The organism is Bradyrhizobium sp. (assembly GCF_049519115.1).
In the GTDB taxonomy this organism is placed as follows: Bacteria; Pseudomonadota; Alphaproteobacteria; order Rhizobiales; family Xanthobacteraceae; genus Bradyrhizobium.
This window is the reverse complement of sequence record NZ_JBEKRB010000024.1, coordinates 1-57,671: the sequence shown is the minus strand read 5'-3', so window position 1 is coordinate 57,671 and position 57,671 is coordinate 1. Positions and strand designations below refer to the sequence as shown.

Annotated in this window: 44 protein-coding genes (1 of these 44 running past the window's edge); 32 read left to right on the top strand and 12 right to left on the bottom strand. The window is 58.0% G+C overall.

Annotated features, from left to right (window positions below):
• Nucleotides 1-200, bottom strand: partial view of an ABC transporter permease gene (locus ABSE61_RS19120; protein ID WP_423872692.1) — the start only. The gene continues 817 nt to the left of window position 1, outside the view; the window shows 200 of its 1,017 coding nt (coding positions 1-200); the start codon lies at nucleotides 198-200; its stop codon lies beyond the left edge, outside the window.
• 35 nt (nucleotides 201-235) lie between these two features.
• The gene (locus tag ABSE61_RS19115; RefSeq protein WP_423872691.1) at nucleotides 236-1,864 is read right to left on the bottom strand and encodes an ABC transporter substrate-binding protein; all 1,629 of its coding nucleotides are present in this window, start codon (nucleotides 1,862-1,864) and stop codon (nucleotides 236-238) included.
• 495 nt (nucleotides 1,865-2,359) lie between these two features.
• On the opposite strand from ABSE61_RS19115, the gene ABSE61_RS19110 reads away from it, so the two are divergent.
• The 5 genes from ABSE61_RS19110 (at nucleotide 2,360) to ABSE61_RS19090 (ending at nucleotide 10,511) form a co-directional block, all read left to right on the top strand.
• The gene (locus ABSE61_RS19110) at nucleotides 2,360-7,882 is read left to right on the top strand and encodes a trifunctional serine/threonine-protein kinase/ATP-binding protein/sensor histidine kinase (protein WP_423872690.1); all 5,523 of its coding nucleotides are present in this window, start codon (nucleotides 2,360-2,362) and stop codon (nucleotides 7,880-7,882) included.
• 90 nt (nucleotides 7,883-7,972) lie between these two features.
• A complete protein-coding gene (locus tag ABSE61_RS19105) occupies nucleotides 7,973-8,623 on the top strand; it encodes a DUF4142 domain-containing protein (protein WP_423872689.1) in 651 nt (216 codons plus the stop codon).
• Nucleotides 8,624-8,690: 67 nt separating this feature from the next.
• The gene (locus ABSE61_RS19100; protein WP_423872688.1) at nucleotides 8,691-9,170 is read left to right on the top strand and encodes a GlcG/HbpS family heme-binding protein; all 480 of its coding nucleotides are present in this window, start codon (nucleotides 8,691-8,693) and stop codon (nucleotides 9,168-9,170) included.
• Nucleotides 9,171-9,204: 34 nt separating this feature from the next.
• Nucleotides 9,205-9,381, top strand: coding sequence for a hypothetical protein (locus ABSE61_RS19095; protein WP_423872687.1), 177 nt, complete (start codon nucleotides 9,205-9,207; stop codon nucleotides 9,379-9,381).
• A gap of 197 nt (nucleotides 9,382-9,578) precedes the next feature.
• Nucleotides 9,579-10,511, top strand: coding sequence for a lactate/malate family dehydrogenase (locus ABSE61_RS19090; protein ID WP_423872686.1), 933 nt, complete (start codon nucleotides 9,579-9,581; stop codon nucleotides 10,509-10,511).
• 219 nt (nucleotides 10,512-10,730) lie between these two features.
• Here the strand turns inward: ABSE61_RS19090 and ABSE61_RS19085 are convergent, their stop codons facing one another.
• Nucleotides 10,731-10,991: a hypothetical protein gene (locus tag ABSE61_RS19085; protein WP_423872685.1), complete on the bottom strand. Its 261-nt coding sequence runs from the start codon at nucleotides 10,989-10,991 to the stop codon at nucleotides 10,731-10,733.
• Nucleotides 10,992-11,717: 726 nt separating this feature from the next.
• On the opposite strand from ABSE61_RS19085, the gene ABSE61_RS19080 reads away from it, so the two are divergent.
• The 4 genes from ABSE61_RS19080 (at nucleotide 11,718) to rpoH (ending at nucleotide 15,936) form a co-directional block, all read left to right on the top strand.
• The gene (locus tag ABSE61_RS19080; RefSeq protein ID WP_423872684.1) at nucleotides 11,718-12,185 is read left to right on the top strand and encodes a DUF2231 domain-containing protein; all 468 of its coding nucleotides are present in this window, start codon (nucleotides 11,718-11,720) and stop codon (nucleotides 12,183-12,185) included.
• A 2-nt stretch (nucleotides 12,186-12,187) separates the two neighbouring features.
• Nucleotides 12,188-13,552 carry a PQQ-dependent sugar dehydrogenase gene (locus ABSE61_RS19075; RefSeq protein ID WP_423872683.1) on the top strand — a complete coding sequence of 455 codons (1,365 nt, stop codon included), beginning with the start codon at nucleotides 12,188-12,190 and terminating at the stop codon, nucleotides 13,550-13,552.
• Nucleotides 13,553-14,268: 716 nt separating this feature from the next.
• A complete protein-coding gene (locus ABSE61_RS19070) occupies nucleotides 14,269-14,625 on the top strand; it encodes a hypothetical protein (protein ID WP_423872682.1) in 357 nt (118 codons plus the stop codon).
• A gap of 378 nt (nucleotides 14,626-15,003) precedes the next feature.
• Nucleotides 15,004-15,936, top strand: coding sequence for an RNA polymerase sigma factor RpoH (rpoH, locus tag ABSE61_RS19065; RefSeq protein ID WP_423872681.1), 933 nt, complete (start codon nucleotides 15,004-15,006; stop codon nucleotides 15,934-15,936).
• Between the two features lie 141 nt (nucleotides 15,937-16,077).
• Here the strand turns inward: rpoH and ABSE61_RS19060 are convergent, their stop codons facing one another.
• On the bottom strand, nucleotides 16,078-18,429 hold the full coding sequence (locus tag ABSE61_RS19060) for an FdhF/YdeP family oxidoreductase (RefSeq protein ID WP_423872680.1): 2,352 nt from the start codon (nucleotides 18,427-18,429) through the stop codon (nucleotides 16,078-16,080).
• Nucleotides 18,430-18,836: 407 nt separating this feature from the next.
• Here ABSE61_RS19060 and ABSE61_RS19055 point away from each other — a divergent pair, with 407 nt between their 5' ends.
• The 6 genes from ABSE61_RS19055 to ABSE61_RS19030 all read left to right on the top strand — a co-directional run bounded on the left by ABSE61_RS19055 (nucleotide 18,837) and on the right by ABSE61_RS19030 (nucleotide 25,086).
• Nucleotides 18,837-19,241, top strand: a complete 405-nt coding sequence (locus ABSE61_RS19055; RefSeq protein WP_423872679.1) for a cupin domain-containing protein — start codon at nucleotides 18,837-18,839, stop codon at nucleotides 19,239-19,241.
• Nucleotides 19,242-19,327: 86 nt separating this feature from the next.
• Nucleotides 19,328-19,990 carry a 2Fe-2S iron-sulfur cluster-binding protein gene (locus tag ABSE61_RS19050; RefSeq protein ID WP_423872678.1) on the top strand — a complete coding sequence of 221 codons (663 nt, stop codon included), beginning with the start codon at nucleotides 19,328-19,330 and terminating at the stop codon, nucleotides 19,988-19,990.
• Entirely contained in the window at nucleotides 19,987-20,967 is a 981-nt protein-coding gene (locus ABSE61_RS19045) for an FAD binding domain-containing protein (protein ID WP_423872677.1), read from the top strand. The genes ABSE61_RS19050 and ABSE61_RS19045 overlap by 4 nt, the downstream gene beginning before the upstream one ends.
• Nucleotides 20,968-20,980: 13 nt before the next feature.
• Nucleotides 20,981-23,182 carry a molybdopterin cofactor-binding domain-containing protein gene (locus ABSE61_RS19040; RefSeq protein WP_423872676.1) on the top strand — a complete coding sequence of 734 codons (2,202 nt, stop codon included), beginning with the start codon at nucleotides 20,981-20,983 and terminating at the stop codon, nucleotides 23,180-23,182.
• A gap of 71 nt (nucleotides 23,183-23,253) precedes the next feature.
• Nucleotides 23,254-23,712 carry a cytochrome family protein gene (locus tag ABSE61_RS19035; protein ID WP_423872675.1) on the top strand — a complete coding sequence of 153 codons (459 nt, stop codon included), beginning with the start codon at nucleotides 23,254-23,256 and terminating at the stop codon, nucleotides 23,710-23,712.
• Nucleotides 23,713-23,838: 126 nt separating this feature from the next.
• The gene (locus tag ABSE61_RS19030; RefSeq protein WP_423872674.1) at nucleotides 23,839-25,086 is read left to right on the top strand and encodes an oxalate decarboxylase family bicupin; all 1,248 of its coding nucleotides are present in this window, start codon (nucleotides 23,839-23,841) and stop codon (nucleotides 25,084-25,086) included.
• Nucleotides 25,087-25,481: 395 nt separating this feature from the next.
• Here the strand turns inward: ABSE61_RS19030 and ABSE61_RS19025 are convergent, their stop codons facing one another.
• Together ABSE61_RS19025 and ABSE61_RS19020 are read right to left on the bottom strand one after the other, a co-directional pair.
• Nucleotides 25,482-26,522: an aldo/keto reductase gene (locus tag ABSE61_RS19025; RefSeq protein WP_423872673.1), complete on the bottom strand. Its 1,041-nt coding sequence runs from the start codon at nucleotides 26,520-26,522 to the stop codon at nucleotides 25,482-25,484.
• A gap of 57 nt (nucleotides 26,523-26,579) precedes the next feature.
• Nucleotides 26,580-27,599: an NAD(P)-dependent oxidoreductase gene (locus ABSE61_RS19020; protein ID WP_423872672.1), complete on the bottom strand. Its 1,020-nt coding sequence runs from the start codon at nucleotides 27,597-27,599 to the stop codon at nucleotides 26,580-26,582.
• 306 nt (nucleotides 27,600-27,905) lie between these two features.
• Here ABSE61_RS19020 and ABSE61_RS19015 point away from each other — a divergent pair, with 306 nt between their 5' ends.
• The 3 genes from ABSE61_RS19015 to ABSE61_RS19005 all read left to right on the top strand — a co-directional run bounded on the left by ABSE61_RS19015 (nucleotide 27,906) and on the right by ABSE61_RS19005 (nucleotide 30,323).
• Complete coding sequence (locus tag ABSE61_RS19015; protein ID WP_423872671.1) at nucleotides 27,906-28,904, top strand: AraC family transcriptional regulator; 999 nt, start codon at nucleotides 27,906-27,908, stop codon at nucleotides 28,902-28,904.
• Between the two features lie 63 nt (nucleotides 28,905-28,967).
• Nucleotides 28,968-29,720, top strand: coding sequence for a transglutaminase-like cysteine peptidase (locus tag ABSE61_RS19010; RefSeq protein ID WP_423872670.1), 753 nt, complete (start codon nucleotides 28,968-28,970; stop codon nucleotides 29,718-29,720).
• 360 nt (nucleotides 29,721-30,080) lie between these two features.
• Entirely contained in the window at nucleotides 30,081-30,323 is a 243-nt protein-coding gene (locus tag ABSE61_RS19005; protein ID WP_423872669.1) for a hypothetical protein, read from the top strand.
• Between the two features lie 429 nt (nucleotides 30,324-30,752).
• Here the strand turns inward: ABSE61_RS19005 and ABSE61_RS19000 are convergent, their stop codons facing one another.
• From ABSE61_RS19000 to ABSE61_RS18990, 3 genes are all read right to left on the bottom strand, one after another.
• Complete coding sequence (locus ABSE61_RS19000; RefSeq protein WP_423872668.1) at nucleotides 30,753-31,142, bottom strand: response regulator transcription factor; 390 nt, start codon at nucleotides 31,140-31,142, stop codon at nucleotides 30,753-30,755.
• Between the two features lie 824 nt (nucleotides 31,143-31,966).
• Nucleotides 31,967-32,626: a response regulator transcription factor gene (locus ABSE61_RS18995; protein ID WP_423872667.1), complete on the bottom strand. Its 660-nt coding sequence runs from the start codon at nucleotides 32,624-32,626 to the stop codon at nucleotides 31,967-31,969.
• The gene (locus ABSE61_RS18990) at nucleotides 32,623-35,400 is read right to left on the bottom strand and encodes a PAS domain-containing protein (RefSeq protein ID WP_423872666.1); all 2,778 of its coding nucleotides are present in this window, start codon (nucleotides 35,398-35,400) and stop codon (nucleotides 32,623-32,625) included. The genes ABSE61_RS18995 and ABSE61_RS18990 overlap by 4 nt, the downstream gene beginning before the upstream one ends.
• Nucleotides 35,401-35,626: 226 nt before the next feature.
• On the opposite strand from ABSE61_RS18990, the gene ABSE61_RS18985 reads away from it, so the two are divergent.
• The 7 genes from ABSE61_RS18985 to ABSE61_RS18955 all read left to right on the top strand — a co-directional run bounded on the left by ABSE61_RS18985 (nucleotide 35,627) and on the right by ABSE61_RS18955 (nucleotide 44,164).
• Entirely contained in the window at nucleotides 35,627-36,535 is a 909-nt protein-coding gene (locus ABSE61_RS18985) for a hypothetical protein (protein WP_423872665.1), read from the top strand.
• Nucleotides 36,536-37,017: 482 nt separating this feature from the next.
• Nucleotides 37,018-37,665 (top strand): winged helix-turn-helix domain-containing protein, encoded by a 648-nt coding sequence (locus tag ABSE61_RS18980; RefSeq protein WP_423872664.1) that lies wholly within the window; start codon nucleotides 37,018-37,020, stop codon nucleotides 37,663-37,665.
• Nucleotides 37,662-38,648: an arginase family protein gene (locus tag ABSE61_RS18975; RefSeq protein WP_423872663.1), complete on the top strand. Its 987-nt coding sequence runs from the start codon at nucleotides 37,662-37,664 to the stop codon at nucleotides 38,646-38,648. Before ABSE61_RS18980 ends, ABSE61_RS18975 begins: the two co-directional genes overlap by 4 nt.
• A 64-nt stretch (nucleotides 38,649-38,712) precedes the next feature.
• Nucleotides 38,713-40,212, top strand: a complete 1,500-nt coding sequence (locus ABSE61_RS18970; protein WP_423872662.1) for a catalase — start codon at nucleotides 38,713-38,715, stop codon at nucleotides 40,210-40,212.
• 77 nt (nucleotides 40,213-40,289) lie between these two features.
• Nucleotides 40,290-41,648, top strand: a complete 1,359-nt coding sequence (gene hemA / locus ABSE61_RS18965) for a 5-aminolevulinate synthase (protein ID WP_423872661.1) — start codon at nucleotides 40,290-40,292, stop codon at nucleotides 41,646-41,648.
• Between the two features lie 394 nt (nucleotides 41,649-42,042).
• The gene (locus ABSE61_RS18960; RefSeq protein WP_423872660.1) at nucleotides 42,043-42,537 is read left to right on the top strand and encodes a Dps family protein; all 495 of its coding nucleotides are present in this window, start codon (nucleotides 42,043-42,045) and stop codon (nucleotides 42,535-42,537) included.
• Nucleotides 42,538-42,769: 232 nt separating this feature from the next.
• Nucleotides 42,770-44,164, top strand: coding sequence for an MFS transporter (locus tag ABSE61_RS18955; protein ID WP_423872712.1), 1,395 nt, complete (start codon nucleotides 42,770-42,772; stop codon nucleotides 44,162-44,164).
• 156 nt (nucleotides 44,165-44,320) lie between these two features.
• Here the strand turns inward: ABSE61_RS18955 and ABSE61_RS18950 are convergent, their stop codons facing one another.
• The 3 genes from ABSE61_RS18950 to ABSE61_RS18940 form a co-directional block, all read right to left on the bottom strand.
• Nucleotides 44,321-44,890 (bottom strand): NADPH-dependent FMN reductase, encoded by a 570-nt coding sequence (locus ABSE61_RS18950; RefSeq protein ID WP_423872659.1) that lies wholly within the window; start codon nucleotides 44,888-44,890, stop codon nucleotides 44,321-44,323.
• A 155-nt stretch (nucleotides 44,891-45,045) separates the two neighbouring features.
• A complete protein-coding gene (locus ABSE61_RS18945; RefSeq protein ID WP_423872711.1) occupies nucleotides 45,046-45,339 on the bottom strand; it encodes a DUF1427 family protein in 294 nt (97 codons plus the stop codon).
• 125 nt (nucleotides 45,340-45,464) lie between these two features.
• The gene (locus ABSE61_RS18940) at nucleotides 45,465-46,418 is read right to left on the bottom strand and encodes a quinone oxidoreductase family protein (RefSeq protein WP_423872710.1); all 954 of its coding nucleotides are present in this window, start codon (nucleotides 46,416-46,418) and stop codon (nucleotides 45,465-45,467) included.
• Nucleotides 46,419-47,733: 1,315 nt separating this feature from the next.
• Here ABSE61_RS18940 and ABSE61_RS18935 point away from each other — a divergent pair.
• From ABSE61_RS18935 to cyoA, 7 genes are all read left to right on the top strand, one after another.
• Complete coding sequence (locus ABSE61_RS18935; protein ID WP_423872658.1) at nucleotides 47,734-47,961, top strand: hypothetical protein; 228 nt, start codon at nucleotides 47,734-47,736, stop codon at nucleotides 47,959-47,961.
• Between the two features lie 826 nt (nucleotides 47,962-48,787).
• Entirely contained in the window at nucleotides 48,788-49,039 is a 252-nt protein-coding gene (locus ABSE61_RS18930; protein ID WP_423872657.1) for a hypothetical protein, read from the top strand.
• Nucleotides 49,040-49,246: 207 nt separating this feature from the next.
• Nucleotides 49,247-50,701, top strand: a complete 1,455-nt coding sequence (locus tag ABSE61_RS18925; RefSeq protein ID WP_423872656.1) for an MFS transporter — start codon at nucleotides 49,247-49,249, stop codon at nucleotides 50,699-50,701.
• Nucleotides 50,702-50,759: 58 nt separating this feature from the next.
• Nucleotides 50,760-53,612, top strand: a complete 2,853-nt coding sequence (locus tag ABSE61_RS18920; RefSeq protein ID WP_423872655.1) for an ATP-binding protein — start codon at nucleotides 50,760-50,762, stop codon at nucleotides 53,610-53,612.
• 396 nt (nucleotides 53,613-54,008) lie between these two features.
• On the top strand, nucleotides 54,009-55,097 hold the full coding sequence (locus ABSE61_RS18915; protein WP_423872654.1) for a sensor histidine kinase: 1,089 nt from the start codon (nucleotides 54,009-54,011) through the stop codon (nucleotides 55,095-55,097).
• A 484-nt stretch (nucleotides 55,098-55,581) separates the two neighbouring features.
• Nucleotides 55,582-56,625, top strand: a complete 1,044-nt coding sequence (locus ABSE61_RS18910; RefSeq protein WP_423872709.1) for a heme o synthase — start codon at nucleotides 55,582-55,584, stop codon at nucleotides 56,623-56,625.
• 28 nt (nucleotides 56,626-56,653) lie between these two features.
• Complete coding sequence (gene cyoA / locus ABSE61_RS18905; RefSeq protein ID WP_423872653.1) at nucleotides 56,654-57,502, top strand: ubiquinol oxidase subunit II; 849 nt, start codon at nucleotides 56,654-56,656, stop codon at nucleotides 57,500-57,502.
• The last annotated feature ends 169 nt before the right edge of the window (nucleotides 57,503-57,671 follow it).

The window sequence follows — 57,671 nt, the reverse complement described above, 5'->3', positions numbered from 1 at the left end:
TATTGGACATGGAGGGGCTGGTCGAGTCCCATTTTTTGCTTCATCTCCGCGATATACTGGGGAGTGGCCATGGGGCCCGCCTTTACCAAAGCAGGATTGCCCGGCAGCAGACATGCCAGCAGAAAGCCAATTACGCTTACGCCAAAGAGCGTCGGGACCAGCAAAGCCAGCTTACGGGCAACGAAGTACAAAAACGACATCTTATCAGCGATCCTCGCCGAACTGCGGTTTCGCTCTAAGCGAACTTCATTTTTTCGAATCGCTCAAGCGAATCCCAATATTTCTCAAGCCCGAGTAGCTCGGAGCGCATCACGCGCGTAAAATTGTCGTACCAGAGAAGTCCCCAGACAGCGTCGTCAAGCAGGATTCGTTGCAGCTCCTTGACGCTGGCCGCCCGCTTTATCAAATCGCCCTCGCGAATATTGTCGTCGATGAGCTTGTCGAGCACCGGATTGGCGTAAAACCCCTTGTTCGTTCCAACTGCCCTGCTGTGAAAGTTGAAGTAGAGGTGGTAGACAGGATCGTTGATCCAGGACTGCCAGGACTCAATCGACAGTTCGTGATCGCCGTTGGACGATAGCTGGCGGAAGGTGGCGTCGGTCTCCTTCTCGACCCTGATCTGGAAACCTATCTTCTCGAGTTCTCGCTGAATCCAAATCGCCGCCTGTTCGTGTGGCTCGTAGCCGACGCGAACAGCCAGCTTGATAGGCAGAAGACCCTTACCGAAGCCACTCTGCTGCATTAGCGACTTGGCCTTGTCGATGTCATACCGGTATGGCGACAGTAAATCGTCGTGGCCGGGTGTCTGGCTCGGTACCGGGCTCTTCATTTGCTCGCCGTAGCCGTAGAGAACATTCGGAATGATCGCCTGGATCGGTATCGCATAATTCACCGCCTGACGGACCTTCACATTGTCAAAGGGCGGTTTCCTGAGATTCATGCTGACGAAGTTGCAGTTGGTGTCAGGCAAAGACACGACTTTCAACCCAGGTTCAGTTTCGAGGCTCTTGAGGTTTTTCGGCGACATCGAGTTTGGCCCGATCACCATGTCGATCGCCTTGCGCTTAAGAAGCAAAATGCGATCTGCCTCGTTCGGCGTGTACTTGGCGACGACGCGCTTGAAGTAAGGAGCCGGTCCCCAATAGTCAGGCGTCGCTTCGAGCACGACTTCGACGCTGGGTTCGTTGCTGACGAGGCGATAGGGGCCAAGACCGGCGGCGTTGCGCTTGAGCCAGTCGGAGGCCCAAGGGTCTTCCGGCGTCGCGTGGGCCTTCACCAGGTCCGGGTCGAGCAGAGCATTGTTCGATAACGCCAACACGTCCAGAAGCATGGCGCTCGGCGCAGGCATATTGATCGCGAATGTGGTGTCATCGCGAACCTCGAACTGATCGGGATGCGTGATGGCCAGCAGCGTCGGAAAAATCAGCCGCATATATCCGGGCGATTGCAATCCGCGATCGAAAAGATATTTCACCGCAGAAGCATCAACGGGCTTTCCGCTTGGGAATTTCAGGCCTGGGCGAATCTTCACGACCAGCGTCTTGCCGTCGTTCTCGTAGGCCCAGTTCTCGCCGACTCTACCGAGAAATTTAGCTGGCTTGGAGAGAAAGATGCCGGGCTGTCCCGGCACTGGCTCGGTAGCCCAGGCCAGGGGAGTGTCATAGATGTTGGATTGGACGATGTACGCGCCGTCCGACTTGAATTGCGCCGGGTCGAGCGTATCAATGTCGCTTGCCCAGCCTACCGTCAGCGTCGAAACGTCCTGTGCTTTTGCCGCACGCGGCAGGAGGCTGCGGGCAAGCGCCGCTCCGCCACCGAGCCCACCCCATTTCAGCAGACCGCGACGAGAATGGTCCCCAAACATCGGCGTTCACCCCTATGTTCGTCGGCGAGGATCGGTGCGACATTCTAGCAATTTATGGCTTTCATGCAAATTTGCCTTACTTTTCGTTTCACCCACTAGAAGCTTGATTCCAAGACCAAAATTCTGATGTAGGTCCAATCCGATCGGCATGATCGCAGAGGGTGCAGCTGATCCCGATCACGTTGATCGCCCCTGTCCCATGGGCTTCGGCCTCCCCGCTCCCACACGGCAGAAACCCACCAACTCGCACCGGCCCCCCTTTTGCACGCGGCCATTTGTGGCGCGGCACCACCGCTGCGCGCACAGGTTGATGGAAAGCTTCCTGCGGGCTGCCCACAAGCACTTGGGCGATACTGGTAATCCAGCCAATATTTGCGTAACTCTTCAAAGTGACGGACATGGTCATGCTCCTTCGCGAGTGGTAAAGTTGCAGTCGAACCTTCTTCTGGCCATCCGTTCCCAAAATGGCCACGGACCTGACGGCGGATCCCGCAGATGAATCCATCCCCCCGGTTCGGAGCTGGTGGAGATAAAAGCCTCAGGGTCTTATGGGAGGATGGCGAACGCGTCTTTTGCAGAAGGGAGAGAGTCAACGATGATTATCGGACGTTGGCCGTGCTGCCCGCCGCCGAACATCCGACACCTGCTACCCTTGATCGCTTCGCCCGCGAATACGGATTAAAGGACGAACTGGACAGTGCGTGGGCGGCGCGTCCGCTTGAGCTCATTCGCGAACACGGCCGGATTATGTTGGTGCTTGAAGACACCAGCAGCGAGCCGCTCGACCAAATGCTCGGGGCACCCATGGAGGTGGGGAGTTTTCTGCGCATCGCCGTCGCTGTCGCCGCGGCCCTCACCCAAGCCCATCGGCGCGGCCTCGTCCACAAAGACATCAAGCCAGCCAATATCCTGGTGAACCGTATGACCGGAGAGGTCAAGCTCACCGGTTTCGGTATTGCCTCACGTCTGCCACGCGAGCGGCAAACGCCGGCGCCCCCCGAGTCGATCGCCGGCACACTTGCTTATATGGCGCCCGAACAGACCGGGCGCATGAACCGCTCGATCGATGCCCGCAGCGATCTCTACTCCCTTGGCGTCACACTCTACCAAATGCTCACGGGGTCACTGCCGTTTACGGCGGCCGAGCCCATGGAGTGGGTTCACTGCCACATCGCCAGAAAGCCGGTGCCGCCAAGCGAGCGGCTCGAAACCATCCCGGCTGTGATTTCCGCTCTCACTGTCAAGCTGCTCGCCAAGAACGCCGAGGAACGTTACCAGACCGCAGCTGGCTTGGAGCGAGATCTTCGGCGTTGTCTGGCTGCGTGGGAGACTCATCAGCGGATCGACGCCTTCCCGCTGGGCCAACAGGACACGTCCGATCGGCTTTTCATTCCCGAGAAACTGTATGGGCGAGAACGCGAGATCGCGACCTTGCTCGCCGCCTTCGACCGAGTGGTTACCAGCGGCCGTCCGGAGCTGGTATTGGTCTCCGGCTATTCCGGCATCGGCAAGTCCGCCGTCGTCAATGAGTTGCACAAGGCGCTGGGGCCGCCGCGCGGTCTTTTCGCCTCGGGCAAGTTCGATCAGTACAAGCGCGACATTCCCTATGCGACCCTGGCGCAAGCATTTCAGAGTCTGATCCACGCGCTGCTGAGCAAGAGCGACGCTGATTTGGCCGGCTGGCGCGAAGCGCTACGCGAGGCGCTGGGCCCGAACGGACGACTGATGACGGACATTGTCCCCGATTTGAAGCTCCTCATCGGCGAACAGCCGCCGGTTATGGAGCTTCCGCCGCAGCAGGCGCAAAGCCGTCTTCAGTTAGTTTTCCGGCGGTTTCTCAGCGCCTTCGCACGGCCCGAACATCCGCTGACGCTCTTCCTCGACGATTTGCAATGGCTGGACGCAGCGACGCTCGACGTGCTTGCCGACCTGTTGACCCAAGCCGACGTGAAGCAATTACTGGTGATTGGCGCCTATCGGGACAACGAAGTCGATTCCGACCATCCGCTGATGCGAAAGCTCGCTGTTATCCGCAATGAGGGGGCGTTTGTACACGGCATTAATCTTGTACCGCTCGCCCGGGAAGACCTTGGGCGGCTGATTGCGGACATGCTAAGCTGCACACCCGATCTTGCTGGCCCCCTGGCCCAACTGGTGCACGAGAAAACTGATGGCAATCCATTTTTCGCCATTCAGTTTATTTCTACGCTCGCCGAAGAAGAGCTGCTCCGCTTCGATCATGACGCTGAGCGCTGGCGATGGGAGCTGGATCGTCTTCATGCCAAGGGATTCACAGACAACGTGGTCGACCTCATGGTCGGAAAGTTGACCCGTCTGCCCCTCGCGACCCAGGCAGCACTGCAGCAGCTCGCTTGCCTCGGCAACACCGCCGAAATCACGATGCTTTCGATGGTTCTCGGGAAATCAAATGAGGACATTGGTTCGGATCTCTGGGACGCCGTTCGTTTGGAGTTGGTCGAACATTTCGAAGGCTCGTACAAGTTCGCCCACGACCGTGTCCAGGAGGCTGCCTATTCACTCATACCTGAGCGGTTGCGCGCCGAGGCGCATCTCCTGATCGGTAGGCTGCTCGCAGCACAGACCCCAGCCGAAAAACGCGAAGATTCCATATTCGAAATTGTTAATCAGCTCAACCGCGGCGCCACTCTGATCACGTCGCGCGACGAGCTTGAGCAGCTGGCCGAGTTAAATCTGCTCGCGGGCCAGCGCGCCAAGTCGACCACCGCTTACGCCTCGGCGCTCATCTATCTCACTGCGGGCGAAGCGATGCTGCCGGAGGACTCGTGGGATCGCCGACACGAGCTTAGCTTTGCGCTGGCGCTACATCGCGGCGAATGCGAATTCCTCACCGGCGCGTTGACGGAAGCAGAGCAGCGACTCGCAGCGTTATCAAACCGCGCAGCAGACACGGTGGAACACGCTACAGTCACATGCTTGCGCGCAGATCTGTACACGACCCTCGACCAGGGCAGCCGCGCTATTGCCGTTGGTCTCGACTACCTCCGGCATCTTGGCATCGACTGGTCGCCGCACCCGACGGAAGATCAAGCTCGGCACGAATACGATCAGATCTGGTCACAACTCGATGGCCGCTCGATCGAGTCTTTAATCGATCTGCCTTTGATGAATGACCCGGCATCGCTAGCGACCCTGGACGTACTGGCCAAGATTGGGGTACCCGCATTCTATACTGATGCGAACCTGCTAAGTCTCATCACCTGCCGAGCAGCCAATCTCAGCCTCGAGCACGGAAATTGCGACGCCTCCTGCAGCGCCTACGTATGGCTATCGATGGTCGCAGGCCCCTGCTTCGGCGATTATCGAACCGACGTCTATCGCTTTGGTCAACTTGGCTTCGACCTGGTCGAGGGACGCGGACTGAAACGTTTCCAGGCCAGAACCTATATGGACTTTGGAGACAGCGTTCTGCCCTGGACACGACATGTCCGGGCTGGGCGCGACCTAGTCCGACGCGCCTTCGAGGTAGCAAATAGGGTTGGTGATCTCACTTGCGCGTCTCACTGTGGCAATCAATTGAACACCAACTTTCTCTTCGCGGGCGATCCGCTCGATGAGGCGCAAGCCGAGGCCGAGCGTGGCCTGGCTTTTGCCCAGAAGATGCGGTTCGGTCTTGGTATTGACTTCATCGCCACCCAACTCGGGCTAATCCGGACGCTGCGCGGCTTGACGCCGAAATTTGGTTCGTTCGACGATGAGCAGTTCGATGAGCGCCGAATCGAGCGCCGCTTTTCTGAAAATCCGGATTTAGCCTTTGGGGAGTGCTGGTACTGGATTCGAAAACTGCAAGCGCACTTCTTTGCCGCCGAATATTCGGCTGCGATCAAAGCCGCATCGAGAGCGCATCGGCTATTGTGGTCCTCAGTTTCGATGCTCGAAACCGCAGAATATCACTTTTACGCAGCACTGTCGCGAGCAGCCGCCTGCGACTCCGTAGCTGCCGGCGAGCCGCAACAGCGGCATCTGGATGCCATCGCTGCGCATCATGAGCAGCTTCGGATCTGGGCGGCGAATTGCCCGGAGAATTTCGAGAACCGCGCCGCGCTGGTCGGCGCTGAGCTTGCTCGCATTGAGGGGCGAGACGTCGACGCGACACGCCTCTACGAACTGGCTATCCGTTCGGCCCGCGATAGCGGCTTTATTCACAATGAAGCGCTCGCCAATGAAGTCGCTTCCCGCTTTTACGCGGCGCGCGGCTTCGAGAAGATTGCCCAATTGTATTTGAAGGACGCCCGCTACGGCTATTTGCGATGGGGAGCAGATGGCAAGGTGCGGCAACTCGATGAATTACATTCGCGCCTATGGGGCGAAGAACCAACACCTACACGAACAAGCACGATCGCGACGCCGATCGAGCACCTTGACCTCGCGACCGTGATCAAGGTGTCGCAGGCCGTCTCTAGCGAGATAGTACTGGAGACGCTCATCGACAAGCTGATGCGCACCGCCGTAGAGCAGGCTGGTGCCGAGCGAGGCTTACTAATTGTTCCCCACGGCGCTGAGCAGCGAATCGAGGCTGAAGCTATCACTGGCGGCGACGCGGTCGTAGTCGAGTTACGAGACCAGCCGTTAACTGCGGCGGCGGTGCCGGAGTCGGTACTCCATTATGTGCTGCGAACCCGCGAGAGCGTCATTTTGGACGATGCTGTCGCTCAGCCAGCGTTTGCCGAAGATCCCTACGTTCATCAGCGCCACGCACGGTCTATCCTCTGCTTGCCCCTAGTGAAGCAGTCCAAGCTGATCGGCGTGCTGTATCTTGAGAATAATTTGGCATCGCACGTGTTTACGCCCGCCAGGATCTCGGTTCTGGAATTGTTGGCATCGCAAGCAGCGATCTCGCTGGAGAATGCCCGCCTGTACAATGATCTCGAGGAACGCGAGGCGAAGCTCCGGCACCTGGTCGACGCAAACATCATCGGAGTCTTCATCTGGGATTTCGACGGCCGCATCCTCGAGGCTAACGACGCCTTTCTGCACATAGTCGGATACGACCGTGAGGATCTTGTCACTGGCCGTATAAGCTGGATGGACTTGACACCCCCGGAATGGCGGGACGCCGATGCCAGGCTGATCGAAGAGCAGAGGAAAATTTGGCACCTGCCACCCTTCGAGAAGGAATATTTCCGGAAAGACGGCAGCCGTGTGCCGGTGCTGATCGGCGTTGCGACCTTTGTAGAAGGCGGAAGCCAGGGAGTCGCCTTTGTGCTTGATCTGACTGAACGCAAGAAGGCGGAAAAAAACCTGCGAGAGAGCGAGCAGCGCTACCGCGAAGCGCAGGCAGAACTTGCTCACGTCACGCGGGTGACGACACTGGGCGAGCTGACTGCCTCGATCGCCCACGAGGTGAACCAGCCGCTTTCCGCCGTTATCACTAACGCGGAAGCCTGTCTAAGCTGGCTCAGCCGTGAAACCCCCGATCTCAAAGCTGCTCGCCGTTCCGTGGAGTGGATTATCGAAGACGGCAATCGGGCCAGCGGGGTGATCCGACGCGTCCGAGCGCTCGCAAATAAGACCACCATCGAAAAGATGCCGCTCGACATCAATGACGTCGTTGGAGAGACCATTGCAGTGGTCCAGCGTGAATTGATTAGCCATAGCGTGTCATTACAAACGGAGTTCGCAACCTCTCTACCCACGATACTGGGAGATCGGGTCCAATTGCAGCAGGTGATTATCAACCTGGTGATGAACGGCATTGAAGCGATGCAAATGGTCGCGGATCGGCCACGCGAACTGTTGATCCGATCCGGCCAGGACGAAGCCCACCAACTGCACGTAAGTGTGACGGATTGCGGCGTAGGGATATCCGCCGATAATACAGACCGGTTATTCGACGCCTTCTTCACCACCAAAGCCAGTGGTATGGGCATGGGACTATCGATTTGCCGATCAATCATTGACGCTCACGGCGGTCGACTGTGGGCCACGGCGAACCTACCCCACGGGGCGACGTTTCATTTCACCCTGCCGGCCTCGTGAACTGCTCCATTAGGCAATTGTGCATGCATCCCGATCGATCTGCATGCCGGCTTTGCTGAGTTTGTTCTACATTGCGCAATTGTACCGCGCATGGGGATTTTTCGGCTTGCTTGTCGTCGAGGTCTGCTTAGCTCCGTCTCCAAGCCCAAGAATACGGAGATTTCAAAAATGAAGCGCGCATCCTCAATAAGCCTTGTCGCGGGCGCAGGTCTGACATTCATTCTGCTGTCGTCAGCCGGCACCGCCGTCGCTGAAACTTCCGCGCCGCCGGAGGCGCCGGCGACACTCAACGCCGTTGATTTCAATTTCGTCGGCCAGGCCAACCTGGGCGCGCCGTTCCAGATCGACTCCGGCCGGCTAGCAGAGACAAAGGGAACGAGTCCCGGCATCCGAGATTATGCCCATCTTATGGTCACAACTCATATTCCGGTCGTTGACGCACTAAACGAGATTCTGAAGCAGAAAAGCGTCACACCATCGAATACGCTCCTGCACGGTGCCTATAATACAATGGTTTCAACGCTCGAAACGGAACGAGGCGTCGTGTTCGATCGAGATTACCTCAAGGGCCAAGTCGAATATCAACGAGGGAATGCGGCGCTGTTCGAGCAAGAAATCCAGAACGGCATCGATCCTGCCCTCAGGCAGTTTGCGCTAGAGACACTACCAAAAATCATCGATCATCTGCATCGCGCCGAGAGGCTTGCCGCTGAGGCCGGCGGACACCTGGCTTCTGACTGAAGCTATATTGACGCTTTCCGTCTAATGGAGCGAGGCAATGAGCTTTTTTTCCCGGGAAAAGACCATCATGCGCAACGCGATCGCGTGCGCCATTATATTGGGGGCAGTCGCAATGCTTCCACCGGCCGCGATTGCGCAATTTGCTCAAAAAAAGGTCCTTACTCTGGAGATCGCGCGAACCATGGTTGCGGCCGCCGAGGCGGAGGCAGAACGTAGTCACCTGGCGGGAGTTGTGGCTGTGGTCGACGATGGTGGTTGGCCCATCTTGATCGAACGAATGGACCATGCCGCCTATCTGGCCAGCGTAGAGCTCGCCCCCGGTAAGGCTCGCACGGCAGCGCTATTCAAGAAACCAAGCGAGGCGCTCGAAGATGCGATCAATCATGGTCGCGTAGCCGCCGTCACGGCACAAGGTTTCACCGAGATGCAAGGCGGGCTTCCCATTGTCGTCGAGAACGATGTCATCGGCGCCATTGGAGCGAGCTTCGACACGCCGGAGCATGACGTGCAAATCGCACGGGCTGGGTTGGCGGCGGTTCCTCATTGAGCCGAAACTCTGGATTCTCTCAAAGGAGAGAGTAATGAATGACAAAGGCAATCCACGGACCAATAAGCCCAAACGAAAGGCTCGTCTGAAGGAAGCGCAGGTAAAAGCTGAAAGCTGGAGGCTCGCCGATGAGCAGCTTGACGACGCACTGAGGCAAACGTTTCCCGCCAGCGACGCATTATCGATCCTACAAAATGCCTGCGGTGACTAGCCTATACGGTCTAACCTAAAAGATTCCTGGACGCGAACCTCAATGCCCTCGCTGATACGGGGCAAATTTCCTATAACGGCAATGCTCGCGGTGTTTTCCTTCGTGGCAAGGACCGCGTGCCGGCCGGCCGATGGTTGGGGGTAGAGAGGTCTCTCCAAAAGTCCCCATCGAAGCCAGTAAGTCCACGAGGATCGATCATGAAAATCGGCATTATCGGAGCGGGAGCAGTAGGTGCTGCGTGCGCCTTTGCTACTCTGACGAGGGGCTTCGCCAGCGAGGTTATTCTGGTCAATCGTAATCGCGATCGAGCCAAAGGGATGGCAACTGACATGGGCTATGGTGCGCCACTGTCATCCGTCACCAAGGTCAAGGATGGTGATTATTCAGATTTGGCCGGCGCCGCTCTCGTCATGATCACGGTCGGGGTCAATGAGAAGGCTGGAGGGGCGACCGACCGCGGCGATCCGCAAGGGCGGTTACGGCTCCTTGACCAGAACGTCGCGGTTTACCGCGACGTAGTGCCTCGGGTCGTCGCCGCAGTTCCGGATGCTGTGCTGCTTGTCGTGACCGATCCTCCCGATCCGCTCGCCTATTTGACGCGTCATTTGGCCGGGCATGATCGCGTTCTCAGCACCGGCACCCTTCTCGACACTCTGCGCTTTCGGGTGCATCTGGGCCGTAGGCTTGAGATTGCGCCTGTACATGTCGAAGCACAGGTACTCGGCGAGCATGGAACTTCGCAGATTTTTCATTGGTCTGGCGCACGCGTCGGAGGTGTCCCGATCACAGACGTTTTCGAGCAGTGTGGTCTCAAGCATGACGACATCCGAACGTCGATCGAGAGCGAGGTAAGGTACGCCAACATAACCATCATCGAAGGGATTGGAGCCAGCCAATACGGCATTGGGATGGTTTGTGCCCGCATAGCCGAAATTGTGCTGCGTGACGAGCGCGTCATCGTGCCGATCGGATGCTACAATTCAAGGTACGGCGTAACGCTCTCGATGCCGAGCGTCGTTGGGAAGAAGGGTTGTCTCAAGGTCCTTCATCCGCCGCTGTCAGATGACGAGCTTGCAGGCCTGGAAAAATGCATAGAAACGTTACGCAAAGCGCAAGAGCGAACCCACTGACTATCCCTGGCGAAATGATGAAAGCCAAACCATCGGATAAACCGGCTATTCGGGAATTCGCGATAAGTCTCAAGTCTGGATAACGAATCGATTCCGGAAATGTCGGCGGTGAACGTTCCTAGTTTAGCCGCCCTGTGCGTTGAGCCATTGACTGTGGCCGACGGCACGACAAACGGGCGGCTTCTTGCCGCCCTTTGTCAACTTTCCTCGCGTAAAAACTTATTGGCAGTCGTTCCGGCTATCCCAACCGCCGTCCTGACGCCAGGCAGACCATCCCTCGTAATCGGTCGCCGGGTTGTAGGGATTTCCGGGGTCCGTGCTGCACCAGGTGCTCGCAGCCGAGTTGTTGGCATTGCGGAACTGCTCCCCCGTGGCTGCCGAGGAATAATCACGCACGTGGTGCTCGGCTGCCGTGGCTAATTGAACCGTCGATCCGGCAATCAGTAACGCGCCGATAATAGTTAGAACTGTCTTTCGCATTTTTATCTCCGTTAGGATGGCGCTCGGCGGGGCAGATGCGCCGCGCTCGATGCGCCTTGTCTGAGAGCGAGATGAGAGACACGATTTCGTATGCTCACCATCGCAACTGTTTCCGAGCACTTAGTTTGCTCGATGCCTTAGCTAAGCACTATGCTGCGTCGCAACATTAAATTTGGTTTCAGATATCACGGCGCAGCCCAGTTTGAGCGAGCACGTGATGTCCAACACAGTCACACGCCCTGCAGCCATCCTCGTTTTTATCAAGTCAAACTGTTCAATTGCCTATTCGTGATGAACCGCGATCGGCCCGAATTGGAGTCCTCGTGCCGTGAGGACAGAAATACGCTGCGACGGGAGAAGAGTTGGGATTAGTGGCAATGACAGATATCCTTTTTATGAAGGGCGCGCCTCGTTCCCACCCAAACCGCCGCTGATGATGGCCCCACCCACTATTGAGCCACCCTCACGCAGAAACCGCCGGCGTGACGTCACCACGTTATCCTCATCGATTTTGGTTGGCTCGGTCATCGTACGTCCTCCGTCCGAGTGCCGCACGCATAACGCCTGCGCGCCCGTGTTGTTCTAACTTTCAATTTAATGGTGCGATGGACAGGCAGGTCTATATCGCTCAACGGGATACAACAGAAGTTTTCGGCGCCGATTCCGGTCCGAATATCAACTTCGGCGTCTTGCGCGGGCGCTTCGGTTCGTAACGAGGATTGAAACATGCAACAGCAAGCTGCAATCGCGGAAGTCCCCTCAGCCGACACGGCATGGTCAGGAGCGGCACCTCGTGGACGACCAATCCATAAGGTGCTGGTGTCCTTTTCCGCTGCCTATTTTACCGGAGCTTTGGTCACAGACCTTGTCTATTGGCAGATGCCTGACGTCATGTGGGAGCGGTTCTCGATCTGGCTGATCGTCGCGGGTCTGGTGCTAGCGGGCTTTGCCGCCATCGCTTACGTGATCGACCTCGTAACCCACAGACGAATCGACAGACCCACGTTGCCGCGCATGGTTGGTTACGTGATTGCCGTGCTGCTCTCGCTAATCAATGCCTTCGTTCATAGCCGCGATGGCTACACCGCCGTCGTGCCGTTGGGCCTAACGCTTTCCGGGCTCGTCGTCATTGTTCTCTTGCTCACGGTCCGGGTTGGTACAGCCCTGGCAAACCGCTCTCCTGTCCGAGGATAAACATGATGCGTGCACCCAGACTTTCACCTTCTGCGAAGCTACCGCGCCTCGCTGTACTCCTTGTCGCAGTCGCCGGCTTGGGACTCGCCGGTTGTGATGATAATGCCGCCGACCCGAAACTGCAGATCGGTGCCAATCCGGTGCTGCCCGAGGTACAGCAATACTTTATGCCGCCGATACGAGTCGCGAAGGCTATCGGATGGGAAACAGACGAGTATCCCGTCGTGACCAAAGGATTGCAGATCCAGGCGCTGGCTACCGGCTTTCAACATCCACGATCTCTCTACGTCCTTCCGAACGGAGACGTATTGGTTGTCGAGAGCAATGGTCCGAAGGCGCCGATTCATCGGCCGAAGGACATCGTTACCGGCTGGGTACAGTGGTTTGCCGGTGCCAAGGCAAAGGACGCAAACCGCATCACGCTGGTGCGCAGTACCAAGGGTGACGGTACGCCCGAACTGCGAACTGTATTTCTAGACCATCTCAACTCGCCGTTTGGCGTCGCCCTTGTTGGCCACGATCTATATGTCGCGAACACTGATTCCATTATGCGCTATCCATACGAGGACGGACAGACCAGCATAAAGGCCCCGGGCACCAAGCTTACCGATCTTCCCGGCGGCCCCATCGATCACCACTGGACCAAGGCTTTGCTGGCGAGTCCTGACGGTTCGAAACTTTACGTCGGTGTTGGATCGAACAGCAACATTACCGAAAACGGAATTGGTGCTGAATATGAGCGAGCCGCGATCTGGGAAGTTGATCGGGCGTCAGGCGCGCATCGCATTTTCGCCGGCGGGATCCGCAATCCTACTGGACTTCAGTGGGAGCCTGAAACCGGCAAACTCTGGGCCATCGCCAACGAACGCGACGAGATCGGCCCTGACCTGGTGCCGGATTATCTGACATCGGTCAAGGATGGCGGGTTCTATGGCTGGCCCTACAGTTACTACGGCAACCACCTGGATCCACGCGTCGAGCCGCAACGGCCCGATCTGGTCGCGACCGCAATCGTGCCGGACTACGCGTTAAGCTCGCATGTCGCCCCATTGGGCTTGGCCATGTACAGGGGAACCGGACTTCCCTCAAACTACCAAAACGGTGCCTTTATAGGCGAGCATGGAAGCTGGAATCGAACGCCTCTCAACGGCTACAAGGTGGTCTTTGTGCCCTTTAGCGGCGGTCGGCCCAGCGGCCCGGCGCAAGATGTCGTCACCGGCTTCCTCGATGAGAACAATCACGCGCACGGAAGGCCAGTCGGTCTTGCCGTCGACCGGACCGGCGCACTGCTCATCGCCGACGATGTCGGTGATACGGTTTGGCGGGTGTCGTCGGCTCGCCCGGATTCACTGTCATCGATGAGGTAAGTCTCGCGCCCAGCGGAGCTGATTAAATAGGCCGCCGCCCACATGAGCAACACGTATCATGTGGGCGGTATCGACTGATCCAGCCCGTTCAATCGATCCAATTCGACAGAATACGAGTGGCGGCGCATGATGCGTCGAGAGACTGCGCCGTCGTTGGCACGATGATGGCAACGGATTTCTGCACGGCCTTCGCAACCATTCCTCTACTCCTTCGCAGCGTCGCTGGCCCGATCCTTCTCGCCCGGCAAAGCGCGGCTAAACGCTAACACGCTATTTAATTGTGAAAAGAAATCCGCAGTATAGATTGTCTTCAGAACAGCCACGCCACGCAGCCCCCGCGGCGATATCTTATGGCTGTCGAATGGACGGCGCACGCCACGTCTCATTGCCCCCGAATAAGACGGGCGAGCGCCGTCCGATTTTTTGGAATCCCACCAAAACGCTCGGCGCTCGTTGCAGCGAAGGCCAGCGCATCTGATCTAACAGCGACCACCGGGCTCTCCGCAAAAACCGCGTTCTAGATTTTGCGCGCACTTCGTTGCAAGTACGCTGAACCATTCAATTCGAAGAACCAAACACGGAGATTTCACTAGAGAATACGGCTACGAATTATCATCTCCATTTTATCGCGACTTTGGCGTTCACTTTTGCTGAGAGACCCAACATCGCACAAAACCTGTGGCGGATAGTCCGCCCAAAACAAAATGGAGAATGACATGAAACGACGAATGATAGCGATTTTGGCGAGCGCATTGCTGGCCGGAAGCCTGCTCGCCACGGGCGCCCAAGCCCGAGGTGGTGGTAGCGGCGGGGGGCATGGTGGCGGTGGCATGGGCATGGGCGGCTTCGGCGGCGGCCACGTCGGCGGATTTGGTGGAGCTCAAATGGGAGGCCTTGGCAGTACTCGCATCGGAAGTCTAGGCGCGGCCCATGTCGACGGTTTTCGGACGGGCTCGATGGCGCAGGTCGGTCATGACCACTTTGGAAGGCGGGGCTACGGCGGCGTCTACAACTATGGCGGATATTGCACCGACTACACGGTAAACACTCCGCCGTACAACTGCATCTACTGAACGCCAGGCCGACCTGCAAACTACCTGTGGCCGGCTTTTTCTACCTCAATGGGTCCCCGTGGAGATTGGCGAAGAACTAACCGCCAGGTCCACGGGTGAGCTCTAACCCTTCACGGCTTTGCGTGATTGGAGCATGCGATAAGCAGCAGCAACTGCGTGGCGCGAATCTCCACCATCGCGAGACGCCAGCTGATGAGCGGCAGTTACCCGTTTGCAGCGAGGAGAGGCAGCTAAGACGATTTCAGAAGACAGTTGAATTCGAATTTAGAGTCCTAACCCTCAATTTAATGGCTGCCACCACACGAAACCTATCTTTAGGTGATCCGTCGGAGTTCGAGCGGCGGAGAAAATCGAGTCTTAAAGGACGGAGTGACTAACATGGGTATCGAGGGACAATTCCTGGACCTCACGGCCCGAACACGGAGCGGATTGGCGCTTGCCGACGACCGACGCGGTAAAGGCTATCTCAACGACATTCGACGCTTTCCGATGCTCGAGAAGGATCAGGAGTACAGGCTCGCCAAACGCTGGCGCGAACAGGGCGATCAAAATGCGGCGAACCAGCTCGTCACAAGTCACTTGCGACTCGCAGCCAAAATCGCGATGGGCTACCGCGGCTATGGTTTGCCAATTGCCGAACTCGTCTCGGAAGGGAATGTCGGCCTGATGCAGGCATTGAACCGCTTTGAGCCGGAAAAGGGCTTTCGTTTTGCGACTTACGCGATGTGGTGGATCAGGGCTTCAATACACGACTACATTCTGCGTTCTTGGTCTCTGGTGAAAATCGGGACCACCGCGAGCCAAAGGAAGCTTTTCTTCAAGCTGCGCTCAGCGAAGAACAAGATTGCAGCATTGGAAAGCGGCGACCTTCGTCCAGACCAAGTCGCCCTGATAGCAAAGAGCCTCGATGTCGCAGACCAGGAGGTCGTCGATATGAATCGGCGCCTCGGGGGCGATAAATCAATCAACGTACCACTTCATGAGAATGGAGAGATCGGCGAATGGCAGGACCAGCTCGTCGATCAATCCCCCTCACCGGAAACTATTGTTGTGGAACAGAACGAAAAAAGCCGTCAGCTTAAGGCCCTGGCCGCTGCGATCGAAGTCCTGAACGACCGCGAGCGTCGCATTTTCGAGGCGCGGCATCTGACCGACCGGCCGCCAACGCTCGAGGAGCTCGCGGAGAAATTCAACGTATCTCGTGAACGCATTCGGCAAATCGAAGTACGAGCCTTCGAGAAGGTACGAAAGGCAGTAAAGAACTCCGCTGCTAAACCGCCAGCGGCGAAGCTGGAGGCTGCGGGCGTCTGAAGCGCGATCCGCCCGAGCGGATCATGCCCCACAAATCGCGTGATGAGTCGCGACTTAGCGCAGACAAACCCTACGAACGGCACACAATAAGGCGCCGAGTTTCCGGCATAAGCGTCCACCGGACCGAATTGGCGTGTTTAGTCAGTCCTGGACTGCAAGTTCGGCATTGTTAGCTGCCGGCCTCAACAGCGAGCGATCGCCTTTTTGCGAGGCGCGAAGCAGGACCGGTGTCGATTTGTAGGAGGGCGTTCCGGATTTCGTGTCGTAATGATCGAGCGCCACCAGGACATTGGCTTCCGGATAGTAGGTCGCAATCGAACCCTGAGCGATGTTGAAGGCGACAGCCGTGAGGTCGCGCAGCACTCGCTCGCCGGGACTCGAACCTTCAGGCACGACACTGAGATCGACAACATCGCCATGTTTCAGGCCTCGGCTGACGAGATCCCGCTCATTTACGAACACGACGTCGCGGCGTCCCGTTATCCCACGATAACGATCGTTCATGCCGTAGATCGTCGTATTGTATTGATCATGACTTCTGATCGTCGTGAGCGTGAGAACGTCACGATTAGCAACGCGCGGATCCTCATCGAGACCTGAATACACCAGAAAGTTTGCCTTCTTGGTCGGCGTTAGCCATTCTCGCTCCGATGCAGCAACATACAGTCGAAATCCGCCAGGCTTTTTTATGCGGGCATTGAAGTCCGCAAATGCCGGAAAAACCGCTTCGATGGCATCGCGAATCCTGCCATAATCGGCGACCAGGTCGGCCCAGCGCACCCGCGTGTCGGGCAAGGTCGCTAATGCTATCCCTGCGATGACCTGCGGTTCCGACCTGAGATGCTCCGACGCTGGCTTCAGTCCGCCGCGAGAAGCATGAACCATCGACATTGAATCTTCTACTGTAATGGATTGCCGGCCGCCCGCCTGAACATCGATTTCGGTTCGTCCCAGGCAAGGAAGGATGAAGGATTGCTTGGCCAGCAGCAGATGGGAACGATTGAGCTTGGTGGCGATATGCACTGCAAGATCGAGCTCCCTCATCGCCTTGAATGTGACTTCCGGATCCGACATCGCGACTGCCAAGTTGCCCCCGAGACAGACCAAGGCCTTCGAGCGCCCATCCCGAATAGCCTCGATGGCTTCGATCGCGTTATGACCTTTTTTGCGCGGCGGTTCAAATCCGAACACGCGGGCTAGTCCGTTTAAGAGATCATCGTTCGGGCTCTCGGTAATGCCGACCGTACGGTCGCCTTGTACATTCGAGTGGCCCCGCAGCGGAGCAATGCCGGCGCCCTTACGCCCAATATTGCCGCGAAGCAGTAGCAAGTTGGCGATCTGCTGCACGTTGGCTGTGCCGTGGCGATGTTGAGTGATCCCCATACCGTACGTAACGATAGCCCGTTCCGCCTTGGCATACACGTTGCTTACGAACTCGATATCAGATCGCGACAGACCAGACGTCTCCTCGATCTCGTTCCAGGAGGTCCTATCGAGGTCAACCAGCAGCTCATCGATACCGCTCGTATGGTTATTGATGAAATCACGATCGAGCACGCCTGGTCCGCCTGCGCTAAGGCTTTTGGCGTCCAGCGCCATCAGCGTCTTCATCATGCCCTTCAACACAGCGATATCGCCGCCGACCTTTACCAGATAATAGGTCGACGCGATCGGCGTCGAGCTCAAGGTCAGCATCTCGACGGGGCTCTGCGGTGCAGTGAACCTTTCGAGCCCGCGCTCCCGCAACGGATTGAGAACGACAATCGGAACCCCCCGCCTCGCGACCTCTCGCAGCGTCGTCAACATGCGAGGGTGATTGGTGCCAGGATTGTGACCGATGCAGATCAGCGCGTCGCAGTGATCGAAATCTTCCAGGGTAACCGTGCCCTTGCCGACACCAATCGACTGAGGCAAACCGACGCTTGTCGCCTCGTGACACATGTTCGAGCAATCGGGAAAGTTGTTGGTTCCGTATTCTCGCGCAAACAACTGATAGAGAAAGGCCGCCTCGTTAGATGCTCGTCCCGAGGTGTAGAACTCCGCCATGTCGGGTTGAGGCAGCTGGCGGAGAGCAGCGCCGATCTTCCTCAACGCGTCATCCCAGGAAATCGGCAGGTATCTATCTGTCGCGCGGTCGTAGACCATTGGATGGGTAAGACGCCCTTCATTCTCGAGATCAAAATCCGATCGATTCCATAGTTCGCTGACCGTGTGAGCCGCAAAGAATTCCGGCGTCGTTCGCTTGCCGGTCGCCTCCCAGGTGACTGCTTTGGCGCCGTTCTCGCAGAACTCGAAAGACGAAGTGTGTTTTGGATCGGGCCACGCGCAACCTGGGCAGTCGAACCCGTGCGGCTGGTTCATGTTGAGAAGACCGCGCGTCTCCTTCACAATCGCTGTCTGACCGCGAAGAGCATCGGCGACTGCCTTCAGAGCGCCCCACCCTGCCGCCGCCCCCTTGTAATCGCCGACGCCTGAGACATCGTTTTCGCTCATTGCGCTCTCCGATATCGCGTTGAAGTCTGGCCGAGAAATATTGCAGATTGAACGGATGACTTTCGTCCGCAACCGTCCATGGACATCGGAAACCGTCGAGATCGGCTCAAGTAAATTTCCGTTTAATCATCGATAGGCCTGGGCCTCGATGCTTACCGCCGAGTCGGCGATTGGTTGCCTCGCCTGCGCAGCCCGAACCAACAGGATAGTTTGCTCTTCGTCGCGCGGCTCGATGATCGCACGCCACGCCGTGACATGATCAGCATCATGATTTGGCGGGAAGGGATTTGCCGGCGCTCCCCAAACGCGCCTTGATTCCGAGCAGAGAACTAAACGCCAATTTAGTGGCCTTCAAACAGGCCGCCGCCTAACTTGAAAATCGGAAATGTAAATCGATCCGGGATGCCATGGATTTCTCCTCCTCGATCCGCATTGTTAGCCCAGCTGAATTCGATCAGCAGACAGCACAGACGCCGGGCTCCGAACGCCGCGCAGCGATTGCACCGGCGCTTGGTATCGTATCGGCAATCTGGGGCGGCCTCTTCGTGGTGGCTCCCGGATCGCGCACGGGCATTCATCATCACGGGGAACAGGAGACCATCGCCTACGTCCTCTCAGGGATCTGCGAAATCCGCTGGGGTAACACTGGAGAATCGGTGGCGCGCGCGACGGCCGGCGATTTCATTCATGTCCCCGCCCTACTTCCGCACATGGAAATCAATCCGTCCAATACGGAGCCTTTTCGCTGGGTTGTCGTGCGTAGCACCTCAACGCCTATTGTCGTCAATCTTCCGAACGACACTTGGCCGTAAGCCAAATGTCGCCGGTCAACAGGAGGAGACGCGGGCCGTAAGCCTGACGTTCCCTTGTAGATCAATAGCGAGTCAGCGGAGCAATCATGGACAGTCGCGATCCCGATCCAATCTTCTCAAATCACGTCACCCGCCGCGAGGTCATCGAGGCCGGGACTACTGCGCTGCTCTTGACGTCACTGCCGGCGAAGGCTTTTGCCGCCAGCCCCGCCGATCACGGCGAGCAGTCGCCGCCTGGCGTGAAAGTCGACCTTCAAATCAACGGCTATCCGCACTCGCTCCTGCTGGACCCCCGTACGACATTGCTGGATGCCTTGCGCGAACACCTCGGTCTGAACGGTTCAAAGAAGGGTTGCGATCATGGCCAATGCGGAGCATGCACGGTACTGATTGAAGGACGCCGCATCAACTCCTGCCTGACCCTCGCGGTTATGCATGATGGCCAGTCCGTTACTACGATCGAGGGACTCGCTGAAGGCGATAATCTGCATCCGCTGCAGGCCGCGTTCATTGAACATGACGGCTTTCAGTGCGGGTATTGCACCTCGGGCCAGATCTGTTCGGCGATCGGAATGTTGGCCGAGAGCCGGCAGGGCATGCCGAGCTATGTTACCGACGATCTGACGCAACCAGCCGCTGAACTCACCGATGTAGAAATTCGCGAGAGAATGAGCGGCAACATCTGCCGGTGCGCAGCCTACCCCAACATCGTGGCCGCCATCAAACAAGTCGCGGGAATGCCGACATGAAAGCCTTCACTTATCAACGCGCCGGCTCGGCAACGCAAGCGGCGGCGGCTGCCCTCAAGCCAGGCGCGAAAATCATCGCAGGCGGCACCAATCTGCTCGACCTGATGAAACTGCAAGTCGAGACGCCGTCTGACCTGGTCGACATCAATCGCCTGCCCCTCGACAGGATCGAAGAGACTCCCGACGGGGGCTTGCGTATTGGCGCACTGGTTCGGAACAGTGATCTCGCAGCCGACGCCCGCGTAAGGCAACGTTATGGTGTCCTGAGCCGGGCATTGTCGGCGGGCGCCAGCGCGCAATTGCGCAACAAGGCAACGACCGGCGGAAATCTATTGCAGCGAACACGCTGTTACTATTTCTACGACATCACCAAACCCTGCAACAAGCGCAACCCCGGCTCCGGCTGCGCGGCGCTGGCAGGCTTCAACCGCATTCATGCGATCCTGGGTACTAGCGAACTTTGCATTGCGACGCATCCATCGGATATGGCGGTGGCGATGCGGGCACTCGACGCAACTGTGGAGACGGTCAATCCACAGGGCGAAACGAAATACGTTCCAATTGCAGAGCTTCACCGTCTTCCCGGCAGAACTCCGGAGATCGAGACTTCGCTCACGACAGGCGAGATTATCACCGCGGTGACGCTGCCGCCTCCACCGCCAGGTGTCCAGTTGTATAGGAAGGTCCGCGATCGCGCCTCCTACGCGTTCGCGTTGGTTTCGGTCGCCGCGATCATCGACAGCACACACGGCCGGATCCGTTCAGCCCGCCTCGCTTTTGGTGGTTTGGCGCCCAAGCCGTGGCGCGTGGCACAGGCGGAGCAAAGATTGACCGACGCGACCGCGAACGCTGCCACCTTCGAAGCCGCCGCGAACGCCGTACTCGAGGGCGCGCGCGGGTTCGGCGGCAATGATTTCAAGATTCCGCTGACCCGACGCACCCTGCACGGCGCGCTCGCCGAAATCACCAAGACCTGAGGGAAGCGAACGTATGGAAATGAACGCATCCATCCGCCCCAATGCCCTCGATGAACAGGGCGTTGTCGGCAAGCCACTCGACCGCGTGGACGGCCGGTTGAAAGTCACCGGCGGCGCCCGCTATGCCTACGAGACGCCGCCAGAGAGTGTTCTCTACGGTTTTGTGGTCGAAGCCGCGATCGGAAAGGGAACGATCAAATCGGTTGATACCCGGGCAGCTGAGAAGGCACCCGGCGTGGCCCTAGTTCTAACCTACCGTAATGCGCCAGCCCAGGGCGCGGGCAATCACCGGGAGGCGCTTCCCGTATTGACCGGGCCGCAAGTCACGCATTATGGCCAGCCGGTCGCCTTCGTGGTTGCCGAAAGCTTCGAGGAAGCCCGGGCAGCCGCTTTCCTGGTCGATGTCAAATATGATCGGTTGAATGGAAAATACACACTCTCCGCTAATCTCAAAGAGGCGCGAGTTCCGAAGCCAACCGATGCTCCGCCAGCCGACAGTTCTGTGGGCGATTTCGCAGCTGCGTTTGCCGCAGCTCCCGTCCAGATCGACGTGACTTACACCACCCCGCTGCAAAGTCACGCGATGATGGAACCCCATGCCACGGTCGCAATGTGGAACGGCGACAAGTTGATCCTGCACACCGCGAACCAAATGCTCAATCAAGGTCAACAGGCAATCGCGACCACTCTGAAAATTCCCGCTGAGAATATCCGCCTGATCAGTCCATTTATCGGCGGCGGGTTCGGCGGCAAATTGTGGGTCAATGCCGATGCCATCCTGGCGGCGATCGCCTCCAGGCAGCTAAAGCGGCCCGTCAAGACAGCGCTGACACGGCAGCAGATTTTTCACGTCACGACACACCGCTCCGACACTATTCAGCGCATCCGTCTCGGTACCGATCGCGACGGCCGGATCCTCGCAATCGGTCACGATGTGTTTTCGGGTAATCTACCCAGCGAACAAACCTACGAGGGCGCCGCGCTCCAAACTCGCACGCTCTATGCCGGATCCAACCGGCTGACACGGCACCGTTTGGCAGCACTGGACATTCCGGTCGCTTCTTCCATGCGCGCGCCCGGCGAGTCCGTGGGACTAATGGCATTGGAATGCGCAATGGACGAACTCGCCGAGAGGCTGAACCTCGACCCTGTCGAGTTGCGCGTTCGAAACGAGCCGAGCGAGGACCCGGAAAAGCACATCCCGTACTCCAGCCGTCACTTGGTCGCTTGCATGCAGGAAGGAGCACGCCGCTTCGGATGGAATAAGCGGAGCACGAAGCCAGGCCAGCTCCGCGACGGACGCTGGCTGGTTGGAATGGGCATGGCCGCGGCAACGCGCGGCAACCCGCTTCGGCTCTCCAAAGCCAATGTGCGACTGGACCCGGACGGCAACGCCACCGTGAAAATGGCAATGACCGACATCGGTACCGGCACCTATACCATCCTGGCGCAAATTGCTGCCGAGATGCTCGGCCTCCCAATCGAAAAAGTCCGGGTTGAACTCGGTGATACGATTTTTCCCGAAGCCGCCGGCTCTGGTGGATCGTGGGGCGCGGGCAGTTCAGGCTCGGCGCTGTTCGATGCCTGCAACACCTTGCGTGAAAAGCTGGCGCGGATTGCCGGCATGGATCCGGCAACCGCTCGTTTCGCAAACGGCAGCATCGTATCGGGAGAACAGTCCAGAAAGCTGACGGACCTTGTGGGCACGGGGATGGACGCTGACGGTGAGATCAAGCCGGGCAGCAACAACAAGAATTTCTCGCAGCAATCATACGGCGCGCATTACGCCGAAGTCGGGGTCGACACGGATACTGGAGAGGTGCGTGTCCGGCGAATGCTTGGCGTATTCACGGCCGGCCGCGTCCTGAACGCCAAGACGGCTCGTTCACAGGCGATCGGTGGAATGGTCTTCGGTGTTGGCGCAGCGCTGCACGAAGAGCTGACGCTCGATCCGCGCTTCGGATATTTCGTCAATCACGATCTCGCCGAATACCACGTGCCCGTGCACGCTGATATTCCGCTCATCGACGCTATTTTTCTTGCCGAGCTCGACGACAGATCCAACCCGTTGAAGAGCAAAGGCATCGGCGAGCTGGGAATCTGCGGCGCCGGGGCGTCGATCGCCAATGCGATATACAATGCTTGCGGCGCCCGGATTCGGAACTACCCGATCACGCTCGACAAGCTGCTTTCAACACTTCCGGCGCGCACATGAGCCGCGGGATAAACGTTTGGATCGTGCGTCGCCCTTGGACTCTGCCTGCCGTAACGGCAGCAGCCGTGGCGGTGAGCCTGGCGATCAGTTTTGCCGCCTCGCGTACCGCTACCGCCGGGTCTGACGCGGCGTCCGCCGAGTACCTGCCGAGCGTCAGCGATCTGATGATCGCGACAATTCAACCGCGGCACGAGCGGCTATGGCAGGCCGGACAGGATAAAAACTGGGAATTCGCAAGCTATGAACTTGGAAATCTTCGCGGTGCATTCAATCGACTCGGGCTGGCCCATCCAACAGTGCACGACATCATGTTTCCTGGAATGATAGCCTCCGTGATGGCGCAGCCGCTCGATGAGCTCAACGGCGCAATCCGATCCAAAGACGGCACCGCGTTCGTCAAAGCGTATGGCGGCCTCACCAGCGCATGCAATTCGTGTCACCAAGCGCTTAACCACGGCGTCGTAGACATTAAAGTACCGATCAGTGCATCAGCGTCGGACCTGGACACAAACCTCAGATCGAAAAATTGACCAAAAGCTTCTCGGGATTACCATCTACTAGACTACAAAGAATCGCTAAACTCTTATTTAGTGGCTCGTGATATTTGAAGTCGTATTTCTCCCTAGTTCGCGGCAGGTTTTATTGGGAGAGCCAACATGCTATCGAGACGGGATGTGCTGGCGGTGTCCGCTGCGGGCGCCATGATGACGACAAGTACCTCACACGCCGCATCCTTCGGCAATCCGGACCAGCCGGCGCAAGGCGCCATCAACGCCAAAGGTCCGGGAAATCTTAAGGACCCTGGCCCGCAGAGCGAGGCGATCGGCAAGCAATTTCCCTCGGCGCAATTTCCGCCGGCAACTGACGTCGGCGGCATGCCGATGGACTGGGCCTCATTCAACAATGCGCCAAAGCGCGTGCAGAACGGCGGTTGGGCGCGCCAGGTGACGCAAGCGGACTTCGCGATCTCGAACACGATCACGGGCGTCAACATGCGGTTGACGGCCGGAGGCATCAGGGAGTTGCACTGGCATCAGGCCGCAGAGTGGGCGATCATGACGTACGGCAATTGCCGCATTACCGTTCTCGACTCGGTGGGCCGGCCATACGTCGCGGACGTCAGTGAGGGTGACCTCTGGTATTTTCCGGCCGGTCAGCCGCATTCGTTGCAGGGGCTTGGCCCGGACGGTTGCGAATTTGTGATCTGCTTTGATGAAGGGGATGCCAGCGAGTTCAATACGCTGCTGGTGACGGACTGGTTCGCCCATACGCCTCCCGAGGTGCTCGCCAAGAACTTTGGCGTTCCGGCCCAGACATTCTCCAAGATTCCACTACAAAATCTCTGGATATTCCAGGGCACCCTGCCCGGCGATCTGGCATCCGATCGTGCTGCGGTCAGCAACGCCCGCGAAGTTCCACCTCATCCGTTCATCTTCCGGCTTGGAGCATCAGCTCCAGTAAAGGAATCCAAAGGCGGCGACGTGCGGATTGCCGACAGCACCAACTTCCTCGTCTCAAGCAATATCGCAGCCGCACTCGTCACGGTTCGGCCCGGCGGCATTCGCGAGATGCACTGGCATCCGAACGCCGACGAATGGCAATATTACATCAAGGGCAGAGGCCGAATGACGGTGTTCAATACCGGCCCGAATGCGATGACGATGGACTTCAATCCGGGAGACATCGGTTACGTCAAACGCAATCTGGGCCATTACGTCGAGAATGTCGGCGACACCGACCTTCAGTTTGTCGCGGTTTTCAGAGCCTCCCGATATGAGGAGGTTTCGCTTTCCAACTGGCTGACCCATACGCCGCCGGCGTTGGTTGCCCAGCATCTGAACATCGACGAGGCCACGATCGCAAGATGGCCGGACAACGGCCCTGGCGTGATGCCAAGCTCGTAGATCAGAAGCCCCTTGATCCAGGCGCGCCGATCGGACCAGATAAGATCGTTCAGTCGCTCAGCTCGGCCTGCGGTTCTACCGGTATTCCTGGTGCTCGGCACTGCTTTCGACGTGACCTGGCCTTTTAAAAGGTTGCCACGAGAGCAACGAATTCCGAATCCAACGTGGAACAAAACCACAACCGCTCTGTGTTTCATGTTTGATTAAAGCTGCTCAACCGCGGCATTCGACCTAAACTCCCGCCAGATCGCGCAGCGCCAAGGAAACCGCCCAACAACCGTACTCGATCGCGAAGCTCGGTGGGCTAACTCGATTCTTGATACGAAATCTGCTGATCAATCAAAGAACGAACGGGCGCCTCGTCATTGCTGACATTCAGTTGGTGCGAACGGAAACTACTTGCGCGAATAAGCCGCGGCGCCGCGTGACGGCGGAGCCATGAATTCTGGACCAATCGGGTCAACGACGTTCTCTTGCAAGATCCGATCGATCTCAGCTTTGGCAGAGGCGTCGATCGACCAGCCGATTAGCTCGTCGACGGGTTGCAGCTGTTCGGGATGGCGCGCGCCCCAAAGGGCTGTGGTGATTCCCTGGTCGAGCATCCAGCGGACTGCGAGGTGAATGACGCGCTTGCCGAAGCGTTGCTGGGCGAGCCGGTCGAGCTTTTGCACAGCTGCCACATATTGCGCGAATCGAGGCTCGATGAACTTCGGGTCCGAGCGTCTCAGATCGTCGCCACTGAAGACCGTGTCCGGTTTCATCCGTCCGGACAGTAGACCCCGGCACAATGCTCCATATCCCAGTATCGCAATATCGTTTTTGCGACTGTAGGGAAGCAGGTCAGCCTCGATCCCACGTTCGAAAAGGTTGTAGGGCGGCTGCAATACATGAAGGGGCGCAACTCGGCGGAATCTCTCCATCTGAAGCGTCGAAAAATTACTCACTCCGACGGCGCGGATCTTTCCCTGCTTGAACAATTCATGCATTACCTCGGCGGTTTCTTCGATCTCAACCAATGGATCGGGCCAATGAACCTGATAGATGTCAATGTAATCGGTTCGAAGCCTGCGCAAGGAGTCTTCGACCTCTTGCATGATACGGCTGCGGCTGGCGTTGCGCGATACCTTCCCGCCATCCCACTGCAGTCCGGCCTTGGTGGCAATAACCACGTCCGCGCGCAGCCGTCCTTCGGCGATTGCTTTACCCACGATCTCCTCGGAACGGCCGAATCCATAAACCGGCGCCGTGTCGACAAGATTGATTCCATGCTCGAGTGCACTGCGGATAGTGGCGACGGACTCAGCCGTGTCGGTTCCTCCCCACATCCAACCGCCGATGGCCCAGGTTCCTATGGCGACACGCGATACTTTGAGCGCGGTGCCCGGGATTTCCATAAATTCCGTGTTTATTTTGAGAGTTTCTGTTAGAGGAGCCATGACCTAATTCTTTTCCTTTTTGATACGATGGGCTTGTTGCGGACCGCGAGGCCAAACTCACCGGGCAGCCGTCGCAGTCACCGGAAAGAGCCCAGCCTCCTCCGCCGCGAGAAGCCCGAGGGCGGTCCAGTCGAGGTCTCCGTAGCCGCGAGCGATCGCCGTGATCAGCCGATCCCGCACCACGCCTACTGATGGCATCGGGGCGCCCGCCTTCTCCGCCTCCGCGAGCGCCAGGCGCACATCTTTGAGAACAAGCGGCAAGACGAATCCAGGCGCGTAGGCCTGCTGTACAATCTTGTCACCGTAGATTTTGTGCACCCGTCCGCCGAACATCGAACTCGTCATGATGTCGATGAAGTGGCGTGGATCGATCCCCCGCTTTCGCATTACCGCGACGACTTCTCCGAGCATCTCGAGCGCTGTCGCGCTCATCATATTGCCCAGCAGTTTCATCAAGTTTGCTTCTTGCGGATCGGCACCGACAACAAATGTCCTTTGGCCGAGACTGTCAAAGATCGGCTGACAGCGCACAACGTCGGCCGACGCCCCGGCAGCGACGATGAACAACTGCCGCGCCTTGGCAGCCTCGGGGTTGCCAAAGACCGGCGCAGACACGTAGCCCTGTCCGTGCCGCGCATGCTCGGCGGCTGCCAGCGATGCAGCCGCCGTGCTGATGGTGCTCATCGACAGGTGGATTGCGCCCGGCATCAGACCCGCGGCCAGACCTTCGAGGTCATCGTCGCTGCGACCGAACACGACGTCTCGCAGCGCATCATCGTCCGGCAACATACTGATGACGACGTGGCAGTCGAGCAGATCACCGATGTCCATCGTTACCTTGAGGCCGATCGCTTCAAGGTGTCCGACCTGGTCGGCGCGGCGAACATATGCGATGACAGGTAGACCGGCGGCTACAAGGTTGGCGGCCATTGCCATTCCCATATGACCAAGGCCGATGAAGCCTATTTCGGCATTTAAGGCCGCGAGGCCGGATTGCGAGCCACCTCGACGCTTGCTTGACGCGATTTCCGCTGCGTTTCCGAAGGCAACGCTAGAGCTATTTCCGTGTTTGGACATAGGGACTCCAGACCGACCGTAGATGCAGCGCGGGATGCTCACTTTATGATCGACACGTTCGTAAATCTGGGGATGGAGGGAGCTTGCGCTTGTCTCGGCTTGCCGCGCTCTGCGTTTTCTTGCTGGCTTTCTTGAAACGTTAATCCGCCGCTCTCGAGCCCAAATGGATCAGGAAACTCCTACTAATGACGTCCAATTTAATTCTCTGAACGGCAATTTAATGGAACTGAGCATCAACGCACTTAGTCTGTTTGTAGATCGCAAAGACTGCCGCACGCATCTTCAGCTACGAACAGCAGGGCAACAATGAATGCGTTAAACCCGCCGGCGTTTGCCAAAGATCAAAAGGATCTTTCGGGCGATAGACGAGGCCTGATGCGGGCGCCAGGGGAAGGAGGGGTTGGCTTCGGCCCTTCGGGTTTCCGCCTGCCCCATCGTGCGATCGTTGACATTTCGCCACCCGATATTGCTGACCGACGATTGGCAAATTGGGGAGCCATCCAAGCAGATACAGTAAAAGTTACACGGCGCGACGCCGTCGAGTACGGCTTTCGAGCAGAAAGACATTTGTTGATAGCTCACGAACGGGCCGAACGACACAAAGGCGAGACGCTTATCGAGGGCTTGCCAAAATCGACGCAACGCGAGTTCAATTGCAAGCTGAGTTTCGTCCCTGCTGGGCACCGGTTCTACGGTTGGGAAACGCCGCGGGTACTGACGCGCGTTACCTACTTCTATATCGATTTTCGGAATCGTTTGTTCGAGCCAGGATCGGGGATTGCCTGCCCCACCTTCAGCCCGCGACTATTTTTCTTCGATCAAGCGCTTTGGGACACAGCCCTCAAGCTCAAGGCCGAAGTTGGAAACTCCGATCCTTCGAGCCAAATCTATGTGGAGGCACTCAGCATAGTGCTGATGCACGAACTCGCTCGATTGGAACGAACGGCACACGCAGCAATTAGGCCAGTTCGTGGTGGCTTGCCAGTGAGGCAGCAGAAGCGCGTAGCAGAATTCATCGAGGAGCACCTCGCGGAGGAAATTGCATTAAACACGCTCGCAAAACTCGTCGATCTCAGCCTCTATCATTTTGCACGCGCCTTCAGACAATCGTTCGGCGTGCCGCCGCATCGCTATCATATGACCCGTCGGATGGATCGCGCCAGGAGCCTGCTGCAGAGATCCGCGCTCTCAGTGACGCAAATCGGCATTCAAATTGGCTTTCGAGAAACGAGTTCATTTACTCGGGCATACCGCAAGTTCGCCGGCGTTACGCCAAGTGCATTTCGGCGTTCCCGAGAGGACTGAACCGCAAAAGCGCGTCGGACGTCGGTAAGGTTCTCGCCCGGACGAAGTACTCAGAAAAACGGGATGGAGAGCGTGATTAGTGCAAGCGTTTGGCGCGTCATTTGGCTTGCAGGGGTAGTATTCCTGATCTCGCCTCCAACAGAACTCCTGGCAGGAACAACGACGTCATCGATCGGCCGAAATGATGAACCCTTTGGGCTTTCTACCTCAATAGTGAGTACAGGTACGTTGCTCGAGAAGTGGCTCAAGGTCGAACGAGAAGTTGACGATGAGCGACTGTTGCTGAAGACCTGCGAGGATGACCGCGCATCTTGTCGCTCGCGAACGGCACTTCAATTTCTGACGATCGTCGACAGCGCCCGCGCCCTGGATGGTCGTGCCCGACTCGGTGAGATCAACCGCGCAATCAATCTGACAATAAGGCCAATGAGCGATCTAGCACTTTACGGCGAGGAGGATGTCTGGAGTCCACCCCTTGCCACACTCGCCGAAGGCGCTGGCGACTGCGAGGACTACGCGATCGCAAAATTCGTCGCGCTCCAGGAGGCAGGCGTATCAACCGTTGACCTTCGGATCGTAATACTGAGGGACGACACCTGGGAAGAGGATCATGCCGTTGTAGCGGCGCGGCTTGATGGAAATTGGCTGGTGCTCGACAATCGCCATATGGTCATGCCTGAGGACCATCAAGTGAGGAAATATTACCGACCTATATTTCTGATAGATCACAATGGCGTCAGACGTTACTCCGGCTCGCCATCTACTCCTGATGGGCCGCATGAACATGAGCGAGTTGTAGGCCGCCTTTCCAATTAGGCGTTCGGACGCTCGCGTCACTTCATTTGACGCAAGCGGCTCGGTCGCCCATCTGCTTAAGCAGCAGACGTTAGAAAACGAACGTGAAGGTCGTCTCCGAAAGACAGTGCCTAAAGCAACGATCGGCATGTGGCTGTAGCTACCGGCGCTCGCCCCCGCATCGATGACAGTCAAGCCTGCGGCTGTTGAGGTCGCGTGGCCCCTCCCAGGAAGCCTCAACTCGACGCAACGAAGAACCGCCTCGCCGGCCCAACCAGGTCGGCCGCAAGGAATGAAATGCAATTTAATGGCGCCAACCGATCGCAGACCTACATCAACTGCATGCGCATTCGCGCTAATTAGAAGAACGGAGAAAGACAAATGACTATGATGAAGACACTGACTGCTGTGGCAATTCTGGCCACTACAGTTGCTACGCCGGTGTTCGCGAAAGGCAAAACCTACCACAACGAGATGTTCAACGGCGCCTATAACCAGATGTCCGAGCCGTCCTTTGCTGTGCCATCGACACGGGCAGAACGGAATATCGAAAACTTTGGCTTCAGTGGAAGGGACCCGTCCAGAGTGGGCGGCTGGGATCCGAATCTCAATCCCCCGAGCTGATTCAATCCATCGGGACAGTGGGACACAGGATGTGCTCCACCGTCCCGCTGGGGTGATCGCTAGAGATATCATTGCCCTCGGACAAACATCGCCCTTTACGGCACACCGGATGGCGAAGAATTTTACGGTTAGCATCCTCACCGGCGCGGAGCGCCGCCCCAGCGATCGAGCTGTCTTGAAAATACCGAGCAGCACCGCGATGGTGGCCTGAATGCGCCGATACACTGCTTCGAACGATCTCCCTTACCGGCCGACTGCTGGCCGCGCTTTTTCCATCCCGATCGCTGCGGCACTAGCGTAATCGGATCTACCGGCATTCGGACAGAATCTGTGCAGATCCGGTGGAACGCTCGATCACTCCTGACGGCGGGCTTGATTACTTCTGCCGTGATACCAGCACTAGCGGGCTCGCACCAACCCCATCAAAGCTCACCCACCCTTGTCAACGTTGCCGCCATGGCGATCAATGGCGGTTTCAATACACTTGATCAAATCTGGTCCCGCAAAGGGTTTGGCCAGGAAGCCGATGGCCCCTTCCTTCAACGCCCGGGCGCGGACACTCGCGTCAGGGAATGCTGTAATAAAAACGAATGGCGTCTCGTTGCCCTGGGTACGCAGATGCGCCAGCAGATCCAAGCCGCTCATGGCAGGCATCTGCACATCCGCTATGACACACGAAGAGTCCTTCAGGCGATCTGACTGAAGGAAGTCACCCGCCGATGCAAACGTGTAGACTACATATCCACGCGAGCTAAGAAGATTGTTAGTCGCGGCGCGGACGGAGGCATCGTCATCAACGATCGAAATTACCGGGGGCATCTAGAAGAGTGGCCTTCCTGACAAGGTAGAACATAAGGCTTGACTTAGTGCCGCCCAGCCCAAAGGCGAGGCGGCAGCGAGCATAACAACGTAATACTTGAGTTTGTTCACGTAAACGGCATGTTGCGAAACGCCTCGGCCCCTTCGCCAACGCAAAGGCAAGATCTACCTCGCGCCCCCGAGCGCTTGCTCCGCAATCGACCGGACATGCTCCGAAACAATCGGCTCCCTATCGTTGCTGAACAACTTCGATCTCCAGCGTATCCAAGCCCGCTTCGACATGCCAACTTCCGGCTAGCTAGGGCTTCCTCCTGAATCGGACATGGACCTCACGGCACGGAAGCCTGTCCAGAGCGCATTTCCGATGGTGCTATTCGCCGATTCGCTATGGGGCACCATTGACAATGTCTGATTGACGCGGCCGCGGACGGTCAGGGTAATTTGCTTGTATCGCTAGTGGTCGGGACGAAGTCCTGTGTCGCCGAACATAAAACTGGTCACCGGGTAACAAACGACAGACCATCTCTTGCGTGCAACATGCCATAACAGAGCCGCACCTTCCCTGGTTGTCGAAGCAAGCAACCTACGTCGCCATCCCTCCGCCAGGAACGCTGCGTTCGCCATTCAAGCCCTATGGCGCTGACATCGATCAATGCCGGCCTCATTTTGATACGAGCCTAATACGATCGGGAGCGGAGCGCCCGTCGTACAAGGATGATCCGAGTGTGATATTGGTTTGCACGGCACATACTTTGGTTTATGCGCAGTGGGGCGGACGAGCTTGCCTCCAAAATTTGCTTCGCCCGAATGATCTCAGAATTTGGCTAGGGCCTGACATTGGAAATTCCAAGCGCTTCGGCCCTTTTAACCAAATCGGCCAACGACTTCGCCCCCATTTTCTTCATAATATGCCCACGGTGAATTTTTACGGTTATTTCGGCAAGTCCGAGTTTCGCGGCAATTTGTTTGTTCATGAGGCCGGAGGAGACCCCAGCCAGAATTTCCCGCTCCCGGGAGCTCAGAGCTTCAAAACGGGCCTGAAGGTCACCGAGGATTTTGTCGGCCTCGCGCCGCTTCCGGTCACGTTCAATTGCAGCGAGGACGGCGTCGAGCATCTCTTGCTCACGAAACGGCTTGGTCAAAAAATCGACAGCCCCTCCCTTCATGGCCCTCACGGTCATTGGAATATCGCCATGACCGGTCATGAAGATAATTGGAATTTGAATATTCGCCTTCGCCAGTTCGGTTTGAAAGTCCAGGCCGCTCAATCCGGGCAGTCTGACGTCAAGTACCAGACAGCTCGTGACATCTGGAAGCTGACTTTCCAGCATTTCGGACGCCGAACCGAACAGCTCGACTTTTAATCCCACCGATTGAAGAAGATTGCTGAGTGATCTGCGCACCGACACATCGTCTTCGACTACGAATACGATGGGTCCTTCGGTGCTCGCGGGTCCCTTCGATGATTTTGAAACCTCAGTCATTGTGCATCCCCTCGATGCATAGGCAAGGTGATTTGAAACGTCGCGCCAGGTGCCTCATTGCCGAAGGCGGACAGACGCCCACCGTGAGCCTCCACGATTGACCGACTGATTGAGAGTCCCATGCCTAATCCGCTGGACTTGGTGGTGAAGAACGCGCTGAACAGTCGATTGGCGTTCTCGGCGTCGATCCCCACGCCGCTATCCGTCACGCTTAGCACGACCTGATGTATCCCTTCCTGACCCGACCGGACTATCAGTTCGCGTGCCCGGTCCGTGACCATCTGCATTGCCTCCATGCCGTTCATTAGCAAGTTGATTATCACCTGCTGGAGCTGGACGCGATCGCCGAGGATTTTGGGCAGAGCCGGCGCCAATTCGGATCGAAGTGATACCCGGTGGCTGACCAACTCACGCTGCACCAGCGCGGCGGCCTCATTGACAACCTGATTCAAGTCGAGAGGTGCTTTTTCTATGTCATTCTTTGTTGCGAGTGCTCGGATACGCCGAACCACCTCGCTGGCGCGATAGCCATCTTCGATGACCCATTCCACCGAACGCCGCGCGGCGCCGAGATCCGGAATCTCGCGGTCGAGCCATTGCAGAGCCGCTTCCGCGTTGGCCACGACGGCCGCAAGCGGTTGATTTACTTCGTGGGCAATTGAGGCTGTCAATTCCCCGAGCGTGGTGACGCGCACGACGTGCGCGAGCTCCGCTTGCGCCTTGCGCAGCTCTTTCTCCGCATCGTCGGCGCGAATAGTCGCGGTAATATCAGTGCCAGTTCCTCGGTAGCCGAGAAAACTACCGCTGACGTCAAAAAGCGGCTTGCCGCTTGACCGGACAAATACCTGAGATCCGCTCTCGTTTACAGTGCTATAGACAAAATCGCGAAATGGCTGATGTGAGTCGAGCATTTCTCTATGCAGCCGCCATTTTTCCGGTTGCGTTTCGAGATCGGTTGCAAGCTCCCATCGGTTAACCCCCGGGAGATGCGAGGGCACAAGGCCGGCAGCGTTGACGTGTTCCGATATGCGGATAACCCGGTGGTCCGGTCCGCTCTCCCAAAGCCAGTCGGAGGCCGTTTCGGCATAGTCGCGAAAGCGCTGCTCGCTCTCGCGCAGTGCCTCTTCGGTGCGCTTGCGGTCCTCGATATCGGTAGACGATCCGTACCATTTGACGATGTTGCCCGCCTCATCCCGCAACGGCTCAGCCTGGAACCAAAACCAGCGATATTCACCGTCGAAGCGCCGGAGACGGGCTTCAAGCCCACCCGACATACCGGACTCCCGTATGGCGCTCCACCTCACCAACATCCCCTTCTTATCGTCAGGATGAAAGGCGCGAGGCCAACCAAGCTCCGCTTGATCCAGCGAAAGGCCGGTATAGTCAAGGGCTGGTTGATTCAGGAAATCGGGGACGCCATCGGGCCCAGCGCGCCATACCAGCGTCGGGATCGTGTCAATCACCAATCGAAGCCGATCTTCGGATTTCTTTATTTCGTCAAAGGCCCTTTGCAATTTCTCGTTGGCTTCGTATTGCTCGGTGACGTCAACATGCGTACCGACCAACTCGGTAACATCCCCTTCGCGGTTGACGATAGGATGTCCCACGGAATGGACGCGTCTTATCGTTCCGTCTGGAAGAATGATCCGATAATCGACTTCGAAATGCGCCTTCTCCTGAACGGCTCGTTGCGCTGCCTCGAGAACCCAGGGCCTGTCCTCGGCAAAGATACGATCGTGGAGAGGCTGTTTCGATAAACCCTCCGCTCCCTCAACGAAGCCAAACAAGTGATAAACCTCGGGTGATCGATACACAAATTCTCGAAGGCGCACATCCCAAGCCCAACTGCTTGTGTGACTTAAACGCTGGGCTTCGGCCAAATAAGCCTCGCTGCGCCGCAGTTTCCGTTCCGTCTCCTTTGCAAGCGTAACATCCGTCACCGCTCCAACAAACTCGATGTTGCCGGACGCATTCCTGATAGCATGAGCCACGGCATGGACATATTTCACCGAGCCATCCGGCATCAGCAATCGATATTCGTGGTCAAAGTCTTTTCCATCAACGGAAGCGAGGTCAATTGTTCGTTGTACCGAAGCGCGGTCATCCGGATGGGTTCGTTGGACAAGAAATTCCAGGTTCGGTTCCGTCGACCGGTCAAATTGAAAAATTCTGAATACTTCGTCTGACCAGTAGATTTCTCCGCCAGCGGGCTTCCACGCAAAGCTCCCGGTCTGACTCAACCTCTGCGCCTCGGTCAAATACATATCACTAAGGCGAAGCGCGGACTCAGTTCGCTTCAGGTCATCGATCGCCACTCGCAAATCATCACGCGAGCTCCGCAAAGCCTCTGTTGCCTTTCTTTGCGCTGAAACGATGAATGCAACAATGAGCGACGTAATGCAGAACACGATCAACCGCGGCGCCTGCGAAATATCCACAGCGAGCAGATCGTGCTTCCACACAGATGAGATGATCGGCGGAGCCATGCTGTAATAGAAACAGAAAAGGCCGAACGTTATCGCCAACAATGCCGGGCCGAACCCGCCAAACCATGCTGTAAAAATCACGGCACAAAGCAACAATAGTGCAGTAGGCTCCGGGTGCAGCAAAGGCACCGCAATTTCTGTTGCGAATACCGGAACGGCGACCGACAAGACTGCCATCGCATAGTAAGAGATACCGCGCATCCTCGACTTAGATTGGCGCAGATCAGAACTACTTTTGCCGAGCAAAAACTGCGCAGCAGAATACTGGCACTTGAATGTTCTCGTCACGTTTCATTCTCTGAGCGTTTCGGTCTCCTGAAGCCGAATTAGAGCACTTTGGACGAGGATCGGCAATTCGTCCAAGCCAAAACGGCATGGCGATCTAGCCCTTCACAAACCTCCGTATAGTCCGACGATCCCTTTTGATATCTTGCGTTTACCCACGTACAATTGAGCAGAGGTATCGATCCTCTTAGTCTCACTGCAACTCGAAAGAGCGATTGCAGGTGACGACATGTTCTCGATTCCAAAGACATTCGAGCGCTGCGGTGACGAGCCAGATGGGCGAGGCCATGCATTCGCCCCGCCGGCAACAGCGCCTGTGACACGAGGAACGCTTGCTGCGTTGCTTGGCCATCTGATGAACAAATTCCCGCACACGAGTTTCACGCGCAACGCGCGCTCCAAATTCCCTGTTTCCTACGAGCGCAAATTGCGGCCGCGAGCGAAAACAAGCACCAACGACCACCCAACCAAAACCACTAGGAGGGACACATGCGCAACAGTCCTCAACGTCTTTCGAACAGCGCAAGTAAGCGTTGCGCGATCTGCGACGGACGGTTCGGCCTCGTTCGGCATTACTCCTGGCGAACCGCTCTTTGTTCAAAGCGGTGCGCCGATCGATTCAAAACCCGTCGAGAGAGTGATCGCAGGTTTTTACCCCGGATTCAGGCCGCTTAACCGCGACCGCAACTACAATTCCAAAACAACGTCGCCTTTCTGGACCAAGGGGATTGCATATTGCGTAGTGACCCTTTTATGCAAACTCGTCCTCAGAATCTGTTTGTGCTGCGTCTTGGTAATGCCCGCGCGGGCGCAAGATCACGAGGATCACGTTGCGCGGCACCATCCGCCACAGGATATGCCTCTGCACGAGAAATTCTATTCGACGTGGCATATGCCGGATCGTCCGAACGTTAGTTGTTGCAACGACGCGGATTGCTATCCGACGGAGATCCAGTACGCCGACGGCAACATCTACGCCAAGCGCAGGGAGGACGGAAAATATATTCTTATCCCTCCTGAAAAGCTCGAACGGAATAGGGACAATCCCGACGGCCGGAATCACCTCTGCGCCCCACCGCCGAGCGGTCTCAACCCATCGGATACTGTGTTCTGCTTTGCGCTGGGAGGTGCGACATGAAGTTTGTCCTAGTGAATGACAAAACGCCCAGAAAGCAATCTTTTTGCGCGCTGTGTGGTGAGCCGATCGGAGCGGGCTACCTGCGAGAGATCGGGACGCAGCTCTGCTATTGCGATCCAGATTGCTACGCCGATCACTGCAAGAGCGCGATTATGGCTCTCGCGGATTTTGCGAGAGCATCCTTGGTAGCCTTTACGTCCCACCGAATGAATGAACGAACAGAAATTGAGCTGACGGCCAAATAAGCGGGATTTGCCAGGTTTGTCGGATCCGGCGATCGGAGACGAGTACGCGCGGCCGCAAGAAAGGACAACGCAATGAGAAGTTATAGCAGAAACCACGAAGTCCGCGATCGAACCGAACCGGCTTTCGTGGGACAAAAATCCCGAACAGCAGAGGCGAGGCCAACCTATATGCGGAATTCGTCAGCTAGGTCTGCACAGCATCGGGGTCTTGTTGGGCGCACGAAGGCACCCACAACGTTGCGAAACGGAACTGCGGAGCTTATCGCCGATATCGACGGTTTGCCTGTCCTTTTTCGTATCTTCGTCAAGGATTTTCCCACGCAGCTTCAGTCGGGCTTTGGCGTTAAAGAGGCCGACGTTCATACCCTGCTATCGAGCACCCTCGAAAGGGTCATTGATCTGATGCGCGGATCGTGCCCCCAAAAAGACGCCTCTTCGAAACAGCCGTCTGCGATAGTTGAATTGACACCGAGCGCAGAGCTGCCTGCTCCATCGAATGAAACGGTACTTCGCGCAGGACCGCTCGAGCTTGATCTCCTTGATCGAACTGCAAGGCGCGGTGACCGGCAAATCGATCTGCGACCGCGTGAGTTTCAGTTACTCAAGTACATGATGCAACGGAGCGAAAAACTGCTGACACGGGAAAATCTCTTCAAAGAAGTTTGGCACTACAAATTCGTCCCCGAGACTAACCTTGTCGATGTTCATATGGGCCGACTGCGTCGCAAGGTCGACGGGCCAAATGAACCGCAGATGATTCGCAACGTCCGCGGCGCCGGCTTCGTTCTTAGCGCGACTCCGATTTCCGAAGATCCACCTGCTGAGCGACAAACGAAACTGATCACTGGAGAAAAGTCTCCGCGGGCGGAAAGGGTATTGCAATGACGACCGCGTTCACCGGCGGCAACATCTCCGAGCGGATCGACCTGCAGTTTGTCGGCCCGGCAACGTTCGCCCGCCAACCGGCCTGCTCGTACTGGCACAAGCTCGACGGCGCCGATGTCGCCGTTCTTGGCGTACCGATCGACACCGCGTCGAACTACCGTTATGGCACGCGTTTCGGGCCCCGCGCGATCCGTGAAGTCTCGATGTTTCATGGCTTCGGACCGGAGGGCGTGTTCGATTTCGAAGACGAAGTCACCTATCTGACGGCTGCTGAAGTCAAGATCGTCGATGCCGGCGACAGTGGCGTGATCTACGATGACACGAGACGCAGCCTGGCCAACGCCGAGCAGGCCGTGCGCGGCCTGCTCGATGCTAAAATCCTGCCCTACATCCTGGGCGGCGACCACGCGATTAGGATGGCGACCATAGCGGCATTCTCCGGCCAGAAGCCGATCCACGTTGTTCATCTCGGCGCACACTTAGACTTTATCGACGAATGTAACGACATCAGTTGGGGCTACGGCAACCCGATGCGGTGGGCGTCCGAGATGAAGCATGTGAAGGGAATCACCAGGCTAGGACCGCACAACATGGCCACGGTCGGTCGGAAAGATTGGAAAGCTGCGCAAGCCCGCGGCTCGCACGTCGTCTCCTTGCGCAAACTCCGGGCGCTGGGCGTCGCAGCCTCTTTTTCGCATATACCCGACGGGGAGCGCGTTTATGTCTCGATCGACGTTGACAGCTTCGATCCATCGATCGCACCGGGAACAACCATGATCAGTCACGGCGGCTTCAGCTACCGCGAAGGCAAAGACATTCTACGGGAGATCGCCCGGCGGTTTGATGTCGCCGGCGCCGATTTTGTCGGGGTATCGCCGCCCTACGATCCTTCCGGAATCACGTCACTGCTCGCCACGCGAACGAGCCTCGACTTTATCGGATCCATTTTCCACGAACGCGCCAAACGTCGCATCCGACACTAATCACAGAACTACAACGTCACGCCGTCGATAATCCATTCAGCCAGATGACCAACGGAGCAATGTAATGCACGACAAATCCAAACGGCCGCCTCTGTCCCATGCATCCGGTACGCCGGTCACAGACAATTTCAACATCCAGACTGCCGGGCCGCGAGGGCCAGCCTTGTTGCAGGATGTATGGCTCATCGAAAAATTAGCCCATTTCGCCCGTGAAGTGATCCCGGAGCGCCGCATGCACGCAAAGGGGTCCGGCGCCCACGGCACCTTCACCGTCACGCATGACATTACCCGCTACACCAAAGCCAACATCTTTTCACAGATCGGCAAGAAGACGCCGATGTTCGCCCGCTTCTCAACGGTCGCTGGTGAACGCGGAGCCGCTGACGCCGAGCGTGATATCCGCGGCTTCGCCCTGAAATTCTACACGGAAGAAGGCAACTGGGACGTCGTCGGTAACAACACGCCGGTGTTCTTTTTCCGTGACCCGCTGCGGTTTCCCGATCTCAATCACGCCATCAAACGTGACCCTCGAACCGGCATGCGAAGCGCAGACAACAACTGGGATTTCTGGACGCTGCTGCCCGAAGCTCTGCATCAGGTCACGATTGTCATGAGCGAGCGCGGCATTCCCAGAAGTTTTCGTCACATGCACGGTTTCGGCAGCCACACGTACAGCTTCCTCAACGCCGCAGACGAGCGTATCTGGGTCAAGTTTCACTTTCGTACTCAGCAGGGCATTCAGAATCTAACGGATGCCGAAGCCGAAGCACTCGTGGGCCGAGACCGCGAAAGCCATCAGCGGGATCTCTTCGGAAGTATCGAGGCAGGTGATTTCCCCCGCTGGACACTCTTCATCCAGGTGATGACGGATTCCCAGGCGAAGGCCTTCCCGTTCAACCCCTTCGATCTCACAAAGGTTTGGCCAAAAGGGGACTTCCCGCTGATCGAGGTCGGGTATTTTGAACTCAATCGAAATCCGGAAAATGTCTTTGCGGAGGTTGAGCAGGCGGCGTTCTCGCCTGCTAACATCGTGCCGGGCATAAGCTATTCTCCGGACAAAATGCTGCAGGCACGCCTCTTTTCCTACGGAGATGCGCAGCGTTACCGCCTCGGGGTCAATCACCACCACATTCCGGTCAACGCACCGAAATGCCCATTCCACAGTTATCACCGCGACGGCGCAATGCGCACCGACGGCAATCTCGGCGGCACTCCGACCTACTTCCCCAACAGCCGCGGTGAGTGGATTGATCAGCCGGAGCTCAACGAGCCGCCGCTCGAGCTTACTGGTGCTGCCGCGCACTGGGATCATCGGGTGGATGACGATCACTGGCAGCAGCCGGGCGATCTATTCCGGAAAATGAATCCACAACAGAAGCAGACGCTTTTCGACAACACGGCCCGCCAGGTCGGCGGTGCGGCCAAGCAGATTCAGGAACGACATATTGCCAACTGCGCCAAGGCGGACCCGGCTTACGGCAAAGGCGTCGCCGACGCACTCGCACAGCTGACACTCTCCGGGCCGGGCCTGGGCAAGGCCTCGCGTCGCCAAGCTGCGGAATGAAAGGAAAACAGCGAATTGCCGCCCCCGCTATGCGAGGGCGGCATCTCGGATGAGCCAATCATAGCGGATTCCCAGCAATGTTCTATTACTTCGACTATGAAGGAAGTTTTGAATCAGCCGTTGCAACTCTGAAGCGCGAGCGCCGCTACCGCGTCTTCGCTGATCTGGAGCGCAAAGCTGGACAATTCCCCTACGCCGTCTGGAACGGTCCGGGCGGCAGCCGAGATGTCGTTGTCTGGTGCTCGAACGACTATCTTTGTATGGGCCAACATCCCAAGGTCATTGAAGCGATGTGCACCGCCGCTCACAACATGGGTGCAGGCGCAGGCGGGACGCGCAATATCGCCGGTACAAATCGGGCTGTCGTGAAGCTCGAGGCTGAACTTGCGGACCTGCATGGCAAGGAGGCGGCCCTCGTTTTCACTTCCGGCTATGTGTCCAACCACACGGGTATTGCAACGCTCGCCAAACTGCTCCCGGATTGCTTGATCCTGTCCGACGCCAACAACCACAACTCGATGATCGAGGGTGTGCGTGCCTCTGGCTGTACCAGGGAGATCTGGCGCCACAACGACCTTCAGCATCTCGAGGAGCTGCTCTCGCGAGCAGCGCCCGGACGCCCAAAGCTGATCGTCTTTGAGAGCGTCTATTCGATGGACGGCGACATTGCTCCCCTTGAGGCAATCTGTGACCTCGCCGAGCGCTACAGCGCAATGACTTACCTCGACGAGGTACACGCTGTCGGCATGTATGGGCCACGTGGCGCGGGCATGGCCGAGCGGGACGGTGTTATGTCGCGCATTGACGTCATAGAGGGGACGCTTGCCAAGGCCTATGGCACTCTCGGTGGCTACATCGCCGGGACGAGTGCTGTCGTGGACGCCGTCCGATCCCACGCACCCGGGTTTATCTTCACGACGGCCTTGCCGCCCGCGGTGGCGGCGGCTGCGACAGCCGCGATCGCCCATCTCAAGACATCCGGCACGGAACGCGGGGGTCAGCGCACCGCCGTAACCGGGACCAAGGCGGCTCTGCGGAAAGCCGGCCTTCCGGTGATGGCGACGGAAACGCATATCGTGCCGGTCATGGTCGGGGATCCCGATCTTTGTAAGCGAGCGAGCGACTTGCTGCTTGAACGGCACGGGATTTATATCCAGCCGATCAACTATCCAACTGTTCCCAGAGGCACCGAGCGATTGCGGATTACCCCGACTCCCGTACATGACGCTCGGCTGATTGGCCAATTGGCCGACGCCTTCGTCGCCGTATGGCAGGAGCTCGACCTGCCGCTCGGAAACGAAGCCAACCCAACGAGCAGCAGACACAAACCGTCTCGGCTCCCGGCTAGCCCCAACCTTGCCGTCGGTCGAGATGCCGCACGGCGCAAATTATCTAGACGAAACGATCCCCAATTTTTGTGGAGACTAGCATGTTGAGCCTGGCGTTCCGCCGCATGCTCTTCCCTATGCCGGCAATAGTTCTGACAGCATTCAAACTCAACAGCTTGCATCTTCGGTTGGCGCTCTTGGCGTTGCTTTGTTCGCGTTAGCCTATCCCGCTGAGACAAAGGAGATTACGGCGACTGTCGCCAGCCGATTCGTCCGACGACCGAAATCAAAAGTCAGAAAAATCGCTGCGTAGGTCGCGGCTGCGCGTTGCACCGACGGGTCCTGGGAATGTGACCCCTAAACGGCTAAACGGGTTTTTAATTGAAGCCCCTGAGACCGGGAAAGATCTATAGGCAACCCGTCGAAGGCGCCGCGGTCAGAAAGCTTGTCTTGTGCCCACGGTTGAAAGCTCTCCGATACGATACTCAACGAGGTCATACAAATGTTGCACACCGCGCCGCTCACGTCTCACGCCACTCTTTCACTCGAGGCGGTTAACGACATTTCGGACGCGCTGAAGATACTTCTTGCGGGCGCGTTCGCGCTATATCTTAAGACCAAGAACTTTCATTGGCACATGTCTGGATGCCATTTCCGCGACTATCATTTGATGCTGGATTACCAGAGCGAAAAAATTTTATCCATGACGGATGCCATCGCTGAGCGCGCGCGGAAGATAGGCGGAACAACTATTCGCTCGATCGGGCAGATCTCGAGTCTTCAGCGGGTCGTGGACAACGATGCTGCATACGTTAAGGCGTCTGACATGATCGAGGAACTCCGGAACGATAATGCGGTCCTGACAAAAAACATGCGTGAGATGCATTCGCTATGTGACCAATTCGGTGATGTAGCGACCGCAGGCCTGCTGGAGAACTGGATTGATGAATCCGAGAAGCGTACATGGTTCCTCTTCGAGTGCGGTCGGCCTCTTTAAGGCCACGCATCTGACGCGGTCGAGAAAGATCGAAAGCGCCAGGCCTGCGGTCTGCGCCAGCTCTTAGGTTTCTAGCTTGTGCGCCACGAACGTCGTATAGCCCGAACGCGCGCGCGATGAGGCTGACCATTTCAGTGCGATCCTCGCATCGCAGACTTTTCAATGCGGAGAATCGTCTGCTGTCCAGCCGAAATAATACTAGATCCCGCATACCGGAGAGTTTTGAATGTCGATGAGAAATATTTCGGCAGATAGGCCAGGTACAATTGGCGACCTGCCGATAGAAAATCGAAAATGGGCCGCTGTTGCGATTTTCACCGCCCTCGCGATAGCGTCGCTCGACACGGCGATAGCTAACATCGCTCTCCCCGCTATCGCGGCAGAGCTTCATTCCACCCCAGCCGATGTCATTTGGGTTGTGAACGTTTACCAGATTGCTTTGGTTGCAACGCTGTTGCCGTTCGCCGCGCTGGGCGAGATCGTGGATCACCGCCGAATTTATCTCGCCGGCCTCTTGCTGTTTACCCTGGCGTCGCTGGCCTGTGCCTGCGCCTGGTCGTTGCCGACACTGCTGGCGGCACGCGTACTGCAGGGTCTCGGCGCCAGCGGCATTATGAGTGTGAATACGGCCCTGGTTCGTTTCGTTTATCCGGGGCGCCTGGAGGGCCGAGGTTTCGGATACAATGCACTGGTCGTCGCCGCCGCCTTCACGCTAGGCCCAACGATCGCCTCCGGCATTCTCGCGGTCGGGCCGTGGACCTGGCTGTTTGCAATCAACATCCCCTTTGGCGTTGTTGCGATGTTGGTCGGTCTGAAGACCTTGCCGCGCATGCCGAGAGCGGCTCGCTTCTTCGATTTTGTTGGCGCGTTGCTGGCGGCGGCCTGTCTCGGTCTCTTTACTCTGGGGGTCGGAAGCGCAGCCCACCATGCGCCGCTTCGGCTAATATCGATCGAAATCGTCTCCGCAGTTTTGCTTGGCTGGGTCCTAATCCGTCGACAGGCCGATTTTCCAGCGCCCGTGCTGCCGATCGACCTATTTCGAAGGCCCATTTTCGCGCTGTCCACCGCCACCGCCATCTGCTCGTTTGCGGTCCAGGGCTTGGCTTTCGTCTCCCTGCCATTTTACTTTGAGGACATCCTTCGCAGGTCGCAGGTCGAGACCGGCTTTCTTATGACCCCTTGGCCTCTCGTGGTAGCCATCGTTGCGCCGATCGCGGGACGCCTGTCCGACCGCCATTCCGCTGGAATCCTTGGCGGTCTCGGTCTCGCATTGTTGGGCCTAGGGATGGCGTTATTGGCGATGCTTCCAGCGAGCCCGCATGTCTCGGACATCGTTTGGCGTATGGCGATCTGCGGATCCGGATTTGGCTTTTTTCAGGCGCCGAATATGAAGGCCTTGATGTCCAGCGCACCGGCCGATCGAAGCGGAAGCGCGAGTGGCGTGGTAGCGACGGCGCGACTGACAGGACAGACGACCGGAGCTGCGCTTGCGGCTCTCTGTTTTGGCCTCGTCGGCCGTGAGGGAGCCACGCTCGCATTGGTGCTTGGTGCGACATTCGCCGCGCTGGGATGCGGGGTGAGCATGCTGCGGATGCTCGCTACTCCGCGAGCCGCGCTTATGTCTTGACCTATTTCCGAGACTCTGACGCGACAGGATCTCCCTTGCCTCGGCAATCACCTCCAGAGAGGCTCAAAACCCACCCGGTACACGGTAACGCTTCGATGCAGAATTCATTATTGATTGAGGTGACGCGTGGCGTCGTCGGCCTAGCCGACGGGATGTTCATGCGACGGCACGAACCGAGCGCGTTGTTCTGATCTCCGCAAGAAGATCATCGACACCCGCAAGCGCGAAACTGAGCACGGCTTCGTCGATGGGCTGGCCGTCAGGTACCCGCTCATGCACGCCGCCAATTACGATCTGGGGCCGGAGAACAGTGCGCGCCAGGATCGATGCGAGCGTCTCGTTCATCTGCTGCTGCGCGCGCACACCGCCGGTGAAGGCTGGCGAGGCCGTCATCGTCAGCACCGGCTTGCGCGCGAGCGACGACCGCCCATAAGGACGAGATGCCCAGTCCAGCGCATTCTTCAAAACGCCGGACATGCCATGATTGTATTCAGGTGAAATCATGACAACACCATCGCTAGCCGCGATAGCCAAACGCAGAGCGCGCACCGATTCCGGTGTATGCTCGCCATCGTCATCCTCGTTGTAGAGCGGGATCCCGTTTAGCGGGAAAATGTCAAGCGTGGCGTTGGGCGCGAGCGCATCCCGAAGACCGCCAAGCACCGCCGTGCATTTAGAAGCGCGGCGCAAGCTTCCTGAGAAGCCGAGAAGTCGGAATTGGGTCATCGAGGGCGATTCCAATGGCTGGGATTTTAGGTAACGACCAAGCGGACGTAACGACGACACCGGGTGAGCCCAAGTAAATTCCAGTTTAGAAGTCGGCTTAAAAGACTCTCTCCCGGTCGCTGAGGTTCTCGATGGCAAGCCATCCCCAACGGCTCTCAGCGCATCGTGCTCGTTTCGTTTGGCGGCGTCAGAAGTGCCGTTCGTTCCCCTTCGGAGCCGCGGACGTCGCCAGCGATCGCCGCTTCACCGCGATCGCGTAAAGCCGAGCTCAGTTGGACACTGCTTTTGAATAGGTGCGATCTGGCGAGCGATACGACTTGCTCGCCGGCCAACATACCGAGGAGACCGAGAAGAGCGATCACGGGCGGCGCAGGAGACCGTACTTTAACGAACCCATATATGATTCCGACTCCCAGACCCAAGGCAACCGACTCCAAATAAGGTCGCATCCAACACTCCTTGACCTTCAATATCAGCGCGAGCCCGTCGCCCATCGACCGATCTCCGCAATCGATGGACGATAGCCGCGCTTTCGTCGTCTACAATTTACTAACCCGGCGCAAGCCGCGCGCGCTCAGTCTCCGTGAGGGAGAAAGACGTGCTTGTTTGGGCTTGCACCATTTTCGACGGCTCTATAGGCATCGATCGCTTGATCCAACGACCATCTCTGAACTGTCGATGGTCGCAAAACGCCGTCCTCGAAGCCCACTCGAAGTTTATCCATGATTTTCGCGATCGCGGGACCTGTAAGCTTTACGGTATCGACACCCATCAAGCGCTGAAGATTGTGATAGAAGTCGACCAGGCTAAATTCGACCGGTCCATTACCGACGCTCGTGATTGCCACTTGGCGACCACCGAGTCGAAGCGACTTCAAGCATGTTTCGAACATCGAGCCGCCGACGCCGTCGAATACCAGATCGGCGCCCTTCCCGTTCGTCACAGCTTTCACCTCAAAGGGAAGTTCCTTGGTCTTGGTATTTACAAAATAGTCAACCTCGGAGGGCTTGTCGGAAATGTCCGCCCCGATGACTTTTGCCTTCTTCCAATGCGCAATCTGTGTAGCCGCCCGGCCGACCGCGCCCAGGGCACCGGTAATCAAAACGGTCTCCCCCGCCTGGATATTGGCGGCGTCAACCAGACCTGACCATGCAGCGAGATAAGGAACACCGACAGTCGACGCCTCCTCCATCGAAAGTTTCGCCGGTTTCTCGGAGAGCCCTTCTGAATGGACGACGACATATTGTGCGTGCGTGCCATCGTGCCAAACGCCAAATCCGGCTCCGCTCCCCCAGACTTCCTTGCCCTTCCAACTCTCGCCGGCCACCACCACTCCGGCAAAATCGCGTCCCGGAATGCGAGGCAGAGCCGCTTTGAAGGCACCGGCAACGTTCTTCACATCGCTAGGATTGATGGCTGAGGCATGCACTTCCACTAACGCCTCTCCCGTCTTGAGGTCAGGCACCGGCAATTGCTGGACCGAGAGGACCGATGGTGGGCCATATTTTTCAAAGCGCAGGGCTTTCATGGTCGTCACTTGCTTTCTCCATACAACGTTCCGTACTGGTTTCGTCGACGAGCCCGCGAAGTTCTCTGCCGCGAAAGTACGCGCTGACGCCTGGTAGATGCGGCGTTTTGCTACACTGCCTCGCCACCGTCGAACCAGCATTACAGGCGATCGCCGGCCTTGCGTTGACTTGGTCGCCGGGATCACAGGCGCGGCAAAAAGGGGCCGCAACGCCGCCGTCTACTGCCCCGATCAACAGCCCCGGCAAATCGATCCCATCATCTTGTCGACCTTCGCTTCTTCACGATCGATGGCGGGACTGGTGCCAAGTAAAGGCCCCTTTATTGGATGGCCGAAGCCAGACGATGAAAGGGCCGTGCCCAACGCGTTAGTGCCGGGCGCAGCGGCGCTGCTGCCATAGGCACCCCCACTCATGGACATGTGAGGCGATCCCATTCCGCCGCCCCGGGCAAATACGGAGGTGGTCGAAAGGATAACGCAAAGGCTGACGCATAGAACGGAAAACGTTTTCATGCCGAGACTCCCTCGCCCACGCGAGTAACCCATGTGGCCAATGAAGATTTGCAGTCTTCACCGAGCCCGATATGGAGGACCCATGTTATCGTCAACGCTGCCCGGGTACTCGCCGTCTCCATACAGACCTCCCCACCCAGAATGATAGGTCGGGTAAGCATTGCCGTAACCAAATCTGATTGCATCTTGTGCGGGCGTTCTCTGACGCGCGTAGAGCGCGTGGTATTCGTCTGTTCCGTAGCCCCCACTGCCAGCCATTGCCGGCCCCGCGAGCGTCAGCGAAAGTGCGATTGCACCAGTCAATCTGAGGTTCATCGTAGTTCATTCCTTTTCATCGAGCGAACGGAGCGCAATCGTATCCATTTTGGACGATACCTCGCCGCGATCGAACGCCTGCGCGTTCATCTTGTACAGACGACATAGGAATGCATTTCGCCAACGCTGCTAAATTTTTCGTTAGAAAGATAATTCGTCGTCAGCAGGCGTGGTCGGCTAGCTGAGAGGGCCCATTCGATCCTGCGGTGCACCTCTGTAACTCCGCCTTCAGGGCGATGGCGTGGCCTCCACGGGGGATGAAAACTCGACGCGCGAAAAAAAACTTGGGAATGACTCACATGCTACCAAAGAATGCTCCGAGGGTACTTTAGGATAATTGGCGAGAGCATCGGCCGACTTCATTTCATGGAAACGCGAGCCTTCAAGAGCAAGGCACACATGTCGGTTATCGCGCTTCCGACCAACGAAGATCGTGGAGGCTGAAGACGCACTCACGATCGTATCCACAAACAAAATGGAGATGACCATGCGAAAGACCATTCTCACTTTACTTTTCATTCCGCTAATTGCTGCAGTAACGGTACAAGCGACAGCCGCTTCTGAACGCCACGACACGCGCGCGAAGGATCGCGCGGTAGCAAGCGAGCAACTGCGGAACAGCAATGCATATGCTGCACCCGATGATATTGCGGTGCAGTCAAACCGGTCAGACTATGATGAAGGCGCGATGACTTCGGGGATCGCTGGTCATTGATCTGTGTGTATCGAAGAGGGCCCGGCACTGCCGGTGCCCCTCTCGTACTTAGGCTCAGTAGCCTGCGGCGCGCTCTCGGATGTTTAGTGCTTCGCCCTGCTGCGACCGCAATGTGAGGGCGGCAAGGTTTCGCCGACGGTGTATGCCGGCCTCAATTAGAGTTCACACGATGTGTGTTCGCACTTCGGCTCACTTAACCGCCGATGCCGCGGCAGCGCTTCAAGAACACCACGACGTAGTCGACCTACACCTCATCCTCGGTGTTTCGTCCGACAAGTAGAGCGCTTGAATAATAACCTTCAATTTAGCTCGACTATACCTCAGTTTACTGGTGTCGCCGCTTGGCTGGCGCTAGTTTGAAAGCAGGCAGCCCGCCGCGTTCCTCCCTCGCGTAGCGTAGCATCGCTGCCAAAGCGGACGGCGTCCCGCGGCCTCACCCCTCCCCGCCAAAGGCAGGCTGGCGCCGTCCGCATCTCATCCACTAGTCTGAGCCATACCGCCTTGGGGACACGATACAAGGAAAGGCGTCAGTAGTCGGAGATGGAACTATCAAAACAATCCCGCTGATATCAGGGACTTGCCAACCTATATGCAGAACGGACGACTGCAGTTCGATAAGGTCGAATTCTTCAATCCGGTGCTCGGTACCGAGCTTGCCAGTCACGAAAAACTCGAGCTGCTTTCGCGCGCTCGGACCGACACTAATTTTCCATTAGGCGTTTAACGAAAGGTTTAATGGCGACAGTGCGGCCGTTCCTTATCTAAACATTGTTTGCATCTGAACATGCCAGAGGTCAGGACTGTGCGCCCAAAGAAGCGATCTGCATTGATCAAGCCTTCACTGCTGCTGGAGGTCGCTAGTCACGCGGCGATGGGAATTGCCGTCGGTCTCGGCTTTGCATTCCTCGTAACTCACATCACCGGGTTGGGCATTGCAGCTTTGATCAATTACGCCCCAGCTCCAAATGCCGTGATGCTAATGTTCGTGGGCACATGCGCGATAGCTTTCGGTATCGGAGCGACCCTGACGGGGTTAGCAATCACGTTGACTGAAGACTCCGACACGCCGCGGCGCTAATAACCACCGCAGTTTTTCTTGTTAGAGCTTTTGAAGGGACCGGCTAAAGTTTGTCCATTGGTTGGCGCGAAAGGAATCTGGAGTGGTCTGTACGATTACCTCGTAAGGCTATACGACTTCGCGCTTCGCTTTGCCGCCGCGTGGCGCTGAACCTGTCACCGCTGGCGCAAAGAACGCCCGAAAATGGTGTTCCAGAGAGGTGAATAAATGCCTGCGACCACTGGCGAGTCGCTTCTCTTGGCGGCGAGGCTGCAGCGGCTTCCGACAACCCGCTACACTTGGGCCTTCGTGTTACTGCTCGCGGGTGCGCTTATCGTCGAGGCTTTCGACATTGGCAGCCTGTCCGTCATCCTGCCGATCCTGAAGCCGTTGATGCATCTTAGTGCGATGGAGGTCGGCTTGCTCGCCGCCTCGTCGACGGTAGGCATCACCATCGGCATGATCCCCGCCGGCCTTCTGGCCGATCACTTCGGACGCAAGCCTGTACTGATCGGTGGCGTGCTGTGGTTCTCCGGTCTGACACTGGTCTCGGCGATGGCTCCCGATTTTCGGACCTTGCTGATATTGCGCGGCCTCTCAGGCCTCGGGATGGGAGCGACCTTCATCATGCCGTATGCGCTCCTTGTGGAGCTGGTGTCGTCTCGTACCCGTGCCGCCTTCTCAGGCATCCTGGAATCGGCACTCGGGATCGGCTACGTCACGGTACCGATCCTCGGCCTTGTCGTGCTGCCGAGCTTTGCGCCCGAAATCGCTTGGCGCGTATTTCTGCTGATCGGCGGATTGCCGATCGCCTATGTCTGGGTGTTGTGGAAATACCTTCCGGAATCGCCACGTTGGCTGAGCCGCGCCGGCCGATCGGATGAGGCGGAGCGCATCGTCGCGGCAATCGAGGAGCGGGTCGAGCAGTTGATCGGCGCGCCACTGCCGGAACCCGTCGTCACACGCGAGTTGGAAATGTCCCTCGGCAGCGAGCGCCAGCGGGTGAGCTTGCGCACCGCGCTTGAGGTCTGGCGGCCGCCCTATCTCGTGCGCACGCTCGCGATGACGAGCGGTGCCTTCGGCACCTTCGCCTTGTTCTACGTGGCGGTGAACTACATCCCCTCGCTCTTCGAGGCCAAATCAATCGGTCTCTCGAATGTCTTGATCCTGTCGCTGATAGTCACCAGCTCACAGATCCCAGGCAAGCTACTCAACGGCGTATTATCGGATTTTCTCGGGCGGAAACCGACTTACGCGCTGTTCGCCTCGGCTTCATTGGTCGGTGCTTACTTCTTCGGCCAGTCGTCGGACCCGATCGTGATGATGGGATGGGGTTGCCTATTCCTGTTTGCCGCGTCCGGATCTGCCCCGTCCTACAAGATGTGGTATGCGGAGCAGTACCCGACGCCGATCCGGGCCACCGGCCAGTCGACCTGCGAAAGCATCGGCGGCAAGCTGCTTGGCGGCGTCGTATGGACAGCGGTCTTTCCGGTGCTGGTCGATGCGTTCGGCATCGGCACTACGATGACGCTCATCGCTGTCATAGGCTTGGTCACGTTGCTTGTGGTCATCGTTTTTGCCCCGGAAACCGCCGGCCATTCCGCCGAAGAACTTGAAGGGCAAGCAAGAGGGCCGCGAAATGGATTGATGAACCAGCACGCCCCGGCCCAGGAAAAAATCTGAAAATTCCGCGAAATTAAGGGTTCGATTTTCCGTTGGCTAACCTCTACGATCGCTCATTATGGATCCCGCTGAGACGCCGGTCGCGATCGAATTTGGCCGTTTCCGTGTTTTGCCACACCGCCGCGAGCTCCTCGCCGAGGGCCAGCTGTTGGATCTTGGCGGGCGCGCATTCGACGTTCTGATGGCCTTGATCGAGACGTCAGGGGCTGTCGTCAGCAAAGACGTCCTGATAAACCGCGTCTGGCCGGACCGGATTGTCGAAGAAAACAACCTCCAAGCCCAGATCTCGACGCTACGCAGGGCCTTCGGGGCCGACCGTGACTTGATCCGCACGATCGCCGGGCGCGGCTACCAATTTACCGGCGAGATTCACTCGGTCTCGGCAACGTCCAATGCGGAGGCATCCGCGGGGATGGCTCCACCGACATCCACGCTATCTAGCCCGCCGACAAACCTACCAGAGCCGGTTTCCGAACTGATCGGCCGCGACGTCGAGCTGGACGATATCCTGGAGCTCAGCGCCTCGCATCGCCTTGTCACCCTGGTCGGCGCCGGCGGCATCGGCAAGACCCGGCTCGGTTTTGAGGTCGCACGACATCTGCTGGCGAGATTTGCCAATGGGATTTGGGCCATCGAGCTGGCGCCGCTGTCTGATCCCGAGCTTGTCCCGGTTACCGTAGCTACCACGCTCGGGCTCGAACTCGCTTCGGGCACGGCATCGCCGATAACTGTTGCGAACGCGCTCCGCTCGAAGCGGCTCATGCTGGTGCTCGACAATTGCGAGCATGTGATCGACGCCGCGGCGCGGATGGCCGAGTCGTTGTTGCGCGTCAACCCGGGAGCACGCGTGATCGCCACCAGCCGCGAGCCACTCAGGGCAGAGGGCGAGTGGGTTTACCCGGTGCCGCCGCTCGCTGTCCCCGCAGAAGATAGCCCTGACGACGAGGCCCCGCTTCGCTACGGCGCCGTTCGGCTGTTCGTCGAGCGGGCACGCGCGGCCGCGCCATCCTTTGCGCCTGACCCACGCGCAGCGGCCGCGATCGCCGAAATTTGTCGTCGCCTCGACGGTATCCCGCTGGCAATCGAGCTTGCGGCGGCGCGCGCCGCGGCCCTTGGGATAGAGGGCATTGCGGCCCGGCTCGATGATCGTTTTCGGCTGCTCGCGGGCGGCCATCGCACGGCAATGCCGCGCCATCAGACATTGCGAGCGACGTTCGACTGGAGCTACGAGTTGCTAACCGAACCCGAGCGCGTGGTGCTGCGTCGCTTGGCAGTCTTCGCTGGCGGCTTCAAACTGCTAGCCGCGAGTGCGATAGCGACGGATGAGAAGATTGCGGCGACGGAGGTCGTCGATTGCATTGCGAACCTGGTCGCGAAATCGCTCGTGACCGCGGACGGCGACGGCGAGACGGTAGGTTATCGGCTGCTCGAAACGACCCGTGCTTATTCGCTCGAAAAGCTCGTTCAAGCCGGTGAGTTCGATGCGGTAGCGCGACGCCATGCCAGACGCTATCTGGATCTTCTTGAGAGCGCCGAGGCGGAGACGCGGCCAACCGACGAATGGCTGACAAGCCACGTCCCGAGAATTGACGATTTACGCGCGGCGCTCGACTGGGCAGTTTCGCCGGGTGGCGACGCTTCGATCGGCGTGGCGCTGACTGCCGCCGCGGTCCCCTTGTGGATGCATCTGTCACTAATGGAGGAGTGCAGCGGCCGGGTCGAACGGGCTCTCGCCGCGATCGATGCCGGGACGGGTCGAGACTCGCGCCACGAGATGCGGCTCCGCGCAGCGCTTACGGCATCGCTGATGTATACCAAGGGTGCCGTTTCCGAGGTCGGCACGGCCGGGCAGAAGGCCCTCAAGATTGCGGAGAGCCTTGACGATGCTGAGTACCAGTTGCGCTCGCTTTGGGGCCTGTGGTCCTTTCGCCTCAACTGCGGCGAACAAGTCGCCGCTCTGAGCCTGGCTGAAAGGTTCTATACGCTGGCGGCGAAGCGGTCCGAGCCGAACGATCGACTGACCGGCGAGCGAATGATCGGTACGTCGCAGTATTACCTGGGCGATTTCTCCAGCTCGCGGCGACACCTCGAAAACGTGCTGGCCCATTATGTCACTCCTGCCCGGAAGTGGCACAGCGTTCGCTTTGAAGTCGACCAGCGGGCGGCGGCGCGGGCCTACCTTGCCCGGGTCATGTGGCTGCAGGGATTGCCGGATCAGGCGATGCGGACCGCCGAACGCAGTGTCGCGGACGCGACCAATCACGCAATCTCGCTGGGTCTCGCTCTTGCCATGGCGGCATGCCCCATTGCGCTTCTTACGGGCGATCTGGCTGCGGCGGAACATTACGTGGAAATGCTGCTCGACCATTCGACAAGGCATGCCCTGGCGCGCTGGCGCGCCTTTGGCCGCAGCTATCAGGGAGTGCTCCTTATCCAGCGTGGCGATCTCAGCAACGGATTAAGGCTGCTGCGCGCCGGTTTCGATGAACGAGGCGCCGCCGGGTCCGTCCCACGGTTCTTTACGTTCCGCATGGCAGAGGCCTTGGGCCGTTCCGGGCAGATCGCCGACGGGCTTGCCGCGATCGAGGAGGCGATCGTCAGCTCCGAGCGGAGCGAGGAACGCTGGGCAACTGCCGAGTTTCTGCGCATCAAGGGCGAGCTTCTTCTGTTGCGGGGCGGAGCCGCAGCGACGGCCGAGGCTCACTTCCGGCAGGCGCTCGACTGGGCGCGCCGCCAAGGCGCACTCTCCTGGGAACTGCGCTGCGCTACGAGCCTTGCCCGACTGTGGCGCAACCTGGCTCGAAGCAATGAGGCGGGCGAACTTTTGGCGCCGGTTTATAATCGGTTCAGCGAGGGCTTTGATAGCGCCGATCTCGAAGCGGCAAAGGCGTTGCTCAAGGATCTGTCATAACCAAAAAAGTGCCCGCCACGGCTTCTGCCCCGAAAGCCGTAGCTGTTCCATGCCGCCAGAACCGTTGGGCAATTTGCGAAAGGCAATGGCGCGAACGCCAATTCAAATCATTTCAGGACTTTTCATGCTGCGCTCAAGACAATTCCCGAGACATTTTACGCCGATCAAGTGGATAGTTCGGCCACAAGCCGGGTGACGTCGACCAGTTCAGCCGTGACTGGACCCGACCTGCTACGATTGCGAAGGTCGAAGGCCATGTTGTCGCCGCGCCAGAGTGAATATGTCGACGCGATCTTGCTTGAGAACACCCGGCTTTCCGCCGAGCTTGTCGCGGAACGCCGCGAGCGGAGGAAAGCCGAAGAGGCGCTACGCGCCAGCGAGGCGTCGCTCGACGAGATGCAGCGCATCAGCCAAACTGGGAGCTGGCGTTGGAACGTGCGGACCGGCGCGGTCCAATGGTCAGTGGAGCACTTTCGAATCTTCGGCTTCGATCCGGCTTTCGAGCAGCCCTCCCACGCCAAACACATGCAAAGAATTCACCCGGAGGATCATTTTTCGGTGGAGCGAACGCTCGCCGAAGCTTCGTCAAAAAAGAGCATGTTCAGCCATGAGTATCGCATTGTCTTGCCGGATGGATCGATCAAGCATGTGCAGAGCACGGGTTATCTCGATAAGAACACATCGAGTGACCTCGAATTCGTCGGCACGGTCCTTGACATCACCGAGCGCCGGCACGCCGAGGAGGCGGCAAGGCGCGCGCAGGCGACAATTGCGCGGCTGACACGGCTGTCAACGGTGGGCGAACTCGCAGGATCCATCATTCACGAGGTCATTCAGCCATTGACGGCCATCGTGACGAATGCCGAGGCTTGTCTGAGCTGGCTGGACCGGGACCAGCCCGATCTCGTTAAAGCGCGGAGTACAATCCCCCACGTCGTGCAGGACGGCCAACGCGCCGCTGAGGTGGTCAAGGGACTGAGGGCGCTGGCACAAAGATCCGGCTCGGAAATGACAAAAGTCGATATCAACGATACTATTCGGGAAGTGCTGACGCTTCTTCGCAGCGACCTACAGCGCGGCGGAGTGATGCTTCAAATCGATCTCTCTTCGGATGACATACCGATTCTGGGCGATCGGATTCAATTGCAGCAAGTGCTGCTCAATTTGATTCGAAACGGAATTGAGGCGATGAGCACCATATCCGACCGCCCCCGTGTCCTAAGAATTAGGTCGGAGTTCACGGAAAACGGCGAGGCGCTTGTCGCAGTCGAAGACACTGGCGTCGGTTTGGATCCGGAGTCTGCCGATCGCATCTTTGAACCGCTCGTTACGACGAAACCTGACGGCATGGGCATGGGGCTTTCGATCTGCCGGTCCATCGTCGAGGCCCATAGCGGGCGCCTATGGGCGTCACCGACCCTGGCCCATGGCACGGTCATGCGATTCACGGTGCCGTTGGTAGTGAACGCCCGATCCAGATCCTGATGTTTCTCTCGTCTGGCGACAGCGGGCTATCCGCTTAAGCCGTCTCTTATCTAACGGTTTGCCACGCAGAAATCTGCATGAGCCGCCCGGCGATAAACGCGTGTCTGAGACAGCGATCCACTTCTCAAACAATGCGAACAGCAGCCAAAAATTAAATCCGTTGTTACTTGGAAGCGTCTCAGCAAACTCTATTCTCGTTTTTGCAGGAAATCCACTCTCCGCTATTTCATCGCTGTAGTGGAAGAACTGGCTTTCAGGCGACGGGCGAGGCATCAAACGGCCGTGGCTCAGCCTCAGGTCCGCCAACTGAAAAATAGCAACGAGAACAAACTTCAGCGGTGAACAGATCTTTCCCAACGAACCTCGAGGACGCGCAATGCCCTCCAAAAACGTTGCTGGTCAATTCGCTGATTCACTGGCGGCGGCTGGTGCCAAGCGCATCTACGGAATACCCGGTGGCAGTCTCAACGGTCTGGTGGATGCCATGAAGATCACAGCGCCTTCCCTTCTTCGCCCGCAAGTGGGGTCCCGCTCCGGTTCGAGGACACGGGTGGCCGACTTTCTCGCGCTCATGAAGCCACGCGTGATGTTGCTTGCGGTGTTCACCGCATTCGTCGGGATGATGATTGCGCCGGCACCTCTCGATCCATCATTCGGCTTGCTTGCGATCATCGCAATCGCCCTTGGCGCCGGCGCCGCCGGGGTGCTGAATATGTGGTACGATGCCGACATCGATGCCGTGATGACCCGCACGGCTCGGCGTCCGATTCCTCGCGGCAGGATTTCGCGACAACAAGCGCTCGTGTTCGGACTATTTCTTTCCTGCGGCGCGGTCCTCGTCCTTGGCATGGCGACCAATGTCGCAGCCGCTGGCCTGCTCGCCTTCACGATTTTCTTCTACATCGTCATCTATACCCTGTGGCTGAAACGTCATACGCCGCAGAACATCGTCATCGGTGGCGCCGCCGGAGCGCTTCCGCCAGTAGTTGGCTGGGCAGCCGTCATGGGAAACATCGGCCTCGAGCCGATCGTCCTGTTCCTCATCATCTTCCTGTGGACGCCGCCGCATTTCTGGGCGCTGTCGCTCAATCGCGCCGACGAATACGCCCGTGCGGGCGTACCCATGCTGCCTGTCGTTGCCGGTAGGGCCGCAACTACGCAACAGATCCTCATTTATAGTTTTCTCCTTGTTCCTGCTTCCATGCTGCCATCGGCACTGGGGATTGCTGGTACGCCTTATGCCGCGATTGCTCTTGCCAGCGGAACGATTTTCGTTGTGCTCGCGTGGCAACTTCGGCGGAGCCAGGAAAACGACCGACAAGCCCCTCGGCGCCTGTTCCTGTTTTCCATCTCCTACTTGTTCTTGTTGTTTGCTGCGCTCCTGACAGGCGACGGAAGCATTCAATGGGCGTCGCCCGCCTCATCACGTATTTCGCAGCCAGTCCCTGCGTCGGCTCCGGCCGCAACGTTGCCGGGCGCCGCTCGAACCGCACACTGCTTCACGACTGCCACCGCGGAAGAGGTCTAATATGCGCTACCGTATACTGGCTCTCGCCTTGATCGGCGTCGCACTCGGCGGCTGCTCGGAAGGCGTCCTCAACCCCAAAGGCCCTGTTGCCGCGGCCGAGCGGACGATTTTGTTTAACTCGCTCGGCATCATGCTGGCGATCGTTATTCCGACAATCCTCGCCACGCTTGCCGTCGCTTTCTGGTTTCGAGCATCGAATCGGCGCGCTACATACCTGCCGGACTTTGAGTATTCCGGGCGCCTCGAGCTGCTTGTTTGGTCGATCCCCGCCATGACGGTTCTTCTCGTGGGCGGCGTCGCATGGGTCGGGGCACACGACCTTGATCCTCGCAAGGCGATTAGCTCGACGGCCAGGCCTGTCCCGGTTCAAGTCGTTTCGCTCGACTGGAAATGGCTGTTTATCTATCCGGAGCAAGGAATCGCAAGCGTCAATCATCTGATGGTGCCGGTCGGCGCACCGATCAGCTTTGAGCTGACCTCCTCGACGGTCATGAATAGCTTCTTCGTGCCGCAACTCGGTAGCCAGATCTACACGATGTCCGGAATGGTAACACGCCTCCAGCTGCAGGCCGACCATGCTGGAACCTATCCAGGACTATCAACCATGTTTAGCGGTGATGGATTCTCCGACATGCGCTTCACGGTCGATGCAGTCGAAAGCGACGACTTTGCGCGATGGGTCCGAGGAGCGCACGAAACCGGTCAGGCGCTCGATTCGCAGACTTATGCCGAACTGGCCAAGCCAAGCCAGGCAGTCGTGCCATTCACCTACCGCGCCGTCAGCGCCGATCTGTTCGGCGGCATCGTGAATACCGCATCGGCTGCGGACGATCCGTCGCAACGCATTTGTTCACCGTCGCAGAGAGCAGAACAATGAATCTCCTTGGCAAACTTGATTGGAGCGCGATTCCCTTTCATCAGCCAATCATCATGGGCGCAACGGCGGCCATGGGCCTTGTCGTGGTGGCCGTCATCGGATTCATCACCATGAAGGGCGCGTGGCTCTATCTGTGGCGCGAATGGCTTACTTCGGTCGACCACAAGCG

Coding starts and splice junctions, on each gene's coding strand:
- ABSE61_RS19115 (WP_423872691.1), bottom strand. CDS start 1,864: ATGTTTGGGGACCATTCTCGTCGCGGTCTGCTGAAATGGGGTGGGCTC.
- ABSE61_RS19110 (WP_423872690.1), top strand. CDS start 2,360: ATGAATCCATCCCCCCGGTTCGGAGCTGGTGGAGATAAAAGCCTCAGG.
- ABSE61_RS19105 (WP_423872689.1), top strand. CDS start 7,973: ATGGGGATTTTTCGGCTTGCTTGTCGTCGAGGTCTGCTTAGCTCCGTC.
- ABSE61_RS19100 (WP_423872688.1), top strand. CDS start 8,691: ATGCGCAACGCGATCGCGTGCGCCATTATATTGGGGGCAGTCGCAATG.
- ABSE61_RS19095 (WP_423872687.1), top strand. CDS start 9,205: ATGAATGACAAAGGCAATCCACGGACCAATAAGCCCAAACGAAAGGCT.
- ABSE61_RS19090 (WP_423872686.1), top strand. CDS start 9,579: ATGAAAATCGGCATTATCGGAGCGGGAGCAGTAGGTGCTGCGTGCGCC.
- ABSE61_RS19085 (WP_423872685.1), bottom strand. CDS start 10,991: ATGCGAAAGACAGTTCTAACTATTATCGGCGCGTTACTGATTGCCGGA.
- ABSE61_RS19080 (WP_423872684.1), top strand. CDS start 11,718: ATGCAACAGCAAGCTGCAATCGCGGAAGTCCCCTCAGCCGACACGGCA.
- ABSE61_RS19075 (WP_423872683.1), top strand. CDS start 12,188: ATGATGCGTGCACCCAGACTTTCACCTTCTGCGAAGCTACCGCGCCTC.
- ABSE61_RS19070 (WP_423872682.1), top strand. CDS start 14,269: ATGAAACGACGAATGATAGCGATTTTGGCGAGCGCATTGCTGGCCGGA.
- rpoH (WP_423872681.1), top strand. CDS start 15,004: ATGGGTATCGAGGGACAATTCCTGGACCTCACGGCCCGAACACGGAGC.
- ABSE61_RS19060 (WP_423872680.1), bottom strand. CDS start 18,429: ATGAGCGAAAACGATGTCTCAGGCGTCGGCGATTACAAGGGGGCGGCG.
- ABSE61_RS19055 (WP_423872679.1), top strand. CDS start 18,837: ATGGATTTCTCCTCCTCGATCCGCATTGTTAGCCCAGCTGAATTCGAT.
- ABSE61_RS19050 (WP_423872678.1), top strand. CDS start 19,328: ATGGACAGTCGCGATCCCGATCCAATCTTCTCAAATCACGTCACCCGC.
- ABSE61_RS19045 (WP_423872677.1), top strand. CDS start 19,987: ATGAAAGCCTTCACTTATCAACGCGCCGGCTCGGCAACGCAAGCGGCG.
- ABSE61_RS19040 (WP_423872676.1), top strand. CDS start 20,981: ATGGAAATGAACGCATCCATCCGCCCCAATGCCCTCGATGAACAGGGC.
- ABSE61_RS19030 (WP_423872674.1), top strand. CDS start 23,839: ATGCTATCGAGACGGGATGTGCTGGCGGTGTCCGCTGCGGGCGCCATG.
- ABSE61_RS19025 (WP_423872673.1), bottom strand. CDS start 26,522: ATGGCTCCTCTAACAGAAACTCTCAAAATAAACACGGAATTTATGGAA.
- ABSE61_RS19020 (WP_423872672.1), bottom strand. CDS start 27,599: ATGTCCAAACACGGAAATAGCTCTAGCGTTGCCTTCGGAAACGCAGCG.
- ABSE61_RS19015 (WP_423872671.1), top strand. CDS start 27,906: ATGAATGCGTTAAACCCGCCGGCGTTTGCCAAAGATCAAAAGGATCTT.
- ABSE61_RS19010 (WP_423872670.1), top strand. CDS start 28,968: ATGGAGAGCGTGATTAGTGCAAGCGTTTGGCGCGTCATTTGGCTTGCA.
- ABSE61_RS19005 (WP_423872669.1), top strand. CDS start 30,081: ATGACTATGATGAAGACACTGACTGCTGTGGCAATTCTGGCCACTACA.
- ABSE61_RS19000 (WP_423872668.1), bottom strand. CDS start 31,142: ATGCCCCCGGTAATTTCGATCGTTGATGACGATGCCTCCGTCCGCGCC.
- ABSE61_RS18995 (WP_423872667.1), bottom strand. CDS start 32,626: ATGACTGAGGTTTCAAAATCATCGAAGGGACCCGCGAGCACCGAAGGA.
- ABSE61_RS18985 (WP_423872665.1), top strand. CDS start 35,627: ATGTTCTCGATTCCAAAGACATTCGAGCGCTGCGGTGACGAGCCAGAT.
- ABSE61_RS18975 (WP_423872663.1), top strand. CDS start 37,662: ATGACGACCGCGTTCACCGGCGGCAACATCTCCGAGCGGATCGACCTG.
- ABSE61_RS18970 (WP_423872662.1), top strand. CDS start 38,713: ATGCACGACAAATCCAAACGGCCGCCTCTGTCCCATGCATCCGGTACG.
- hemA (WP_423872661.1), top strand. CDS start 40,290: ATGTTCTATTACTTCGACTATGAAGGAAGTTTTGAATCAGCCGTTGCA.
- ABSE61_RS18960 (WP_423872660.1), top strand. CDS start 42,043: ATGTTGCACACCGCGCCGCTCACGTCTCACGCCACTCTTTCACTCGAG.
- ABSE61_RS18955 (WP_423872712.1), top strand. CDS start 42,770: ATGAGAAATATTTCGGCAGATAGGCCAGGTACAATTGGCGACCTGCCG.
- ABSE61_RS18950 (WP_423872659.1), bottom strand. CDS start 44,890: ATGACCCAATTCCGACTTCTCGGCTTCTCAGGAAGCTTGCGCCGCGCT.
- ABSE61_RS18945 (WP_423872711.1), bottom strand. CDS start 45,339: ATGCGACCTTATTTGGAGTCGGTTGCCTTGGGTCTGGGAGTCGGAATC.
- ABSE61_RS18940 (WP_423872710.1), bottom strand. CDS start 46,418: ATGAAAGCCCTGCGCTTTGAAAAATATGGCCCACCATCGGTCCTCTCG.
- ABSE61_RS18935 (WP_423872658.1), top strand. CDS start 47,734: ATGCGAAAGACCATTCTCACTTTACTTTTCATTCCGCTAATTGCTGCA.
- ABSE61_RS18925 (WP_423872656.1), top strand. CDS start 49,247: ATGCCTGCGACCACTGGCGAGTCGCTTCTCTTGGCGGCGAGGCTGCAG.
- ABSE61_RS18920 (WP_423872655.1), top strand. CDS start 50,760: ATGGATCCCGCTGAGACGCCGGTCGCGATCGAATTTGGCCGTTTCCGT.
- ABSE61_RS18915 (WP_423872654.1), top strand. CDS start 54,009: ATGCAGCGCATCAGCCAAACTGGGAGCTGGCGTTGGAACGTGCGGACC.
- ABSE61_RS18910 (WP_423872709.1), top strand. CDS start 55,582: ATGAAGATCACAGCGCCTTCCCTTCTTCGCCCGCAAGTGGGGTCCCGC.